The organism is Polaribacter sp. Asnod1-A03 (assembly GCF_045063585.1).
Lineage (GTDB): Bacteria > Bacteroidota > Bacteroidia > Flavobacteriales > Flavobacteriaceae > Polaribacter.
In genome coordinates this window covers 2,756,101-2,813,771 of sequence record NZ_JBEFOE010000009.1, presented here as the reverse complement: position 1 = coordinate 2,813,771, position 57,671 = coordinate 2,756,101, and the positions used below count along the sequence as shown (strand labels likewise).

The window sequence follows — 57,671 nt, the reverse complement described above, 5'->3', positions numbered from 1 at the left end:
TATTTTGAAACTTATAAAACAATCAGGTTTAATCGTCTTTTTAACAGGATTAACCTTCTTCATAGGCATCCTTTTTACAGGCTCTTTTAATTTAACACAACCAGAATTAGATACTTTTATCCAAGAACAAGGTTATAAAAGTGAGGTAATAAAAACTGAACTTACAGAAGCTATTGTAACAGAAGAAAACTTAAATATTTTCCAATTCTCTAATAAAGTTATTGGTGCTTTTGAAGCCTCTAATAATTATTATGATGCTTTAATTGCTAAATACAACTCAGAAAAAAACTGGGAAGAGAAAGGTAAACAATATCAATATAAAATATCTGGTAAACATCATAGTTTAAGCTATACATTAGCTAAAAAATCGGGTAAAGGTTTGGCTGCCGATAGCCCTGGTTTGGCTTGGTTTTTAACTTTTGGTTTGGGGATTATTGGGGCATTAATGTTTATTATTCCTGATGTTATTTTATTAGGGAAACCTGGTATTAAAAACGATGGTGTTTTTTTAAGTGCAGCTACAAACCGTGGTTGGATTGGTTGGTTTGCTTTTATCTTTTTGGTAACATTTTACATCTTACTTTATTTTAAACAAGATCTAATTGTAAATTGGGTGTATTTAGTAGATCCTATTAGTAAATCTATTAGTGGTAATCCTGCAAGTCAATGGTTTTTATACGGGTTTTTATACTGTGTTGTTATGACAGTTATGGCAGTTAGAATGTATATAAAATACCGTCATAACAAGTATCAAATTTTAAGAACCACTTCTGTTTTATTCTTTCAGATTGTATTTGCTTTTTTAATTCCAGAAATTTTAGTTCGTTTTAATCAACCTTGGTACGATTTTAAAAATGCGTTTCCTTTAGATTACGATTTTTTCTTTAAATGGAATTTAGAAGAATTAATTGCAAGTGGTGGTTTAGGAATCTTTATTTTAGTCTGGGGAGTCCTTTTAACAATTGTAGTTGTACCAGTAATGGTTTATTTCTTCGGAAAAAGATGGTACTGTTCTTGGGTTTGTGGTTGCGGTGGTTTGGCTGAAACTTTAGGAGATCCGTACAGACAACTTTCTAGTAAAACTCTACTTTCTTGGAGAGTAGAGCGTATTGTAATTCACTCTGTATTGATTTTTGTTTTAGTGATGACAGCATTTGCTCTTTACACTTTTTTTACCGAAGAGTACCAAGTTTTGGGTATTAAAACACAAACCATACAAGATATATACGGGTTTTTAATTGGTGCTATTTTTGCAGGTGTTATTGGTACAGGTTTTTATCCAATTTTTGGTAACCGAGTTTGGTGCAGGTTTGGTTGTCCTTTAGCTGCTTATTTAGGATTTGTACAACGTTTTAAATCAAGATTTAGAATTACTACAAACGGAGGACAATGTATTTCTTGTGGAAACTGTTCTACTTATTGTGAGCAAGGTATAGATGTAAGATCTTACGCTCAAAAAGGAGAAAATATTGTACGTTCTAGTTGTGTTGGTTGTGGGGTTTGTTCTGCAGTTTGCCCAAGAGGAGTTTTAAAATTAGAAAACGGACCAGAAGAAGGAAGAATTAATCCTACGGATGTTTTATTAGGAAATGATGTTGATTTAATGGATTTAGTGAACAAAAAATAATGAATCAAAGACACCTATTTTTCTTTTTTTTCTTGATGAGCCTCAACTCTTTTTGTCAAAAAAAATATGACAAACAATATTATAAAAACGGTCAATTGAAGCAAGAAGGATGGCTTTTAGATGACAAAAAAATAGATTACTGGAAATTCTATTATAATAATGGTAGTTTAAAAAAAGAAGGTAGCTTTAAAGCCAATTTAGAAACCAAATATTGGTACTTTTACGCTAATAATTCTGTTATAGAAAAAGAAGGACATTATATAAATGGACAGCAATACAATTGGTGGTTATTTTATGATAAAAATGGTTATGTAAATCATAAATGTCAATTAAAACATAATGAAAAAAATGGATATTGCTTAATTTATAAAAATCAGAAATTGGTAAAAGCATCCAAATATGCAAATGGTAAAAAAATAAAAGAATGGACAGACTTTTTATCCTTTAAAAGAGAAAATAGTCTAAATGATTTAAAATGACACAAACGATTATCAAAGTAATTATTCCTGCTTATAACGAGCAAGATTCTATTGCAAATGTTATTAATGACATCCCTAAAATTGTAGATGAAATAGTTGTAATTAGCAACAACTCTACAGATAATACCGAAATTAACGCTAAAAACGCTGGAGCAACTGTTTTAAAAGAAAGCAGAAAAGGATATGGTTTTGCCTGTTTAAAAGGGATGGATTACATCAGTAAACAAGAAAAAAAACCAGACATTATTGTTTTTTTAGATGGGGATTATTCTGATTATCCCGAACAATTAACAGAATTGGTTGCACCTATAATTGACAGCAATATCGATTTTGTAATTGGTTCTCGTGTAAAAGAATTAAGAGAAGCTGGTTCTATGACACCTCAACAAATTTTTGGAAATTGGTTAGCTACTTTTTTAATGAAATTATTTTTTGGAGCAAAATTTACAGATTTAGGTCCTTTTAGAGCTATTAAATACAACAAACTACTGGCTTTAAATATGCAAGACAAGACCTATGGTTGGACTGTTGAAATGCAATTAAAGGCTTTAAAACAAAAACTAACTTATACAGAAATTCCCATGAAATATAGAAACAGAATAGGTGTCTCAAAAGTTTCAGGTACGGTAAAAGGTTCTATATTTGCAGGCATAAAGATATTAAGTTGGATTTTTAAATACAGTTTTAAATAGTGATTATAGAATATACGATCATTCTAATTTATTCCATTTCGTTAATACTTATTTTTATGTATGCATTAGCGCAATTAAATTTACTTTTTAATTACTTAAAAGCAAGGAAAAAATTAGACAATTCAGAAAAATTTGATTTTTCTCACCCAGAAGAAATTCCTTTTGTTACCATACAATTACCGGTTTATAACGAGTTATATGTAATGGAACGCTTGTTACAAAATATTGCTTTAATTGAGTATCCAAGAGAAAAATTAGAAATTCAAGTTCTAGATGATTCTACGGATGAATCTATAGAAACTACAGCAGCACAGGTAAAAATAATTAGAGATTTAGGTATAGATATTCAGCACATCAGAAGAACTAACAGACAAGGTTTTAAAGCTGGTGCTTTAAAAGAAGGTTTAGAAATAGCAAAAGGAGACTTTATAGCTATTTTTGATGCTGATTTTTTACCAAACCCTGATTGGTTGTATAAAACTGTTCCTTATTTTAAAAATCCGAAAATTGGTGTGGTACAAACACGCTGGGGGCACATCAACAGAAATTATTCTACACTTACAAAAGTACAAGCATTTGCGTTAGATGCACACTTTACCTTAGAGCAAGTAGGTAGAAACAGTAAAGGACATTTTATAAACTTTAACGGTACTGCAGGTGTTTGGCGAAAAGAGTGTATTTATGATGCTGGTAATTGGGAAGGTGATACGCTTACAGAAGATTTAGATTTAAGTTACAGAGCGCAATTAAAAAACTGGAAATTTAAATACTTGGTAAATGTAGAAACTCCGGCAGAACTACCTGTTGTAATTAGTGCTGCTAGATCTCAACAATTTAGATGGAATAAAGGTGGGGCAGAAAATTTCCAAAAAATGACTAAGAGGGTTATTACTAGTAAAAACCTTCCTTTTAAAACAAAGATTCATAGTCTATTACATTTATTAAATAGTTCTATGTTTACATGTATCTTTTTGGTGGCAATTTTAAGCATACCCATGTTGTACATAAAAAATGAATATGCACACTTAAAAGTATATTTTTATGTGATGAGCTTTTTTGTTTTAAGTTCTATCATCTTTTTTATCTGTTATTGGCACATGTTTAAAAGTATTTATGGTGGTGGTTTTGTTAAATTCATTAAATATATTGGTTCTTTTTTTACTTTCTTTTCTATTGCAATGGGCTTTTCTTTACACAATACAATTGCTGTTTTAGAAGGTCATTTAGGTAAAAAAAGTGAATTTGTAAGAACACCAAAATTTAATCTTACAGGTTTAAAAGATAGTTGGAAAACAAATAAATACATAAAAAAGAAACTTTCTTTTAATGTTGTTTTAGAAGGTCTATTGGCTTTGTATTTTGTTTTTGGAATGTATAGTGCCTTTATTGTTGGAGATCAAGGAGGAGATTTTGGACTTTTTCCTTTTCATTTTATGCTTTTTGTTGGTTTTACTTATGTGTTTATTAAATCAATATTTTCTAAAGCATAATGTCTTTTTTTACTAAAAATAAAAACATCTTATTTATTTTAATAAGCGCCATTCTATATTTTTTATTTGCATATTTCTTAGAAAGAACCGAATTTAATAAATTACTTTTCTTATGGTTTTCTCTCTTTGCATGTTTTTATTTTTTGATTAAAAGTAAGCAAATTTCATTTTCTAATTTAGTTGGAATTTCAATTCTTTTTAGGTTGATATTTCTCTTTGCAAACCCTAATTTATCACAAGATTTTTATCGATTTATTTGGGATGGAAGAATGATTTTAAACGGTTTAAATCCGTATTTATCTTTACCAGAAACTTTTATTCAAAAAGGTTTACAACCTATTACAGAAGCTTCTGAATTGTATAATGGTATGGGAGAAATGAACGGAAGTCATTACACAAATTACCCTCCCATAAACCAACTTTGCTTCTTAATTGCTGCTTTATTTTCTAGTAAAAGTATTTTTGGAGCTACTATTGTTTTAAGATCAATCATTATTCTTGCTGATATTGGAATTCTATATTTTGGTAAAAAACTTTTAGAGAAATTAAATCTCCCCATAAAAAATATCTTCTGGTATGCTTTAAACCCGTTTATCATTATAGAAATGACAGGAAACTTACATTTTGAGCCTGTTATGTTATTTTTCTTAATTTGGAGTTTTTACAAATTACATCAACAAAAATGGATTTGGGCAGCAATACTTTTGGCTTGTTCTATTTCTGTAAAATTAATTCCGCTTTTATTCTTGCCTTTATTTTATCAATGGTTTGTAAATAAAAAAGAGCCTTTTTTTAAAAGACATTATCAGTTGATTGCTTTTTATTTAATCACATTAGCAACAATCATTGTTTTATTTTTACCTTTTTATTCGTCAGAATTTATAGATAATTATGCAAATTCTGTTGGACTTTGGTTTCGGAATTTTGAATTTAATGCCAGTTTTTATTACATCTTTAGAGAAATTGGCTACTTATTTAGAGGTTATAATGAGATTGCTATTATAGGTAAAATCACTCCTATTATTACAATTCTATTTTTATTAGCTATTACTTTTTTTAGAAAAAATAAAACCGAAAAACAGCTAATTACAGCACTTTTGTTTGGTTTGTGTTTTTATTATTTTACAGCAACAACTGTACATCCCTGGTATTTAGCTACACCTTTAATTCTATCTATTTTCACTAAGTACCGATTTCCTCTTGTTTGGTCTCTTGTAATTATTTTTAGTTATCAAGCTTATTCAAATACACCTTGGCAAGAAAATTTATGGTTTGTAACTTTAGAGTATTTAATACTTTATACTTTTCTATTTTTAGAGCTTAGAAAAACATCTAATATTATAAAATTGTAAAATAAACAATTTTCGATTCTATATTAAGGGATTTTTGTATTTTAGGCATTAATTTTTTAACTAATTATGAAAAGACTTACCATAAAAGACATTGCTAAAGAATTTAATGTTTCTATTTCTACTGTTTCTAAAGCACTGAATGACAGTTATGAAATTAGCGTAAGCACTAAAGAAAAAATTCAAAAATATGCCAAAGCAAATAACTACAAGCCTAACTTTAATGCATTAAGTTTAAAGAGTAGAAAAACAAAAACTATCGGAATTATTATTCCGAATATGTTAAACTATTTCTTTGCGCAAGTTTTTAACGGAATTGAACAAGTTGCAAATGAAAGAGGTTATAAGATAATTTCTTGTATCTCTAACGAATCTTTTAAAAAAGAAGTAGAAACCATAGAAATGTTATCTAACGGAAGTATAGATGGTTTTATTTTATCTCTTGCAGAAGAAACAGTTTCTAAAGGAGATTTTACACACTTTAAAGAAGTGTTAGATAATGGCACTCCTATTGTAATGTTTGATAGAGTTGCTGATAAATTAAAGTGCGATAAAGTAGTTACAGATAATTTTGACAGTGCAAGAAGTACCGTTGCTTATTTGGTGAAATCTGGTCATAAAAACATTGCCTTTATTTCTACGATGAATAATTTAGAAATAGGAAGAAGAAGACAACAAGGTTATTTAAAAGGATTAGAAGATCATAATATCAAAGTTGAAAAAAATCTAATTATAAATATTGATGATAATTATAAGAATTACGAAAAAGTATTAGAACCAATATTTAAAAATAATACTATAGATGCTGTAATAGCTACAGATGAATCTTCTGCAATAGCCGCTATGAAAGTTGCCACAAAACAAGGACGTAAAATTCCTGAAAATTTTTCTGCCATTTCTTTTTCTAACGGAATTTTAGCAAGACACTCTAGCCCAAGAATGACTTGTGTAAGCCAACATGGAGAAACGATGGGAGCAACTGCAGCAGAAATGTTGATTAATCGATTAGAAGACAAAATAGATGTTAAAAAGAAACCAAAAACAATTATTGTTAAAACAGATCTAGTAGAAAGAAACTCTACAAAACACATCTTATAATTTACTTTAAAAGCAACACTAAAAATGAACTTATCTAAAGTAAAATTAGTAGTTTCTGATATGGATGGAACCCTACTAAACTCAAAACACGAAGTAAGTCCGCTATTCTTTGAGCTTTTTAGTAAATTAAAACAACAAAACATTCATTTTTGTGCAGCTAGTGGAAGACAATACAATTCTATTGTTTCTAAATTTGAAGCTATTATAAACGAAATTTTTGTAATTTCTGAAAATGGTGGTTTGGCAAAACACAAAGATGAATTATTAGTTTTAAACGTACTTTCTGCTGATAAAATTATAAAAATAATTACAGCATTAAGACTTGTTGAAGGTGCTAATATTGTTTTATGTGGAAAAGACACTGCTTTAATTGAATCTACTGATCAAGAGTTTATCAATTTATTTCAAGAATATTATAATGATTATAAAATTGTTGATGATTTAATAGATTTTGCGAGTAAGGATGATTTCTTAAAAATCGCTATTTATCATTTTGAATCTTCAGAAAAATTTATTTATCCAGTAATAAAAGATCTCGGAAACGATTTATTAATTAAAATTTCTGGTACAAATTGGCTGGACATTTCTGATAAAAAAGCTAATAAAGGAAATGCTTTAAGAGAAGTTCAGCAAATTTTAAATGTTACCAAAGAAGAAACAATGGTTTTTGGTGATTACCATAATGATATCGAAATGTTACAAGAAGCAGATTTTAGTTTTGCCATGAAAAATGCACACAAAGACATTAAAGAAATTGCAAATTATACTACAGAAAGTAATGACAATTTTGGCGTAGAGCGTATTATAGAACAATTAGTTAAAAGTAAAAACTAAACTCCAAAAGCGGTAAGTACTAATTTTCTAGAACCTCCATAATTTCTGTGTTCGCATAAATAAATTCCTTGCCAAGTTCCTAAATTTAACCTTCCGTTTGTTACAGGAATCTCTACAGAACAACCCAATAAAGAAGCTTTAATATGCGCTGGCATATCATCAGATCCTTCATAAGTATGAATATAATAAGGCTCATTTTCTGAAACCATTTTATTAAAATGACTTTCAAAATCTAAACGCACTGTAGCGTCTGCATTTTCATTAATGGTTAAACTTGCAGAAGTGTGTTTTATAAACACTTTTAAAAACCCTTTTTTTATGCTTTTAACCTCAGTAAAATTATCTAAAACTGTTGCAGTTATTAAATGAAAGCCTCTTTTATAAGGTGTTAATTGAATTTCTTTTTGTTCAAAAATCATAGTATTGATTAAATATTTATCATTTCGAGCGCAGTCGAGAAATCTTAATATTAAGACCTTTCGATTGTGCTAAAAGTGACAATTCTTTTAAAAACTATTCATCAAAAGAAACTGTACTTTGTCTTTCTCTATTTACGTGTAATTTAGTTACATCTGGTCTAGAATAATGACCAACACAATCAAAATTTTGACGCTCTTCTAAAACGCTATTAAAGTCTAAGGTTTCTATAATTAATCCTTCTTTATGCAATACAGGTGCTACCAACCATTCTCCATTAGGAGAAGCAATACAAGAACCTCCATTTGCTAAAATATCAGGAGCGTTTTCTATTATTTTATCTACATGAGGAACATCATCATTAAAATCTGACTTTGCCATTAAACTAGAAACTGAAATTACATAAGAGCGAGATTCTCTTGCTATAAATCTTGTAATATCTTTTGTATTATGATCGCTACCAGGCCAAACTGCAATGTGTAAATTTTCTCCTAAACCATATAAAGCTGTTCTTGGTAAAGGCATCCAATTTTCCCAACAATTTAAGCCACCAACTGTAAATTCTTTTAATGGATGTACTTGTAAACCATTTCCATCTCCAGGAGCCCAAGTTAAACGTTCATCATAAGTTGGTTGTAATTTTCTATGTACAGACTTTATTTCTCCTACTTCATTTATATAAACCAAAGAAGCATAAATACTATGTCCTCCTCTATTTTGTGCACGTTCCATAATTCCTAGATAAATAGCAATATTATTTTCTTTTGCCAATTTACAAACGGAATTTAATTCGCCTTTTTCTATTGTAATAGAATTACGAACATAATGTGCATGAATTTCTTTATTTACTTTTAAATCCCATTTTGCACCTTCTGTTAATGCTAACCAAAACGGATAACCAGGTAATAAAGCTTCACCAAAAACAATGAGTTCGCAATTTTCTTTTGCAGCATCAATAATAGATTTTTCAATCTTTTCGAGTGTTTTTTCTTTGTTTAGCCAAACTGGTGAAATTTGTGCTAATGCTACTTTTAATAAGTTATTTTTCATAATTAATTTTCTTTTTTCAAAGGAGTTGGTCGGGGAATAGTTTGAGGATAAACTTTATCTAAATAATAATCTAACATTATATGAAAATCAATACTATCTTTATTTTTTATGTTAGTTTGGTTATAAACTTGAATAGTATGCAAAATTCTATTCTTCAATTTTCTTGAATTATCTGTTGGTTCAAAAATCAACTTTATAAAGGCACGTTTATAATAACTAGCATAAAAATATTCCTTATCATTATTTTCATAATGAAGTTTCAAATATTTAGACAAATTATCAATAGGGAAATTTCCTTTTAATAAATCTAAACTATCATTTCTAATAGTCAAACCATTTCTTTCTCTAATATATCCTCCTGTATCAGCAAAAGGAACTATTTTATACTTAAAATTAATGTCTTCTAATTCTATAAAATATTTTTCTTTTCTGTATAATCCATTCCGAATTGAATCTGTGATTTCTTGAAAACTTAAATCATCAATAATAATTTCTATTGGATTATACTCTACAAAAAAACTTTTTGAAGGATAATATTTAACTTCTTTTTTACACGAAGATAAAATCATCAACAAAAAAAAGAAGTTTTTTCATCTTTTAAACTTCAATAGAAACCACCAAACCTTCGTTACTTCTTACATTAAAAACCGTTTCGTCTTCAAAAATTAAATACTGTCCTTTTACTCCAACAAGTTTCCCAGAATAAGTTGGTGTTTTTAATAAGTTTAAACTTTTAGGTTTTAACGGATATTTTACAACAGGAAAATTTAAATTGGTTTCTGCATTATTTTCTATAAAATACGCTTTGGCTTCATCTGGTATAAATTCTTTTAATTTATCTCTCCATTCAATTAAATTTACATCCTCAATATCATTCTTTAGCATTTTACGCCAATTGGTTTTATCGGCAACATGTTCTTTTAAGGCAACTTCTGTAATTCCTGCCAAGTATCTATTAGGTACTTCTACAATTTCTATCGCTTCATGTGCACCTTGATCTATCCAACGTGTTGGCACTTGTTGCTTTCTGGTAACACCCACTTTTACATTGCTAGAATTTGCTAAATACACAATATGCGGTTTTAATTGTACAGATTGCTCGTAAGCTAAATCTCTATCTTCTATCCCTAAATGTGCTTTACTTAGCTCTGGTTTCATAATCCAATCTGCAGCATTTGGTATTTCAAAAAAACAAGATTTACAAAAACCTTGTCTGTATATTTTCTTTTCTAAACCACAATTTAAACACTCGTAAGTAACAAAAGACAATGTTATCTCTTTGTTTAACAACTGATTCATATTGATAAAATCTGTCTTCATATCTAAGTAATACTGAATTTCTTCAGCATTTTCTGTCATCATCTTTTTTAAAACTCCTTGGTACTTCATATAATATATTTTAACCTTTTTATTTTTCGATTTTAAAGGTATCTTCGTATCTAAATACAACTAAACAAACTTACGAATTTCTATGGCGTTTCAAATTATCAATTCTATAATTTCTTGGTTTTTAAAGAAACGGAAGCATCAAATTGAGTTGTTTTTAAAATATCCTATTGATGTACAAAACGAGTTACTTTTAAAACTTTTACATAATGCCAGAAACACTAAATTCGGAAAAGAAAAAGGATTTTCTTCAATTAAAAATTATCAAGATTTTGTTTCAAAAGTAACCATTCAGAAATATGAAACTTTTGAGCCAATGATAAAACGCTGTAGAAAAGGAGAACAAAACTTATTTTGGCCTACAGATATAAAATGGTTTGCTAAAAGTAGCGGAACTACAAATGCTAAAAGTAAATTTATACCAGTTTCTGATGAAGCTTTAGAATATTGCCACATGAAAGCCGGTAAAGATATGTTGTGTTTATACATTAACAACAACCCAAAAACACAACTTTTTACAGGTAAAGGTTTACGTTTAGGTGGTAGTTCTGACGTTTATAAAGACAACGAGTCTTATTTTGGAGATTTGTCTGCAATAATTATAGAAAACATGCCTTTTTGGGCAGATTTTAGTTCATCTCCCAGTCAAGAAGTTGCTTTAATGAGCGAATGGGAAACCAAAATGGAAGCAATTATTGATGAAACAATTAACGAAAATATTACAAGTTTAGCCGGTGTACCAAGTTGGATGCTAGTCTTATTAAATAGAATTTTAGAAAGAACAGGTAAAAATAATATTCTAGAAGTTTGGCCAAACTTAGAAGTGTATTTTCATGGTGGCGTAAACTTTAATCCTTACAGAGAACAGTACAAAAAAATTATACCAAAAGCAGATTTTAAATATTACGAAACTTATAACGCTTCCGAAGGTTTTTTTGCCATTCAAGATCAAAATGATTCTAACGAATTATTATTGATGTTAGATTATGGTATTTTCTATGAATTTATACCAATGTCTGATTATACAGGAGAAAGTTCTAAAGCAATTTGTATTGCTGATGTAGAAAAAAATATTGATTACGCTTTAATTATTACTACAAACGGTGGTTTATGGCGTTATATGATTGGTGATACAATCCGATTTACTTCTTTAGAACCGTACAGAATAAAAATTACAGGAAGAACAAGACATTATATAAATGTTTTTGGAGAGGAATTAAACATAGAAAATGTAGAAGATGCTTTAAAACTGACTTGCGAAAAAACAGATTCAATTATTAAAGAATATACAGTTGGACCTATTTTTATGGACGGTAAAAATAAAGGTGGTCATGAGTGGTTTATTGAATTTGAGAAAGAACCAGAAAGCTTGCCTTATTTTACAGAAATTTTAGACAATGCTTTAAAAGCCATCAATTCTGATTATGAAGCAAAGCGCTATAAAAACATGACCTTAATGCTGCCTAAAATACATAAAGCAAAAGATGGATTGTTTTATACCTGGTTAAAAAAGAAAGGAAAATTAGGAGGCCAACACAAAATTCCTCGTTTATCTAATTCAAGAAATTTTATAGAAGAGTTAATGGAATTAAGTAAGTCTTAAAATTATTATTTTTCTATCCTTAAGGCATGATTTTTGATAGATAAAACAAAATTTTATTCCCTCTTAAAACCTTAGAATGGCTAAAAAAATTACTTTTATTTTATTTTTTACTTTACTAAAATTTACAGCAAGTGCTCAGATTTTAACAATCACAAATAAAGAAACCAAAGAACCTTTAGATCAAGTAACTGTTTTTAACAAAAAAACAAATAATTACGTTACAACAAACGGAAAAGGACAAGCAGATATAAGCCATTTTAAAAATGCAGAAATTTTAGAAATCCGTTTCTTTGGTTTTAAAACACAAACTAAAAATTATTTAGATTTAAAGAAAATCAATTTTACTCTTCAATTAATACCTACAATTTTAAATATTGATGAAATTGTTATATCAGCCTCTAAATGGAAACAAAAAACGTCTGATTTAGCAGCTAAAATTAGTACTATTTCGCCCAAAGAAATAGAGTTAATGAACACGCAAACTGCTGCTGACTTATTAACGGTTTCTGGTAAAGTTTTTGTTCAAAAAAGCCAACAAGGAGGAGGAAGCCCTATGATAAGAGGTTTTGCAACTAACCGATTATTATATACAATTGATGGGGTAAGAATGAATAATGCTATTTTTAGAGCTGGTAATATTCAAAATGTCATTTCTTTAGATCCTTTTGCCATAGCAGAAACAGAAATAATTTTTGGTCCAGGTTCTGTAATTTACGGTAGCGATGCTGTTGGTGCTGTAATGAGTTTTAAAACATTATCACCAAGTTTATCTATTGATGAAAAAGCTTTAATTACAGGAAATGCGTTTACGCGTTTTTCTTCTGCTAATCAAGAAAAAACGTATCATGCAGATTTTAATTTAGGATACAAAAAATGGGCATTTGTTACTAGTTTAAGTCATAATGATTATGGAGATTTAAGAATGGGAAGCAATGGCCCAGAAGAATATTTAAGAAATTTTTATGTAGAAAGACAAAATAATGAAGATGTTGTAATTATCAATCCAAATCCTAAAATTCAAACTCCAACAGGTTATACACAAACGAATTTAATGCAGAAAGTGAGATTTAAACCGAACAAAAACTGGAATTTTGAGTATGGTTTTCATTTATCTGAAACTTCTAGCTACTCTAGATATGATAGACATTTAAGAACTAAAGATGAAAATCCTCGTTATGGAGAATGGAGTTATGGCCCTCAAAAATGGATGATGAACAATTTTGAACTTAACAATAGTAGTAATAATTCTTTCTACGATAATGTTACTTTAAGACTAACACATCAAAAATTTGAAGAAAGTAGAATTAGTAGAGATTTTAATGATAATTTAAGAGAAACAAGAATAGAAAAAGTAGCTGCTTATTCTACAAATTTAGATTTTTCTAAAAAACTAAGTAAAAAAAGCAACTTATTTTACGGTACAGAATACGTTTTTAATGATGTAAATTCTACAGGAATAAATACAGATATTGACACCAATATTTCAGAGAAAGGACCAAGTAGATACCCAGATTCCAATTGGTCTTCTTTAGGTTTTTATGTTTCTAATCAACATGATTTTTCTAAAAAATGGGTACTGCAATCTGGTTTACGTTATAACTTTTACAGCTTAAATGCTACTTTTGATACTACATTCTACCCTTTTCCTTTTACTAAAGCAGATATAAATGATAGTGCGTTAACGGGTAGTTTAGGTTTAATTTTTAGACCTAAAAAAAGTTGGTTATTTAGCACTAATTTTTCTACTGCTTTTCGATCTCCTAATGTAGACGATGTTGGTAAAATTTTTGATTCTGAACCAGGTTTTGTGGTGGTACCAAATCCTAATTTAAAAGCAGAATACGCCTATAATACAGATGTTTCTGTTGCTAAAACTTTTGGAGATTATTTAAAAATTGAAATTACTGGTTTTTACACGAGCTTAAAAGATGCAATGGTTAGAAGAGATTTTACTTTAAATGGAAAATCTGAAATTTTATATGATGGAGAATTAAGTAAAGTACAAGCAATACAAAATGCTGCGGTTGCTAATGTCTATGGATTTCAAACAAGTTTTGAAGCTGAATTAGGGTACGGAATCGGAATTTCATCAAGTTTTAATTATCAAAAAGGAGAAGAAGAATTAGACAACGGAGATAAAGATCCGTCTAGACATGCAGCGCCATATTTTGGCACAACACGCCTTACGTATAATGCAAATAAACTAAAAGCACAATTATATGCAGATTATAGTGGCTCTGTATCTTTTGAAGATTTACCTGATAGTGAGAAAGAAAAAGATTATATCTATGCTATTGATGAAAACGGGAATCCTTATTCTCCTTCTTACGTAACTTTAAATTTAAAAACCTCGTATAGATTTACAGATAATTTACTAATATCTACAGGTTTAGAAAACATTACTGACAAACGTTATAGACCTTATAGTTCTGGAATAGTATCAGCTGGTAGAAATTTTGTAGTTTCTTTAAAAGCAAATATTTAAAAAGACTATATTTTACGCTCTACAACGTAATCTATCATTGTTAACAAAGAGCTTTTGTATTCTGATTCTGGAAAATTTTCTAGAATAATTATTGCTTTCTCTTTGTAATTATTCATTTTTAAGGTGGTATATTCTATACCTCCTTTTTCTTTTACAAAAGCTATTACTTCTTTTACTCGTTTTTTATTTTTATTGTGTTTTTTTACCGAATTAATTAACCAGCTTTTTTCTTTAGAAGTACAATTGTTTAAAGCATAAATTAAAGGCAAAGTCATTTTTTGCTCTTTAATATCTATACCTGTTGGTTTCCCAATTTTATCATCTGTATAATCAAACAAATCATCTTTAATCTGAAAAGCAATACCAATATATTCTCCAAACTTTCGCATTTGTTGAACAGTATCAGTATTTGCACCAACCGAAGCTGCACCAATACCACAACAAGCTGCAATTAAAGTAGCCGTTTTTTGACGAATGATATCAAAATAAATGTTTTCTGTAATATCTAATTTTCTTGCTTTTTCTATTTGGAGTAACTCTCCTTCACTCATTTCTCTAACTGCAATAGAAATCAGTTTAAGCAAATCAAAATCCTCGTTATCAATTGACAACAATAAACCTTTTGATAATAAAAAATCTCCAACAAGAACTGCTATTTTATTTTTCCAAAGCGCATTTACAGAGAAAAAACCTCTTCTTCTATTAGAATCATCTACAACATCATCGTGCACTAAAGTTGCAGTATGAATCAATTCTACCACAGAAGCTCCTCTATAAGTTCGTTCATCAAAACCTCCATTAGAAACCATTTTTGCTACCAAAAAAACAAACATTGGTCGCATTTGTTTTCCTTTTCTACGAACAATATAATAAGTAATTCTGTTTAATAACGGAACCTTAGACAACATAGAATCTTTGAACTTTTCTTCAAAGAGATCCATTTCATTTTTAATAGGCAGTTTTATAAGCTCTACTGGTTTCATTTACAAATAATAAGCTTTTATCTCTTTTTAGATTTTTTATATTTCTCTTTAGAGCTTGGGTTCATTACATTCTTAATTTTATCACCAATTAAATTGTAATACAACAAAGCTACTCTTTTGTATATTTTACTAAATTTAAACTCAAATAATGTATTAATTACAACATCTATATCTGTAATTTTATGATAAGCCTGCATTCTTTCTTCAATTTGAGCATCTGTATATTTTGTATATACTCTTCTTGCTGCTAATTCACACAATTGCCAGCTAAATAAGTGTTTTGCTCTCCATTTTTTTCTGTATTGACCAAAGTTTTCTTTTCCAGTTTTTAGATAAGAATCTACATGCTTTGCAGCTAAATCTGCACTTTTCATTGCATATCTAATCCCTTCTCCTCCAAGAGGATTTACAGTAGAAATAGCATCACCAATAGCAACAACTTTGTCTTTATAAAAAGTATCTTTAATACTTGTACTATATCTTAATGTTCCGCCATGAATATCTATTAACTCATAATCATCTTTACCCAATTTTAAGTAATCATCAATAACAATTTCTGTTATTTGTTTCATACTTTTAGCTTCTTTGGTTTCTTCGTTGATATATAGTTTTCCAGAACCAACTTTTAAGATATTTTCTTCCATTGCAAAAATCCAAGAATATCCATTTTGAGCCCATTTATACCCTAAAAAGAAAAATAAGGTATCTTTGTATTTATCGTAAACTTCTTTTTTTACTTTAATTAAATACTCTATTCCTGTTGCTACTACTAATTCTGGCTCATCATTTCTATCATCGTACATAACTTTACGTACTGGTCCTGTACCATCAACCACTATTTTAGATTGATAAGTAACATTCTCTTTAGTTGTAATATTTAGAAAATGTGTAATTACCTTATCTCCTTTGTATTCTTTTTTAAGGTACTTATGTCCCATTAATACATCTGCTCCGTTTTTTACAGAATCATCTGCTAAAAACTGACGAAGTCTTCCGAAATCTAAAACAACTCCTTTTGTTTTATTCCCTTTCCATGTATATAAACCTTTGGTACATTGTATCCCAAGATTATCCCAATAAGAACCAACAACAGATTCTGGTAAATTAAATTCTGTCATAGGAGCCAAAGTCATACCAGCACTAGAAAAATTATTTTCTTCAAAACTTTTAAATTTCTCTACCAATAAAACTTTATGTCCTTTTTTTGATAAGTTTCTAGCACATTGCCCTCCTGCAGGACCACCACCAACAACAATTACATCGTATTCTTTTACCATTTTCTACTATTTATCTAACTTTTATTTGCTAATTGCCCACAAGCGGCATCAATATCTTTACCTCTACTTCTTCTTACATTTACGGTTATATCGTGCATTTCTAAATTTGATATATAATTATTAATTGCAGATGAACTTGCTTGTTGAAACTCACCATCATCAATAGGATTATATTCTATTAAATTTATTTTGCAAGGTACAGCTTTACAAAATTCTACTAATGCTTTTATATCTTCTTTTCTATCATTAATTCCGTCCCAAACAACATACTCGTAAGTAATTGCTCTTTTTGTTTTTTCGTACCAATACACTAAAGATTCTTTTAAATCTTTTAAAGGAAAATTAGTATTAAAAGGCATTATTGATGTTCTTACCTCATCTATTGCAGAATGTAAAGAAACTGCTAAATTGAATTTCACTTCTTCATCTGCCATCATTTTAATCATTTTAGGAACTCCAGAAGTTGAAACTGTAATTCTTTTTGATGACATACCTAATCCTTCTGGAGAAGTAATCATCTCTATAGACTTTAAAACATTTTTATAGTTCATTAATGGCTCACCCATTCCCATAAAAACAATATTTGTTAATTTATGATTATGGTACAATCTACTTTGTTTGTCTATCACTACAACTTGATCATAAATTTCATCAGGATTTAGATTACGCATTCTTTTTAATCGTGCTGTTGCACAGAATTTACAATCTAAACTACAACCAACTTGACTAGAAACACAAGCTGTTGTTCTTTTTTCTGTAGGAATTAAAACCGATTCTACAATTAAACCATCGTGTAATTTAATTCCGTTTTTTATAGTTCCATCTTTACTTCTTTGCATGGAATCTACTTTTATATGATTGATAACAAAGTTATCTTCTAACATTTCTCTTGTTTGTTTAGAAATGTTAGTCATATCTTCAAAAGTGTGCAAAGACTTACTCCAAAGCCACTCGTAAACTTGATTTCCCCTAAAAGCTTTGTCACCATTTTCTACAAAAAAATTGCGTAATTGTTCTTTTGTTAAGGCTCTTATGTCTTTCTTTTTAGTCAAGTTTTCTAGTTTTTAAAAATAAGATTACAAAAGTACACATATAATTTGAAGTTATTACTGCCTTTTATAAGTACGCACGCGTTAGCGATTGAAATGGCATCCTTTTTTAGTGTAAATTCGAGTAATTTTTCTGAAGAATGAAGAAAAATTGTACCGAGAACAAACTAAAAAAGATATAATGGAAAGCGCGACCCTTTTGGGTAACGCAAAAATAAAAAAAACTGACAATTAAATTACTAACTGTCAGTTCTAGTTTTTTTTAAATATATAAAAGTGTTATATAATTAACATTGCGTCTCCATAAGTAGAGAAGTTATATTTTTCTTTAATAGCTACATCGTATGCTTCCATTAAAAAATCATAATCTGCAAAGGCTGCTGCTTGCATCATTAATGTAGATTTTGGCAAATGAAAATTTGTTATCATTGCATTTGCAATACTAAACTCGTAAGGGGGAAAAATAAATTTATTAGTCCAACCTTCATATGCATTTAACTCTCCTTTAGAAGAAACAGAAGATTCTACTGTTCTCATAACCGTTGTACCTACTGCACAAACTCTTCTTTTTTCTTTTTTAGCTGAATTTATTTTATCTGCAGAAGCTGCTGGAATTATAATTTGTTCAGAATCCATTTTATGCTTAGATAAATCTTCTACTTCTACAGGGCTAAATGTACCTAAACCAACATGCAAAGTTGTTTCTGCAAATTCTACTCCTTTAATCTCTAAACGTTTTATTAAATGTTTAGAAAAATGTAAACCTGCTGTAGGTGCAGCAACTGCTCCTTCATTTTTTGCATAAATAGTTTGGTAACGCTCTTCATCTTCTGGCTCAACTTCTCTGTTAATTGCCTTTGGTAAAGGAGTTTCTCCTAATTCTAATAATTTAGCTCTAAATTCCTCGTAACTTCCATCAAATAAAAAACGTAATGTTCTTCCTCTAGAGGTTGTGTTGTCTATAACTTCTGCTACTAAACTATCATCCTCACCAAAAAACAACTTGTTACCGATTCTAATTTTTCTTGCCGGATCTACCAAAACATCCCACAATCTATTTTCAGAATTTAATTCTCTTAATAAGAAAACTTCAATTCTAGCCCCTGTTTTTTCTTTGTTACCATACATTCTGGCAGGAAAAACTTTGGTGTTATTTAACATCATAACATCACCTTCCTCAAAGTAATTAATAACATCTTTAAAAAGTTTATGCTCAATCGTGCCTTCTTTTCTATTCAAAACCATTAAACGAGACTCATCTCTGTGTTCTGCAGGGTGTTTTGCCAACAATTCTTCTGGTAATTCAAACTCAAAATGCGATAATTTCATACGTATATTTGTTATTAAGAGCGCAAATATACGATATCGGAATAGGCGTTGTCAAGTGTTTGCCTATATAATTTAAAGTTTATCTATTTTAATACCAATTTGTTGCATGTCTTCCCAAAATTTTTGAAATGATTTTGTTACAACTTCTGCATTTAAAATATTAATTGGAACCTTAAAAGCCAAAGGTGCAAAAGCCATTGCCATTCTATGATCATTATAAGTTTTTATAGAAATATTTGAATTTATTTTTGATGAAACCTCTAAATGCAAACTCTTTTCTGTTACAGTAATATTTGCTCCTAAGTTAGATAATTCATCATGTAAAGCAACCAATCTATCTGTTTCTTTAATTTTTAAAGTATGTAAACCTGTTAAGTTACAAGCAACTCCTTCTGCAAAACATGTTACAGCAATTGTTTGCGCAATATCTGGTGCGTTTTTTAAGTCGATTTCTAATGTTTCTTTTTTAGTTTTACTAACTTTTTTTAAGGTGATAAAATTATCGCCAAAAGTGGTTGTTACTCCAAAATGTTTATAAATTTCTGCTAAGCAAGAATCTCCTTGTAAGCTTTCTTTTTTGTATGCTGATAATTGAATTTCTGATCCTATTTCTGATAACGTAACAATTGAATAAAAATAACTTGCTGATGACCAATCTGATTCTACAACCACAATTTGATTTTCTATTGATTTTTTTGGAAGAACTTTTATAATATTTTCTTCAAAACTAGTTTCAATTCCTAATTGATTCAATAAACTTAAAGTCATGTTTATATAAGGAACAGAAGTAATTTTACCAATCAATTCTATATCTAAACCGTTTTCTAATTTTGAAGCGATTAATAACAATGAAGAAATATATTGGCTACTAACATTACCATTAATTTGTACTTTATCTGTAGTAATATTTGTTCCTTTAATTCTAATTGGTGGATACCCAACTTTATCTTCGTAAAAAATATCGGCCCCTAATTTTTTTAAAGCATCAACTAAAATTTCAATAGGTCTGTTTTGCATTCTTTCAGAACCTGTTAACACAACTTCTCTACCTTCTTTTACTGCAAAATAAGAAGTTAAAAAACGCATCGCTGTACCTGCATGACCAATATTTACTAATTCTTCATCTGTAGATAAAGCATGTTGCATATGCACAGAATCATCTGAATCCGATAAATTTTCTATAGAAATTTCTGGAAATAAATTTTGTAGAATTAACAATCTATTCGATTCACTTTTAGAACCAGAAATAGTTATTTGTTCATTAATCTTTTTATTTGCTACTACATTTAACAATATGTCCATTCTAAAAATTGATTTTATTTCTTACTTTTAAATCTCTAAACTTACAACTAACCAACATGAAAAAAATTATTTTTCTGGCAATTTGCATCTTCTTTTCTGTAAATGCCAAAGTTAATGCACAAAAAAAATCTACCAAAGTTTCTGATGAATATTTTAGCGCAATAAAATGGCGAAATATTGGTCCTTTTAGAGGAGGAAGAAGTGCTGCTGTAACAGGTGTTTCTGGCAAAGCAAACCTTTTTTATATGGGTGCAACTGGTGGTGGAGTATGGAAAACCACAGATGCTGGTAATACTTGGCAAAATATTTCTGATGGTTTTTTTGGAGGTTCTGTAGGTGCTGTGGCTGTTTCTGAATCTGATAATAATGTAATCTATGTGGGAATGGGAGAAAAAACCGTTCGTGGAAATGTTTCTTCTGGTGATGGAATTTGGAAATCTGTAAACGCTGGTAAAACATGGAAACACGTGGGTTTAAAAAACTCAAGACACATTCCTAGAATGCGCATTCACCCAAAAAATTCTGATATTGTTTTTGCAGGAGTTATGGGAGATCTATATAAACCTACTCAAGAACGTGGCGTTTACAAGACTACTGATGGTGGCGAAACTTGGCGAAAAGTATTGTTTTCTAATGAAGATTCTGGAGTTGTAGATTTGGTGATCGATCCAAATAACCCAAGAATTTTATATGCCACTACTTGGAATATCAGAAGAACTCCTTACAGTCTGTCTTCTGGTGGTGATGGTTCAGCACTTTGGAAAAGTACTGATGAAGGTGAAACTTGGACAAACATATCAACAAATAAAGGCTTACCTGATGGAATTTGGGGTATTGCTGGAGTTACAGTTTCGCCAGTAAATTCTGATATTGTGTATGCTTTAATCGAAAATAAAAAAGGTGGAGTTTATAAATCTACTGATGCTGGTAAAACTTGGAAGCTTATAAACTCAGAAAGAAAATTAAGACAACGAGCTTGGTATTACACACGTTTGTATGCAGACACACAAGATGAAGATATTTTATATGTTTTAAATGTTCGTTATCATAAATCTACGGATGGAGGAAAAACCTATAAAACTTACAATGCACCTCATGGAGATCATCATGATTTATGGATTGCACCAGAAGACAACCAAAGAATGATTATTGGTGATGATGGTGGTGCTCAAATCTCTTTTGATGCGGGCGAAAACTGGAGCACAATGAACAATCAACCTACAGCGCAATTTTACAGACTTGCTACTGATAATCATTTTCCTTATCGAATTTTAGCAGCACAACAAGACAATTCTACTGTAAGAATTTCTCATAGAACTGGAGGCAGATTTATTACTGAATCTGATTGGACTTCTACTGCAGGTGGAGAAAGTGCGCATATTGCTGTAGACCCTTTAAATGATGATATTGTTTATGGTGGAAGTTATGGTGGTTTATTAACAAGAGTAAATCATAAAACCAACGAATCTCGTGCAATTAATGTTTGGCCAGATGACCCTATGGGGCATGGAGCAGAGGATTTTAAATATCGTTTTCAGTGGAATTTCCCAATTTTGTTTTCGCCAAATAATAAGAAAAGATTGTATGCTGCTTCTAATCATTTACACGTAACTGAAGATGAAGGACAATCTTGGCAATTAATTAGTCCAGATTTAACAAGAAACGATCCAAAAACGTTAGGCCCTTCTGGAGGGCCAATTACCAAAGACAATACAAGTGTAGAATATTATGGAACTATTTTCGCAGTTGCAGAATCTCATTTAGAACCTGGTTTAATTTACACGGGTTCTGATGATGGTTTGGTACACATCACTAAAAATAATGGCGAATCTTGGGACAACATCACACCTAAAAAAATGCCAGAATGGATGATGATAAACTGTATCGAAGTTGATCCTTTTACAAAAGGTGGTGCTTACATTGTAGGTACAAAATATAAATCTGGCGATTATAAACCTTACATCTACAAAACAGAGAATTACGGAAAATCTTGGGAGTTAATTGTAAACGGAATTGCAAATGAAGATTTTACAAGAGCTTTAAGAGCAGACCCTAAACGTAAAGGTTTATTATATGCAGGTACAGAAAAAGGCATGTATATTTCTTTTGATGATGGTAAAAACTGGCAAACTTTTAAACAGAATTTACCAATTGTACCAATTACAGATTTAGCCATTAAAGATGATAATTTAATTGCAGCAACTCAGGGTCGTTCTCTTTGGATTATTGATGATTTAACCCCTTTACATCAATTAAATATATCTAAAAAAGAAGATGTAATTTTATACAAACCTAAAGATGCATATAACTTATCTGGTGGTAGAGGAAGAACTTCTAGAACTGCAGGAACAAATCATTCTGGCGGTGTAAATATCTATTATTACATAGATAAATTGAAGGAAAAAGATGTAGCTTCCATTTCTATTTTTGATGCCAATGATAACTTAATTAAAAAATTCTCTACAAAACCTGATAAAGAAAAGAAAGAAGAAAAATTAAATATAAAAGAGGGTAACAATGTTTTTAACTGGAATATGATGTATGATGGAGCAGAATCTGTAAAAGGAATGATTTTATGGTGGGCTTCTTTGTCTGGCCCGATGGCTTTACCTGGAAACTATAACGTTGAATTGGCTATCAATGATGTAAAAAAATCTCAAAATTTTACGATTATAAGAAACCCAATCTCTGAAGTTTCTGAAAGTGATATGAAAGCTCAATTTGATTTTATTAATGACATCAATAAAAAAATGACGGAAATTCATAAAGCTTTAAAGAATGTTGCTAAAATTAAAAGTCAAGTTGGTTTGTTAAAAAAATCAATCAAAGACAAAAAGAAACACAAAGACTTAATTGATTTTGCTGATAAATTAGTAAAAGATATTACTGTTGTAGAAGAAACATTATATCAAACAAAATCTAAAAGCGGGCAAGATCCTTTAAATTACCCTATTAGATTGAATAATAAATTAGCACATTTAAATTCGTTAACAAGAACAGGAAATTATGCTCCAACCAATCAAGCAATCGAATTTAAAAATGAAATTACTAAAGAAATAGATTTAGAGTTAGCCAAACTGTATTCTTTATTTGATAAAGGTGTAAAAGAATTAAACACAAAAGTAAAAGAAAGTAATATTGATTTAATTCAACTGGATTAAATCAATATTTAAAACAGAAAAAAAGCGACTTAAAAGTCGCTTTTTTTATTTCATTTTCATGCTAGTTATGTAAAAAGCATATATAAAACTGAAAAAGATTTTATATGCAAAAAAATCTTGCCATTTATCATCTGCAAAATTATCTTTTACAACAGTTTTAAAATCTCCAGAAAAGATTGCTGATGAACTACTCACTAATAAAGAAACAATAGTAACAATCAGAAAAAACGGAACTGCAACTTTTGCTAAGTTTACCCAAAAAACCTTTGTTTGCATTCTGGCATAAATAATTCTAGCACCTTCTTTAAAATTATTAATAAAACTCATTATTTCAACTTTTCGTTATTATGATGGCGATCGTGATCTCTCTTAGTCTTAATATCTAATTTCTTTTCGAAAGCATCTTGTAAATCAATTCCTGTTTGGTTTGCCAAACATAAAACTACAAATAACACATCTGCTAACTCTTCGCCTAAATCTTTATTTTTATCAGATTCTTTTTCACTTTGTTCTCCATAACGTCTTGCTATAATACGTGCAACCTCACCAACTTCTTCTGTTAATTGCGCCATATTTGTAAGCTCGTTAAAATAACGGACCCCGTGATTTTTAATCCAATCGTCTACTTGTTTTTGTGCGTTTTCTATATTCATTTTTTCTAATCTAAAAATATTGAAAAGTTTATTTTCTCTTAAAAGCTATTTGTATTTCATCCCTAAATGAACCACTTTTTTAGTCTCAAAAAAATCTTCTTCAAAATAATCTGGTAAATCATAAATTGTAGCAGAGGTATACAGTTTTAATTCTTCTGATAAATCACCTCCTTTTAAATAAAGAATTCCGTTTTTTAAATCGTGGTTTTGTTTTTTAGCAATTTTACCTTTATTCCAACGTACAAAAGTTTCCATTTGTGCTACTGCTCTACTTACAATAAAATCGTATGTATCTTTTACCTCTTCTACTCTACCATGAGTTGTTTTTACATTTTCTAAACCTAAACCAGCTACAACTTCATTTACTACTTTTATCTTTTTACCAATAGAGTCTACCAAATGAAACTGAGTTTCTGGAAAAAGAATCGCCAAAGGAACCCCAGGAAAACCACCGCCAGTACCAACATCCATTACTTTTGCTCCTGCTTTAAATTGCATCACCTTTGCAATCCCTAAAGAATGTAAAACATGACGCAAATACAGTTCATCTATATCTTTTCTAGAAACTACATTTATTTTTAAATTCCAATCTTGGTATAAATCTTGTAATTTAGAAAATTGAGCTATTTGAGTTTCTGTTAAATCTTTAAAATATTTGTGTATTATTTCCATTAAAAAAAGTATCAGCCGCAAAAATAGTTATTGTTAACAAACAATTAGCAACAAAAACTAACGTTTATCATATAATGCAACCACAAAATGCATATTTTTGCATTTCATATACTATATAAATGAATACAATAAACTTTTCGAGAGTAGATAAAGCTAAATTCTTTAGAACTCTTAATAAAAGAGTAAATACCTATTTTAAAGAAAATAATATTAAAAGAACCGGTAATTGGAAGCTATACTCTAAAGCCGTAATTATGTTTTCTTTATTTCTAATTCCTTTTATTTTAATCTTAACCGTTTCTATGCCTCAATGGGTAATGGCTATTTTAATGGTTGTTACAGGTGTTGGAATGGCAGGAGTTGGAATGAATGTAATGCACGATGCCAACCACGAATCTTTTTCTAAAAGAAAATGGGTTAACAAATTAATGGGAAGCAGCATTTATATTTTAGCTGGTAATGTTTATAATTGGAAAGTACAACACAATGTTTTACATCACACTTTTACAAATGTAGAAGGTCATGACGAGGATATTGATGCTGGTAGAATTATCCGTTTTTCTTTACATTCTAAATGGCTAAAAATCCATAAAATTCAAAAATATTATTCCATATTTTTATACGGACTATTAACTATTAACTGGGCTATCACTACAGATATTAAGCAAATGCACCGTTATTTAAAACGTAAATTATCTTATGGTAAATTTCCTAACCCAAAAATGGAATGGACTAAATTAGTAATTTCTAAAATTGCCTATTATGCACTTTGGATAGCTTTACCAATTTTAGTTTTAGATATTTCTTGGTGGAAAGTTTTAATTGGCTTTTTTGTAATGCACTATACTGCCGGTATGATTCTAAGTTTGGTTTTTCAATTAGCACATATTGTACCTAATACAGAAATGCCAATTCCTGATAAAGATGGTAATTTAGAACACACTTGGGCAGTCCATCAATTATACACAACATCTAACTTTGCGCCTAGTAACTGGTTAGTAAATTTCTATACAGGTGGTTTAAATCATCAAGTTGAACATCATATTTTTCCACACATTTCTCATGTACATTATGATAAATTAGCTAAAATTGTAAAAGAAACTGCTAAGGAGTTTAACTTACCTTATAATGAATACGAAACTATGCGTAAAGCCATTATAGAACACTTTAGACATTTAGGAGTTTTAGGTCAACAACCTGAATTAGCATAAAATAACAACAACTAACAGTAAAATGAAACATCCATTATCGGACAGAATTAACAGCTTGCCATCATCTCAAACATTGGCAATGGCTGCTAAAGCAAGAGAGCTAAGAGCAGAAGGAAAAGACATTATTGGTTTAAGCTTAGGAGAACCTGACTTTAACACACCAGACTTTATTAAAGATGCTGCTATAGAAGCTATTAATCAAGATTACAATTCTTATACACCAGTAGATGGTTATGGAGAATTAAAAGAAGCTATTTGCACAAAATTTAAACGTGATAACGATTTAGTTTATACACCAAATCAAATTGTGGTTTCTACAGGTGCAAAACAGTCTATTGCAAACATTGCACAAGTTTTATTAAACCCTGGTGACGAGGTTTTATTACCTGCACCTTATTGGGTAAGCTATTCTGCAATTGCTACTTTATGTGAAGCAAAATATGTAGAAATCCCTTCTTCTATAGAAACGGATTTTAAAATTACGCCAGAGCAATTAGAAGCAGTAATTACACCTAAAACAAAAATGATTTTCTTTAACTCGCCAAACAATCCTAGTGGAACTATTTATAGCGAAGCAGAGTACAGAGCATTGGCAGAAGTTTTAGAAAAACACCCACAGATTTACATCTTATCAGATGAAATCTATGAACATATAAATTACGATACAAAACCTTTTAGTTTTGCTGCTATAGAAAGTATGTACGACAGAACCATTACTGTAAACGGTTTAGCAAAAGCATTTGCAATGACTGGTTGGAGAATAGGTTATATTGGCGCACCAGAATGGATTGCTAAAGCTTGTACAAAAATGCAAGGACAAATTACATCTGGCACAAACTGTATTGCACAAAGAGCTGCAATTACTGCTGTTCTAGCACCAGTTTCTAAAATTCAATTTATGGTTGATGAGTTTAAAACTCGTAGAGATATCATTATTGGATTGTTAAGAGAAATAGACGGATTTAAAGTAAATGTACCAGAAGGTGCTTTTTATGTTTTTCCTGATGTTTCTGCATTTTTTGGTAAAACAATTGATGGAGTAAAAATAGAAACTGCAAGTGATTTTTCTTTATTCATCTTAGAAAAAGCAAATGTTGCTACAGTAACTGGTGATGCTTTTGGTACACCAAACTGTATTAGAATTTCTTATGCAGCTTCTGAGTTACAAATTAGAGAAGCTATTAAAAGAATTAAAGAAGCTTTAAGCTAACTTTAAGGCATATTTATTTATTAAAAAATCCATCTTTTTTAAGGTGGATTTTTTGTTTAATATTGTTTGATACAACTACTTTTTAAAGTCAACAAAAAATATGAATTACAATAATAAAAAGTTTAGACCTATTAAAAATTCTGAAAATGGAGAAACAACTTCAGAAACTATTTTCGAATACAAACAAACAGGAAACATTCTTGCATCTAAGTATTTTGGTGGACAAATTATTAGTGGCCATTTAATAGGTTTGGTTGATGATAATGGAAATATTGAAATGCGTTATCATCAAGTTAATACAAAAAATGAATTAATGACAGGAATTTGCTTTTCTAAACCAGAAATTACCAAAAATGGAAAAATAAGACTGTACGAAACTTGGCAATGGACTTCTGGAGATAAAACAAGCGGAGAATCTATTTTAGAAGAAATTTAAAAAAAATATTACAGTATATTAAAAATCAACAAATTAAAATACAAATTACTATAAATATGGATGATATTTTAAAATATATTTATAACTGATATTTATAATATCTATTTACAAATCTATTGGTAAATACATTTCTGTTTAGATTTTTTACTACCTTTATCGCACCTATTTTTAATTTTTATAGATAATAATATATGCACGTTGCAATTGCAGGAAATATTGGTGCGGGTAAAACCACATTAACAAAACTTTTAGCCAAACATTTTAAATGGAAACCACATTTTGAATCTGTTGATGAAAATCCTTATTTAGATGATTTTTACACAGAAATGGAACGTTGGTCATTTAATCTTCAGGTATATTTTTTAAATAGTCGTTTTCGTCAAGTTTTAGAATTAAGAGAGTCTGGAGAAAATATTATTCAGGATAGAACTATTTATGAAGATGCTCATATTTTTGCGCCTAATTTACATGCAATGGGCTTAATGACAAATAGAGATTATAGCAATTATACATCTTTGTTTGAACTAATGGAAAACTTGGTAAAACCACCAGATTTATTAATTTACTTGCGTGCAGATATTTCAACTTTAGTTGGTCAAATTCATAAACGTGGTAGAGATTATGAAAACTCTATTAGTATTGATTATTTAAGTAGATTAAATGAACGTTATGAAGCTTGGATTTCTACCTATACTAAAGGAAAGTTATTAGTTATTGATGTTGACAATTTAGACTTTGTAACAAACCAAGAAGATTTAGGCTATATAATAGATAGAATTGACGCCCAGATTAACGGGTTATTTTAAACTAAAAATATCTTAAAACTAAAAAGAGATCGTTAACTCGATCTCTTTTTTTTACATAATAAATACACACCCCCAAACTGCATATCGTATTCTAATCAATTATTTCAACTTTGCTATCTACTATTTCTTTTATAGGCAATATCACTTTACCTTTTGTAGTCATTAATACAACACAAATATTATCTACATTATAAACTACACCTTCTAAACCGTTGACAATAATCTTATCTCCTTCTTGTATATTTTTTCTTGAATAAAAACCAAATAATAACCTTTTTATAACATCTCTGGCCCCTAAACCAAAAGCAATTGTAAAAGAAGCTAAAATTGCTCCAAGAATTATAGATAAATTACTAGTAATTAAATCTGTATTAATTCCTGCCTGATTAAGAGCAGTAACACTTACTATTATACTAATTAGATAAAAAGAAATATTACCTACTAAATTTCCTCCTGTAATTTCTAATGATTTAAACATAGAGATTAGTGCCTTTTTAACCAAGTTAGCAACATAAATACCAACTGCAAAAATAATTAGAGCACTTATTAATTTTGGTAAATAACCTATTAAGTTACTTAATTGCTCAGATACCATTCTTAAACCCAATAACTCTGAACCAATTATTATAAAAACAAGGATTAAAATCCATTTTATGGATGAAATAATTATTTTAGTTGGCTGAATTTTTAAAGAAGATTCTCCAAAAATTTCATCTACATGCAACTTTTCTGGCAAGCTATCTATTTTGGTATAACCTAATGCTTTTCTAACAATAAATAATAGAAATTTTATTAATAACCACCCTATTACCAAAAAAAGGATGCCCCTTAATAATTGAGGTAAGAAGTCTAAAAAATTATTCCAAAGATTTTGTAAGAAACTAAAATCTAAATCAGAGTTAAATGCAGTAAATAGTAATTTATTTGTCATTATTTTTATTTTTTTTCTTAGAAGTGTCAATACTCAATAAGCTTCCAACTGTATCAGGGTATTTTACTAAAAACAGATCTGCAATATCTAACGTTAATTTAATAGCGTCAATATCCCCTAAAATTTTTTCTTTTAGAACATCTGGCACACCATGATGATGTATTATTTTCTTAAAGGGATTATCCATAACTACAACTCTTCATAAGTTTTTAGAACTTTCTGTTTGGCTCTTTTAATTCTCATTTTAACAGCACTCTCACCAATCTTTAAAAATTCTTGAATCTCTCTAATAGTCATATCATCTTGATACTTCATTAAAAGAATCATTTTTTCTGATGGATCAATCAATGTTAAAACTTTTGCTAATTTTTCTGATTTTAGCTCAAACAATGTAGCATCATCAATATCATCATATACGCTTTCATCTTTTATCTCATCTGTAACAACCGTAATTTTTTCTTTTTTCTTGTGTGCATTTCTTTGAACATAATTTACACAGAAATTATATGTAAAAGAATACAACCACGTAGAAAATTTAGAATTACCTTTAAAAGTTCTTAATTTAACAAATAATCGAATAAAAACATCATGCGTTAAATCTTCTGCCTCTTCTTTACTTTTTGAAAAACCATAACACTTATTGTATACAACTTTAGAAAACCTATCATATAAAACTGCAAACAAATGTGTATTATTTGTTTCTACAATTTTAAAGACTAAATCTTCGTCACTTAAAGTTTTTACGCTAACTGCTTTCAATTTTATATTTTTATGACACAAAAGAACTTAATAAGTCACAGTTTTGGCAAAAAAAAGGTTAATGAGAAGATTTATATCGGTGAATGGTTAAAAAGTTACTTTTTACAAAATATCTTTATAAAATTAATTATAGATTTATTACTTTAATTCTTAAAAAAATAAAAACTTTTTACAAAAATAACCTACATACAAGTATTAATCTATTTTTTAAAGAAATACATTATTATGCAAATAACATCCAATAAAGCTTAGTAGTTTTTAAGTACGTATTTTCTTATATATACAAACTTAATATAAACATATTATTTCATACTTTTTTAGTTGTTAAGAATTAATCATTAGTAGACAAACTACAAATAATGTTTTGTCTTCCATTATACTTACCTTTGCAAAAAACACAACAACAAAATAATGAGTAATTTAATTGCACCTTCAATTTTAGCAGCAGATTTTGCCAACTTACAAAGAGATATCGAAATGGTAAACAATAGTGAAGCAGATTGGTTTCATATTGATATTATGGATGGTGTTTTTGTACCAAATATTTCTTTTGGAATACCAGTTTTAAAAGCAATATCTAAACATGCTACAAAAACTATTGATGTACACTTAATGATTGTTAATCCGGATCAATACATACAAACATTTGCAGATTTAGGCGCAAATATTTTAACGGTACATTACGAAGCTTGTACACATTTACACAGAACAATACAAGCTATAAAAGCAACAGGAATGAAAGCCGGAGTAGCCTTAAACCCGCATACACCAATTGCCGTTTTAGAAGACATTATTGCAGATTTAGACTTGGTTTGTATTATGAGTGTAAATCCTGGTTTTGGCGGACAATCTTTTATAGAAAACACCTACAAAAAAGTGAGTCAATTAAGACATTTAATCGAATTTACAGAGTCTGATTGCCAAATAGAAATTGATGGAGGAGTTACCAATCAAAATGCAAACAAATTAATAGAAGCTGGTGCCAATGTTTTAGTGGCAGGAAGTTATGTTTTTGGTGCGGAAAACCCAACTGAAACTATTGCTGACTTAAAAAATATTATAGAATAATTGCTGTATACAGTAGTAGACATAGAAACCACAGGAAATGGATATAAAGGTTCTAAAATAACCGAAATATCCATTTTTGTTTTTGATGGAAAAACCATTGTTGATGAGTTTACTTCTCTAGTAAATCCGGAACAAAATATCCCAGCATTTATAACCAATCTTACAGGCATTACAAATGCAATGGTAAGAAATGCACCTAAGTTTTATGAAATAGCTAAAAAGGTAACCGAGATTACCAAAGACACTATTTTTGTGGCACATAATGTCAATTTCGATTACAACATTATCCAAGAAGAATTTAAAAATTTAGGCTTCGATTTTAAACGAAAAAAACTATGTACTGTTCGTTTATCAAGAAAAATAATACCAGGTTTAAGTTCTTATAGTTTAGGCAATATTTGTACAGTAGAAAACATCCCTATTAACGGAAGACACAGAGCAAAGGGAGATGCAGAAGCTACTACCGAATTATTTAAAAGGTTAATAGAAAGAGATGATAATTTTACTATTAACTCCTTTTTAAACCCAAAATCTAGACAAGCTACTTTACCTCCACTTTTAGATAAAAAAACTGTTGATAATTTACCAGAAACTTTTGGTGTTTACTACTTTAAAAACTTAGCTAAAGAAGTAGTTTATGTTGGTAAAGCTAATAATATAAAACAGCGCGTTATCAGTCATTTTTATGATAAAAAGAAAAAAGAGCAAACCATGTGTATGGAAACTGCCGATATTTCTTTTACAAAAACAGGTAGCGAGTTGTTAGCGCTTTTACATGAATCTGCAGAAATAAAACATATTTATCCAAAATTTAATAGAGCACAAAGAAGAGCCAACGAAGCTATTGGATTGTTTTCTTACGAAGATCAAAAAGGAATTATTCATTTAGCATATAATCGCCTAAAATTGATTTCTAATCCCATGATGAAATATTACAATGTTTCTGAAGCAAGAAATCATCTGGAACTTTTATGTAAAGAATTTGAATTGTGCCCTAAATATTGTCATTTACAGACAAATGTTACTAGCTGTTTTCATCATCAAATTAAAGAATGTAAGGGTATTTGCTGCGATAAAGAATCTGTAGAGGAGTATAATAAAAGAGTACAAAAAGCTATAAAATCAATTGGAATTGGTGCCGAAAACCTAGTTATTAAAGAAACTGGAAGAACCCAAAACGAAATAGGTTTTGCTTTAATTTTAGATGGAATTTATCAAGGTTTTGGTTACATAGACAAACAACAATCTGAACAGTTAGAAACCCCAGAAGATTATCAGTTTTTTATAGAACCTAAAAAAGACAACAAAGACATTCATAGAATTATTTCTTCATACTTAAAAAAGAAATAATAATTATCAATAAATACGATAAAAAAAGAGCAATTCTTACGAATCACTCTTCTTCAATTTTTACACATTAAAAAAACCTGGCTTATAATTATTTGAGTGGTTTAATTATAATCTCAGCTTTATCCCCGCCATTAATTACTTTATTCGCCATGTCTACAATATCGTTTATAGAAATGCTATTAACAATATTTTCGAAATTTTTAGGATCATTCATATCATAACCTTCACGATAAAAATTAGTGAGCACACTCATTTCGTATTGATTATATCCCTTTGTTTGTTCACGTTCTTTTAAAAGGTTAGAGATGGTTTTTTTAAAATCATTTTCATTTATTTCTCCTGCTACTATTTTACCTAGTTCAGCATAAACCATTGCTATTAATTTATCTGCTTTTTCTGGATCACAATCAAAACTAACAGTAAGAGTCGCCTGTTGTACAGGTCTTTTAGATAAATCGGCCGAGGTACTTGTGCCATAAGTTCCTCCTTCTTGCTCTCGCAATGTTTCCATACATCTAAGCTGAAGAACATCTCCAAAAGCACTCATTACCAAGGCATTTTTTAGAGAGTAGTTTACATCGTTTTTATAGGTAATACTTACTGATGTTTTTGGATTTTCCATTTCAAAAAACAAATCTTTTTTAATAGTTTTATTTAACCATTCTACAGAATTATTTTTATAGTTTTCCTTTTCTTTTTTAGTTGGAATACTAGCAATATAGTTTACCAATAAAGGTTTTAATTGATTTATAGAAACATCTCCAACAATAAAAAACTCGAAATCTGAAGCGTTATTAAAACGTTCTTTATAAATTTCCTGAATAGTCTCAAAAGAAATAGATTCTATGTATTCTTTATTAATCAACGGTTTCTTAGGATTATTTTTACCGTAAAACGTTACTAGTATACTATCTTTTATTTTTTGACCTAAACTCTCTCTTCTACGAACGAGTCGGTTTTGTAAATTAGCCATTTGAACATCAAATACCTTCTTATCAAACCTAGGTTTAACAAATCTTAAATGTACCATTTGCAACATAGTTTCAACATCTTTAGTTGATGACGAGCCTGAAACAGATTCAGTAAGACGAGAAAGAAACAAGCCTGTTCTTGCTGATTTACCGGCAAGTACTTTAGAGAGATCATTTCGAGGATAATCTCCCAAACCAGATCCTGAAACTAAACCATTCATGTAAGTAGCAGAAGCTAAATGAGCATCTTCAATCAACGAAAGTCCTCCATAACTTAATGCTCTTAACTGTACATCATTCTTAGTTTTATTGGCAAATTTATAATGCACTTTAATTCCGTTATTTAATATAAACGTGGTAGCACCTGTTGCCTTATTTTTATTTTCTGAAACTATATTTCCTTTTTTTATTTTCAAATCACCTAATAATGTTTTTCCACTAAACTCATCTTCATACGCAGTAAGTGTTATATCGTTTTCTGCCGCAAAAATAATTTGTAACGCTTCTTCTTCCGTTAGGTTTTGTTCACCTTCCACAGCTGTAACTGTAATGTACCTATTTTTAGTAGTATAAAGTGATTTAAGCTTTAAATGTGCATCTTCTAAGGTAAGTGTATTAAAAAGTTGCTTAGCAATAGTATAATCTTTTGCAACATCCTTCATTCTAGAGTTTTCTAAATAATTTTTTTGAATCATGTTCTCTATATTTCTATGAGAAATGCTCTCTATTTTAGAGATTTGATTCTCATAAGAATTCTTATACCTCGTAATAGCTCTATCAAGTTCACCTTGTGTAAACCCAAATTTTACAGCACGATTTACTTCTTTTAGAGCCATTTCAAAAGCAGCTTGCTGTTTGTTTACTTTTGGTGATATAGATAAACTAAATGCATTTGTGCTTCTAGAAAGATCATTGTTGTTAAGATAAACCCTAAGTAAAGGTGAGTCTTGATCATCATTCAATTCGCCCAAACGAATAGAAAGCATTGTAGTTACTATACTTCTTAATAAACTCGATTTTAAATCGGCTACCGTTTCTTTTCCCTTATTTTTAGAATGTCTTATTCCAAATTCTATAGATGTTGATTTAACCTCTGGATCCATAGCAGAACTAAACATCAAAGCTTCATTTTCAGGAATACTAACAATAAAGCGTTTTCGTGGATTTTCAACAGCTGGAATTTCAGAAAACAACTTTTCTATTTTTTCCTGAACCTCATCTACATTTATATCTCCAATAATGGCGATAGCTTGTAAATCGGTTCTATACCAATCATGATAAAAATCTCTTAAAGCCTTGTGTTTAAAATTATCAACTACATCCATCTTACCAATAGGCATGCGCTTTATATAAATACTGTTATTATACATCGTAGGCATATGTTTTTCATAAATCCTCATATAGCCGCTTTGGCGTGTTCTCCACTCTTCTTTAATAACACCGCGCTCTAAATCAATTTCTTCATCTTTTAAAGACAAAAAATTTGCCCAATCATGAAGTACTAATAAGCAATTATCTATAAGTTCCTGAGTTGCAGGAATGTTATTCATATTATACACGGTTTCTTCAAAACTTGTGTAAGCATTAATATCTTTACCAAAAGATGCGCCATGTTTTTCAAGCTTATCTGTTATGCCTTTATCCGGAAAATTTTCGGTACCATTAAAAGCCATATGCTCTAAAAAATGAGCTAACCCTTGTTGATCTTCATGCTCTAATACAGAACCTACATTTTGAATTATATAGTAACTCGCAGCATCTTTTACAACGTCTGTCTTGTAGATATAATAAGTTAAACCATTAGGTAGTATACCTTTTTTCACCTTAGTATTTTCAGGTAATGGATTATTGAGATTAATATTTTGCGCCAGTAAACTAATGCTAAATAAAAAGGCAAATATTATTGTTATTTTTTTCATTAAATTATTTTTTTAATATATAGTTTATTAATTCCGAATTTATATCTAGATTACCTTGTAATGCGGTTTAGTTAGATAAAATGAAATCTATTTTTTTAACACTTTCTAAAACAACATCTATAGGAATAGCAAATGAACTCGTTCTGTTTACTTTAGCTATATTTATGCCAATAACACGTCCTTTAATATCTACTACAGGTGTACCTGTTTCGTAGGCTTCTATAGGCATATCATGTGTAAACGCTTCTGTAAAACCACTTTTACGCTCACTGATATCAACATTGTAACCAATGTGTCTACGTTTTATTCTTTCAGGGTCTTCTTTTAACAATTCTAAATCTAACACTACCTCTTTTTCTTCCCTTAATACGGTAACCTTTATTTTTTGATGAACTTTAGTCGTTTTTAAAAAAGAAAAACGCTCCTTACCATTTTCAATTTTTGTATCATCAAGTTTAAGAATAATATCACCTCTTTTTAATCCTCCTAAAATAGCTGCTCCATTATCAAAAATACCAAAAACTCTATTTGTAAAAGTAATAGCAGCTCCTATAGAACCCATTGGATCTGGAGCTGCAGCAATTTTTCTAACAGGTGCACTGATAACTCCAGAGTAATTGACTCCCTCTTTAAAACTAGCCGTTCCAATTAATCTTCCAATACTAGTATTATTTTTTTTAGGAATATTTATAGCTTCAAGTCTATTTCCTTTTATTTGCATAACAATCAAATCATTAGAATCATCAATTCCTACTATTTTTGCAGGAACTATAGTACCGTTGTACAACTCACATGTTATTTCATCTTTATTTACTTGAGATGCTTTAGCTACAATATAGCCTTTGGAATTAATAATAGTTCCATAGGTTTTTACTTCCTTATCGTTTATGATACTCTTAATATTTACAACAGATTTATAAATCTTCTTTGCTGACTTAGCAATACGCTTAGTTAATGCTTCTTTACCTCCTTTTAGTGAAAAAGATTTCTCTATGATTGGTGAAGATACAACCTCGCTGTTTTTAGGAAACTGAGCCTCTTTGGGTTTTCTTAAGTTGAAAGTTTCTCCCTTTATTAATTTATCCCAATTTTCTTTTACCGGGTCTATAGGCACATAAAAATTATCTTTCATTGAAGGGGCGATATGGCTACAAAGGCCTATTAGCTTACCATCTAAATCTACCAAAGGCCCTCCAGAATCTCCAGGCATCATGATGCAACTTGTCTTTAAAAAGCCTCTTTCTTTAACTCCCTTATAAAAACCTATTCGCATTAATGCAGGCCTATCAGGTTGATATCCATTAGAATGCCCAAACATCAAGCAAGCTTCATCATTTCCTAAATTGGCCGACGAACCCAATTCCAAATAATTCCAAGTACCTGGCTCTACTATTTTTAAAAGCGCATAATCTCCTTTTATATCTTTCCCTAAATGCTTTGCTGTATATGTAGAACCATCGCTCATAGTAATACTACTTTCGTTTTTTTGAACTCCTAACACCACATGCGTAGCCGTTAAAATATATCCGTCTTCAGAAATTAAAACCCCTGTAGCACCATTGTTTATTGTAACCGTACTTTTTAATACTTTTTTATATATTTTTTGAATATTCTTTTCTAAACTTTTTATTTTAGAATTAGAATTATCAAAAGAAGAACTGGTAAAAACAGCTTGATTTTCTTTTTTAAAGTCAAGATTTGGCGTTTTAAAAGATTGTAAAACTAAAACTATGAAAGTTGCTACAATTATTAATGTACTTTTTGTTTTTTGCATTTTATAAGTTGCTATATTTTGTATTTAATGATAATAATATTCTGTAATTAAAAACACTGTTTTAAACTGTGGAACTGCTTAATAAGCATAGGAATTAATATTTAACCTTGTAAATTATTATTAGTTAAACATTTGATGCGTTATACATCTTTATTTTTTTAATTTTTACATTCCTTTTTAATGCACCTCATCAATAATATAATGAGGTGTTTGGTTATATGATAATCAAAGTCTGCGTGCTGTATTCCAAGAATATTACTCTTCTAAAAGCAATTCTTTAATTTTGGCTTCTAATTCTTCCCCTTTAAGGTTTCTTCCAGCTACCACTCCATTTTTATCAATTAAAATAGTGGCGGGTATCATAGTTACAGAAAACACTTTTGAAGATGGACATGCCCATTCTTTTAAAGAAGACGCTTGATCCCAAGTGATATATTCATTTTTCTTTAAAAATTCACGCCATCTGATTTCATCCTTATCATAAGATATGCCTAAAACTTCCAAACCTTGTGGACCAAACTCTTTATATATTTCCCCAATATGCGGCATGGCCTCAATACAAGGCCCACACCAAGTTGCCCAACAATCCACTAACAACACCTTACCTCTATATTCATATAAGGTAGTTTGTCCGCCATCTATAGAAGGGATCGAAAAATCGTTAGGTGTACCTCCAACAAAAGATCTTTTTATTTCCTCTACCTCACTTTTAAACACCTCTGCTTCCTTAGAAGCTTTAATATTTTCAGATAAATTATGAAATGCTTTTTCCACCGACGGGAGTGGGTCATATCTTAACATATAATTTTTTATATAGAAATACGTTCCATAACTATTAGGATAATTAGATAATGTATCAATGACTTCTTGTATAAAATTTTCGTCTAATTTTTGACGTGCTTTTACTAACTCATCATCACTAATTTTATTTTCTCTATTGGCCACCACCAATCTATTAGTTGCCCTACCCCATACGGTTCTCCTCTTGCTATAATTAGCCTTAAGCTTAGCATATACTGCATCTTCTTTAGCTCTCTCTACCTCGAACTTAAACGGCTTATTAAACTTTGTTATCGAATCTTGCCAAACAGTTACATTAACAATTGTATCTTCAATAATAAAATCTTCCTTATATTTTGTACCTACAATTGATAATCTTGCCTCTTTTATCTCTCCATATGAATCACCGGTAAAAGAAAACTTACCATTGCTGTCAACACGCGCAGAGTCAATAACTTTTATAATTCTTTGATTAGAAAGCTCTTCTAATAGTAATTGTTTTCCAATTCCTTTTTCAAAAACTCCATTTATGACATAGCGAGAAGGCTCTTCTTCATTACAAGCAAGGAATAATAAAGCCAATAAAAATACAAGTATATTTTTCATATTATAATTATTTAAATACAGTTTCTGAATATTCACTTCAAGGTTTTAGCCTTTTTGTGCATTTAGCACAAACCACATCTATTACTATTTAGTTTGTTTTTTTTGTAATTACTTAATTAGTTACTGTTTTAAAAAAGCAGATAATCACAATCAAGATATTTCTTATCTAAAAAATATCTTGATTTTGTGATGTGACTATTAAAACAACAGTGAATGAGCAGTAATAAACTATAAACTCGGTGTTATCTATATATTTAACTCTTTAAATAGATTTAACAACTCCGGATTTGATGGTTTTGGTGCATTAGGAGAAATAATTACTCCATTTGGATCTATAAGAATAAAGCGTGGAATGGATTTAATATTATAATCTAATACAAATTGCGATTTAAAAGACTTATCTGCCATTATTTGTATTCCTCCAAGTTTTTTATCTACAACCATTTCTTTCCACTTATCATGATCTTTAGCATCATCAACAGAAATACTTAAGAAACTTATATTTTTACCATGATATTCTTTTTCAATACGTTGTAAATCTGGAAGTTCCTTAATACATGGTCCACACCAAGTTGCCCAAACGTCAATAAAAATATATTTCCCTTTAAGATCATCTAGAGATAATGTTCCTCCTGAATGCTTTTCATAATTAATAAATTTAGGAGATGGTTGCCCCTTATTTACGCGCATTAAGTCATTATATATTTTAGTGATTACAGCATTATTCTCTTCATTAGTAGAAGCATCTATAAAAATTCGGTAAAACTCCTGAAAATCTATAGTTTGATATAAATCATACTCTGCTTTACTGAAAATAAGATCGTTTTTAATAGTTTGATTTGGGATGGTCGAATATATCGTGATAGCTCTTAAACCATACTCAAGGGTATCCGCTCTATGTAAAATATTTATTTTCTTAGTGTAATAACGTTTCACCATTTCCTGGTACGCACTAGAAAAGTAAAAATCTACATCATTATTCAAATCCACTCCTTCTAACTCAGCTAAAAAACTCTCAGAGGGCTTATAACCTCGCTTTCTAGCCCATTGTCTATGATAGCCATAAGCATAGCGCTCTAATTCATTTAAATATTCGTAATTAAGATTACGCTTTTCTAAGGTTTTAAATGCAGTTGTTATACCTTGTGTAGTATCTAATCTCTCATTTAGAGCATTTTCTATTTCCTTAAATTTTGCTTTAAAATCTGGTTCCTCTAACTTATAAACCGCTCTATCTTTTGTTTTAAGAGCAGCCTCCTTTTTATTTTTAAAAAGTATATAATTTGTAGTTTCGGCTCCTTTACCTGAAACCTCAATAGAACTATTGAAATATTTAGCGTCTGCAGTAAGGTTAATAGCATTACCTTTATTCAAATAGATACTCATTCTGTTTTTACCAGCAATAAGTTCGTAAAGTCCAGGACCTGCATTAATAGTATCTGTAAAAACACCATTTGACTCCATAGCAATCTCTTTTTCAAAAGATTTATCTGATTTTACCAAAGTGACTTCTTTAGCTTTAAGATTATTTATTTTTCCTGAAATTAAAGCATATTCTACTGGAGCTGTTTTGGAGCATCCCACAAGTATTAAGAGTAGTCCGAAACTTATGATTATTTTTTTCATTTTATCAATTATTATATTCAGTTTTTTAATAATATTGGTAATTTTCAATGCCCAAAATTATTAATACTATTAGTAAATTAATTTAAATATTTAGTTCGTTAAATAACTCTATCAACTCTGAACTTGAAGGACGTGGTGCATGTTTATCCACTATTTTTCCATCTGGATCTATTAATATAAAACGGGGTATTGATGTAATAAAATAGTCTTTCAAGAATTTAGATTGAGCAGCTTTGTCAGCCATCAATTGGATGCCTCCCAACTCTTTATCTACAATCATTTTTTTCCACTTATCATAATCCTTTGATGCATCTATAGAGATACTTAAAAAATTAATGTTCTTACCGTGATATTCTTTTTCAATACGTTTTAAATCTGGTATTTCTTTAATACAAGGTCCACACCAAGTTGCCCAAACATCTATATAAGTATATTTTCCTTTAAGATCATCTAATGATAAAGTACCGCCAGCATTATTTTCATAATCGGTAAACTTAGGAGACGGCTGGCCTTCATTAATGCTTTTTAGTTGATTATAAACAGTGGTGATTTTAGCATTATTTTCTTCATTGGTTGATGCATTAATAAAAACTGGATAATAGTCTTCAAAACTTTCTGTCTTAACCATTCCGTATTCGGCACCAGAAAATATAAGTTCATTTTTAATGGTTTCATTTGGAATAGTTGCATGAACTTTCACTTTAGCTAAATAATAGTCAATCGAATCTTTTTCAGATAGCTCTCTAATTTTAACCACATAATATTCTATTATTAATCGTTTATATACATCAGAAAGTATAAAATCTTCTTCGTTATTTATATTTAAACTATTAAATTCCTCTAAAAAACGATCAGAAGGTATATAGTCTGGCTTCTTTGCCCAACGACCGTGATAACCATTTGCATATCTTAATAATTCTAATAAGTACTTATAATTAAGATTGCGTTTTTCAAGGATTTTAAATGCAGGCTCAATACCTTTTACAGTATCTATCACTCCATTTAATATTGTATTTATATCTTTAGTTTTATTTTTAAATTCATCTTCTTCTAGTGTATAAAAAGCTTTATTACTTCCTTTGAGTGCTGCTGTTTTTTTATTTTTATATTGAATATAATTATTAATTTCGGCACCCTTACCTGAAAAATTAAGTGACCTTTTGAAGTCTTTAGCATCTGCAGTAATGTTAACTAAACTTCCATTCTCTAAATAAACACTTGTTCTATTTTTATCAACATTTAGTGTAAATAGTCCAGTTTTAGTCTTTAAAGTATCTGTAAAAGTTCCGTTTGCTGCTATAGCGATTTCTTTACTAAAAGATCGATCACTTTTTGTTAAAGTTATTTCTTTACTATTTACATTATCTATTTTACCTGTAAATATTGCATAGTCTACTGGAGTTTTTTTTGAACAAGCTATAAGGTTCAAAAGCAGTAAGCCTTTAAATATTGTTTTTTTCATTACTTTATTTTAAAAAAAGCCTCCATTATTAGGAGGCTTTATATGTTAATTACTCACATTAATTTAAATACCAACTGACTGCCATTGCGTTGAAAACGCTTCTAAGTCCATTCCTAAATCATTTTCCATAGATTCAATTACAATATCATATTTAGCCTTAATAAGAGGTTTTGTATCTAACCAAAGGTCTCTTTCTGCCTTTGGTCTAGAAATGATCCATACAACATATGACTCCCAATCTTCATGAGGTTTAAGTGAAATAGATATAGGCCCCCAAGGATGAACAAATCCAGCATCTGTAGCTCCTTCTTCATCATATTCTGTTGCTGATGTGTAAAATGGAACACTGTAAAAAGTGTACTGCCTATAAATATCCCCAGAAATACTACTAAACTCTTCAGGAATATCATAATAATTATCAAAATATGCATAAAAATAAGCGAAAAGCAGCATTTCCTTAGTTAATGATAGGTTGAATTCAAAAGTATTATTTACATTAGAAAGTATTTGTGTACCCTGTATATTGTAATAAAGAATATCTCTACTATAACCATAGGCATTGAGTTGCTCAGCCGTACTAGACGGAAACCCATTACCAACAAGGATCCATCTTCTAGCAAACTGAAGTTCTCTATAATCACTAAATAAGTCGAACATTTCATCAATTAACTTTAAGAAAACTACAGCCCTTTCTTCATCTGCTGCTATTATGCCATCTCCAAACCTTGATGCTAAAGATATTGCTCCATACTCTGTTTGAAGCGCCTCTTCGCCTTCAAGATCATAATACATGTGTAATTCATGCTCTTCTAGAAAGCCATAAGCAAGTTGGCTAGCTTCAGTGGTTCCTTCCTCAATAAGCGGATACGGAACTTTACCGTCGAAATCAGAACTAATAATTTCTTCGCTTTCACATGCTGTAAACAAAGCAATTAATAATGATAGTGATATAAATTTTATTATAAATTTCATAAGTTTTGTTTTAAGTTTTAATTGACTACCTAGGCGCTCTCATTATATCAGGGTTTGCCTCAAGTTCATTTTCTGGAATCTGTAATACATACCTAGGATCATCTTGCAATAAAGTACCTTCAATAGTAATATCACCATTATAACCTACTCTAGTCATACCTGGGCGTGTAGTACGTTTTAAATCAAAGAAACGATGTCCTTCAAAACAAAGTTCTCTTCTTCGCTCATCGTATATATAATCAATAAGAGTTTCTTGCGTAAAACTTCCAACAGTTAAATCTGTATAAAAAGAAGGTTCAATTTTTTTAACTCTAATGGCATTAAGATCGTTTATAGCTAATTGTAAATCTCCGTTTTTAGCATAAGCTTCTGCTCTATTCAATAAAACCTCTTCTACTCTAAGTACTCGACTATATCCATCAAAAGTAGTCGGTTGATAACGTCCAAAAAAGCTCGTGGTTGATCTGTTTTTTAATGTAACCAATTTTTGAAAAGGTATACCGCTTACAACCCTATCTAGTATAGCTAAAAAATAGTATCTTCTTATATCACCTTCTTCATACAAATCTTCTAACTCTCTATTTACAGAGAACGTTGTGTAGGTAGGATAAAAGTTTACCAATGGTATATTTTCTGTAACACCATTGACAAAGAAGATATTGCTGTTATCGGCATCTAAATAATCTGGACCAACTCTTAATGAAGCCCATTCACTGTAATTATCTTCATTAAACATATCTGTTAAACCAGTTATATCATTAACTGTATTGTTGACATCTAACACATTACTAGCAGCTTCAATTGTTGCATCCCAATCTTGCATATATAATGCTACTCTAGATTTTAGAGCTCCTGCACTCTCTGCATTGAACTGAATTTTAGAAAATTTCTCAATATTGTTAGTTTCCATTAAGCTAACTGCATTGTCTAAATCTGATGCCATTAAACTGTATACTTCTTCTACTGTAGCTCGAGGGTACGCTTTATCTTCTGCCCCTGTAGAGAAATTAATAGGCACTCCAAAATCTGAACTTGCCGTAGCCGGGTCGTAATGCTGCCCATATAAATTAACTAAATAGAAATATGAAAAAGCTCTTAAAGCATAGGCTTCTCCTTTTAAATTATCTTTATAATCTTGCATATCATCACCAAGGGTAACAGATTCTGCATCATCTATTCTAGTGATAACCAAATTGGCATAGTAAATACTTTCATACAACCTTGCAAATGCAATATCTTGCCCCAATGTTGTCTCGTGTGTGGTTTCAAATAGGTATGCACTCATGTAAGCATCACCGTTAACTATATCACGTGCTCTATCTTCCAACTTTAAATCTACATCATCACCAAGTGCTTCAAGATATGGCATGATTCTTTCTTTTGTTACATATCCATAATTTAAAAGTTCTCTATAATCAGTAACTGTTGTTGGGTTCAATTTATTTTGAGGAACTTCTTCAAGATAGCTTTCGCATGATAGCGCACCAAAAACAAGTAGCACCATCAAAGTTATTTGAAATATTTTATATCTATTTTTCATTTTATTCTTAATTTTCATTATTAAAGATTTAAACTAACACCAAATGTGAATGTTTTTGGTAATGGTAGTGAACCTCCCCAAAAAGACGTATTAAAATTAGCCGTTTCTGGATCCATCCCATTTAAACGTTTATCTGCTAACACGAATAGGTTGTCTGCTTGAAACTTAAGGACAAGGTTAGAAATACCTACTTTTTCTATAAAGCTTTTTGGGAAACTATATTGAAACAACATATTTCTCAATCTTAAATAATTACCATTAATAACCTGAGCATCACTACTATTATATAAATTACTTTCGTAAAGCATATAATAGCCATTGCCCAACCACGGAATAACTGAAGTATTCTCATCACCTGCTTGCCTCCATCTATTAGAAACACCTCTTCGTAAATTATACTCATCTTGAATATATTCTGAATCAAAAGCAAGGTTTTGAAGTCTAATTTTATAATCTAAACCAGCAACAAGTAAAAAAGATAGTTGAAAATTTTTGTAATTAAATCTATTGGTAATACCTATGGTTGAAGTTGGCACTCTAGAACCTTCATATTTAAGTGCATCTGGATTATTATATATATTGGAAAAAAACTGTTCATCCGCAACACCATATTCATTACCTTCTCCATCAAAAAACAAAGCTGCTCCATCTTCTGTAATTCTTGAAAAACGATACGAATACATTGAATTTACAGGTTTTCCTTCAACAACTTCTCCTACGGTATAAGTTGATGATATAAGGCTTTCTACACTAGGCTCTATAAAAGACTTTATGACTTCACTACCCGTAATTGAAGCATTAATTCCTACATTATAACTAAAATTGTCCGTTTTAACAATGGTCGCATTTAACCCAAGATCTATCCCTTGAGTTGTAATGTTAGCAAAGTTTACTGCTTTAGTTTGAAAACCTGTTACACTAGATACATTTTTAGAGGCTATCAAATCATTACCTAAGTCTTTAAATACATCAATAGACCCAGATAACCTTCTATTAAAAAAAGAAAAATCAACACCAAGGTTTACAGTTTCTGTGGTTTCCCATTTTAATTCAGGGTTAGCTGCTTGAATAATTTGTTGTTCGTTTAAAAATGTATAGTTATTTGGTGCCAAAGCTTCAGAGATGATTTGAGGAGAACTTTCCTGTACAATATTACCTCTTAATCCGTAAGATGCTCTAATAGAAAGTGCATCAATAAAATTTGCAGATTGTAAGAATGGCTCTTGATCGATATGCCACTTTCCAGAAACTGACCATAAAGGAAGATATCTATAATCTGGATTAGAGCCGAAAAGGTTAGAACCATCAAAACGAATATTGGCGTTTATTACATATTTATTCTTATACATAGAAGAGAATGTTCCAAAATAGGAAATAAAAGATCTATCACTAAGAGAACGAGACACAGTATTTCTTTTAATTTCACCTTGCTCTTCCGATTCTTGTGGGTTATAAAAAATCTGACCTCTGTCATGTAAATACCCGTAATTTTGAGAAGAAAACCCATCATAAACCACATTTCTAAACTCTGTTCCTGCTAATAAATCTATAGATAAATCATCTAATAGGTCAAACTTTGAGTTTAAAGAGTTTCTAATAAGATAAGAGTTTTGTGTATAATTAGTCTGATTATATACACCTCCAAAAGGTAAGCTCGAATCTTCAATAGCCTCTGCAGATCCTGCACCTAAATTATAACCACGAATTTTAGTTACATAATTACTTGCCTCTGTGGCGTATTGTTGCGTTACACTACCAGAGTGAGTATAACTTGTAAGTGCATTATACTTTAACCAATCTGCTATTTTATAGTCTAAACTAACAGTTGCTCTAATTTCATTTTGTTTAGACGTTTGATTGGTTGTATTTTGTTCATTTAAAAAACTGTATTGGTATTGTCCAATTTCATAAAAAAACAAGCTTCCGTCATCATTATATGCAGGTAATGATCTTGATGTAGTGTAGGCATAATCGAAAGCATTGGTTTGATAATTTTGTTCTCTATCTCTTTTAGAAGCGTTTAGAATAATTCCTAAATCAACTTTACTAGAAAGCTCTGTATTTACTTTAGCCATCACACTATAACTTTGGTAATCAGTCGTTTTATCTAACCCATCTTCACTTGTATGGCTTAATGAGGCATAATAATTACTCTTGTCAGAGCCACCAGAAACACTAAAATCTGTAGTATTTGTAACAGAATTTCTATATAACAAATCAAACCAATCTTCATTTAATTCAGAGGTTTTTCTTATACCAGCAATATAATCTTCATCACTAAGTCCTCCACGAGTATATAAACCATCATAATAGGCAACGCCTACTACCCCATGAAGAGGAATTTGATCCTCAAGTAATTGAAATGAAAACTCAGCGCGTTCTTGTGAGTTCATTAAATCAAAATCTTCATAAGTAGGTCTTAGTTTAATTCCTGATGTATGGTTTATAGATATTCTTGGCTTTCCACTTTTCCCTTTTTTTGTGGTTACCACAATAACACCGTTGGCAGCTCTTGTTCCATAAATAGCTGTAGCCGATGCGTCTTTTAATATAGTAAGCGATTCTATGTCATTTGGATTTACACCACCTATTGAACTGTTAAATGATTTTAAGAAATCAGGATCATTCAATTGTGCAGGAGTTGCTGGAACACCACTTTCTAGTACAACACCATCAACCACCCAAATAGGTTCTGCATTTCCACTAAGAGTAGCGGTTCCTCTAATTCTTATTCTTGCTGCGGTTCCTGGCTCTGCACTACTATTTACAACACTTACACCCGCAATTTGACCTTGAATCATGTTTTCTACACTATTAACGCCAACAACGTCTAAATCTTTAGCTTTGATTACGGTTACAGCACTACTGGTTTCTCGTTTATTTTTAGTTTGATACCCCGTAATAACAACTTCATCTAAATCAGAAATATTTTCTTCTAAAACAACATCTATTTTTGTTCTTCCTTTGATTTTAATTTCTTTGGTTACAAAACCAAGAGATCTAAAAATTAAAGTTCCATTACTAGGTGCTGGTATCGAAAATTTACCATCTATATTTGCAGAGGTACCTTTTTTTGTATCCTTTACAATTACAGTTACTCCTGTAATTGGTTCTCCTAATTGATTTTTAACAATACCAGTTACTGTAATTTGGTCTTGATTTAACTTAAAAGGTTTAATTATAATTACATTTTCACTTGTTTTCTCTGCAGTAAACTTATCACCAATTATATCTTCTACTACTTTTAAAACTTCTACATCTTTATAATTAACAGAGATTAATTTATCTACATTTATTTCATTATCACTGTAAAAAAAATCTATATTGGTTCTTTTCTTTATTTCTTTCAGAACTGTAGCAATAGACACTTTTTTAACTTTAATAGTAATTTTCTGAGAAAAAGAATACCCAGACATACTTAAAAAGAGTACAAGAAAAATGAGTGATTTTTTCATAATTTTGAGAAGATAGTTTAATACATTGTTAAAAGGATTACAACGTATTAAGGTTGCGTTTTTTTTCATAAATTTGCGTGTTAGGTTAATTAATTACTTATTCAGGTTTTGATTGCCAAAAACAGCTTTACCGGAAAATGTTCTCAGCATTTTCCGGTTTTTTACTGCTTATTAACAATAACTAATTCAAATACATTATCATCTTTTTTATTTAATATTTTATAATCTACGTTTGTTGTTTTTCTTATTAGGTTTAATAAATGTTCTATAGACATATTCTTAGAGGCTACACCTGTAAATATTTTAGATTTTAAATCTTCTGTTTCAAAAGAAACCTTAACATTGTACCATCTACTTATTTTTGTTAGAATATTATCTAAAGTTTCTCTTTCAAAATAAAATTTGCCATCAATCCAGGATGTATAAATAGAAGTGTCTACATTTTTAACTGTTACTTTTGTTTTTTTACTAGTTATTCTTTGCCCTGGTTTTAAAAGTACCGATTTAGGTTCTGAAAATTTTGTATTTAATTTAATACTTCCCTCCACTAGGGTAGAAGAAAAACACTCATCTTCTAAATAAGAAGAAACATTAAACCTGGTTCCTAATACTGTAATATCTGCTGTTTTAGTTTTTACAATAAACTCTTTACTGCTTTTTGTTACATCAAAATAAGCTTCACCAACTAATTCTACAATACGTTGATCTTCATTAAAAAAAACTGGATATCTTAAAGAACTTTTAGAATTCATCCAAACTTTTGTGCTATCCGGTAAAACCAATTGATACATACCTCCTACTGGCACAATAAGTGTATTAAAAGATGCTATTTTCTTTTCTTTTTTACTTATTTTTTTCACTGAGTTTGAATTGTATATTAATTGATTGTTAACATTTGCAATTTGAGCATTCCCTCCTATTTTAATTAACTGATCTTTACTATTCTCTAAATTTAATTTTGTTCCATCATCTAAAATTAAAATAGCTTTATTTGTACCTGGTTTTATTTCTTTTATTGCCTTTTGTGTATACCTATCAGAATTATCTTTAAAATAAAAGTGATTGATCGCTAAAAATGACACTATAACGGCAGCGTACTTTAGCATTCTTTTGAAGAAAACATTTCTTGTAGATACTTTTTTGCTCTTAGAAATTTTTTCTTCGATTCTAGAGAACACAACCTTTTTATTAGATTTTAAATAAAGTTGTTTTTTGTTTTCTATTACTTTAATCTGCAAAATAGAATTGTATAATTGCTTATTATTAGAATTTTCTAACCAACTATTCAAAAACAACTCTTCATCTTTATTTGTCGACTTAATAATCGACTTATAAATTATTTTAGAAATATCATATTTTGTATTATTCTTAGTCATTTGCGTATTTTTATTGCATTTATCGCAAGCTATTTAACCTAAGACGAAAATAAATTTAAGAAGGGTGGAAAAAATTTAACTTTTTTTTACAAAAAATTAATAAAAAAGATACAACTAGGATAATCTTTTAACTCTTCTCTAAGAATTTGGATAGCTCTAGCTCTTTGAGATTTTACTGTATTTACACTAATTTTAAGGTCTTCTGCTACATCTTTATATTTATGACCTTCTATACAACAACGCTTAAAAACGTCTTTACATTTTTCTGGAAGTAAGTCTATTGCATTTATTAATAAAGAATGTGTTTCCTCTTCTATAACATAAGTATCAAACATACTAATATTATTATGAGAAGTATTTAGAGGGATTACTTTTTTTACTTTTTTTAAGTAATCTAATGAGGCATTTTTTACCGATGTATATAAATAAGGTTTTATATTATTTATGGTATCTAATTTGTCTCTTTTTTCCCAAATATGTAACATTATATTTTCTACAATTTCTTCTGCAGCATAAGAGTCTAAAACATATTTATACGAAAAAGCGTGTAATCTTTCATAGAATGTATCAAAAACAACTTTAAAAGCTGCTTGATCTCCATTTTTAAGATTTAATAACGTTTCTTTACTTATACTCATTTTAACGTAAAATAATGCCTGTTTTAATAAAAACAATGTGCGAAACTAACTAATTACCGTCATTAATTTATACTTTTAATAATTTATTTTAATTAAAAAATAAACTATTTATAAATATTAAACTTCCCTTTTATTTATTCCACCCATTTTTTAAAATTAAAAGTCTTATTAAAAAATACACTATTTATTCATCATTAAAATGTTAAATAATAATTAACACCAACCACTTTTTTATGAAAAGATTATTTCTATTCTTAACGCTACTTTTCTCCACTATAAGTTATAGTCAAATAGAGAATCCTGTAACTTGGTTTACCTCCGTAGAAAAAATTTCTGAAACAGAATTTATTTTAATTGCTGAAGCAGAAATAGAAAGTGGTTGGCATTTATATTCTCAAGACGTACCAGAAAACGGGCCTATACCAACAACTTTTACTTATAAGGAAGAAAAATTCTATTCTCTTACAGAAACTACAACTGAAGAAGAAGGGCACACAGTTGATGACAAAGTTTTTGGATTAAAAATTAAATATTTTGAAAACTCTACTGTTTTTAAACAAAAAATTAAAGTGATAGGCACTGGTAATAAAGTAATTGGTATTGTAGAGTTCATGGCATGTAATGACTCTCAATGCACACCTCCTACAGAATTTGAGCTAGAATTTGAGTTACCCGTTGATGTAATTGAAAAAACAACAACAAAAAAAATAAAAAAAGAGACCATAATTAAAGAAGAAAAAACACCTAATAACCAAGGGCTTATTTCTATTTTTTTAATTGCCTTTATTTCTGGTTTTGCTGCATTATTAACACCTTGTGTTTTCCCTATGATACCAATGACTGTAAGTTTCTTTACTAAACAAAGTAAAACAAAAGCTTCTGGTGTAAAAAATGCTATTATTTATGGATTATCAATTATTGTAATTTACGTTTTATTAGGGGTTTTAGTCAGCTTAATTTTTGGTGCTGATGCTTTAAATGCTCTATCTACAAATGTTTGGTTTAATATAATATTCTTTGTTTTGTTATTAATTTTTGCAACTTCTTTTTTAGGTGCTTTCGAAATTATGTTGCCAAATTCTTGGGCAAATAAAGTAGATTCTCAAGCAGATAAAGGCGGTTTAATTGGTATTTTCTTTATGGCTTTGGCTTTGGCTATTGTTTCCTTTTCTTGTACAGGACCTATTGTGGGCACTTTATTGGTAGAAGCAGCTTCTGGCGGAAGCCAAATAGGACCAATTGTTGGAATGTTAGGGTTTTCTACTGCTATTGCATTGCCTTTTGCTTTATTTGCAGCTTTTCCTGGTTGGTTAAATTCTTTACCAAAATCAGGAGGTTGGTTAAATACTGTAAAAGTAGTTTTAGGTTTTTTAGAATTGGCATTAGCTTTTAAATTCTTATCAAACGCTGATTTGGTTTTACAATTACATTGGTTAGAAAGAGAAGTTTTTATTGCTATCTGGATTGCCATTTTTGGTGCATTGGCTTTTTATCTTTTCGGAAAAATACAATTACCCCATGATTCTCCAATAAAACATATTTCTGTAGGTAGATTAAGCCTTGGTTTAATTGTATTATCATTTACCATTTATATGATTCCGGGTTTATGGGGAGCTCCATTAAACTTAATTAGTGCATTTCCTCCACCACAAAACTACAGTGAGTCTCCTTACGGTATTGGTTTTACAAAGGTTAGCAATACAACAACAAATGCAGAAAAAGAAATTCCTGATGGAGCTCATTTAATGGCACCACATGATATTTTGGCATTTAATGATTATGATAAAGGATTGGCATACGCAAAAAAGGTAAACAAACCTGTTATGATTGATTTTACAGGACATGCTTGTGTAAACTGTAGAAAAATGGAACAAAATGTATGGATAAAACCTAAGATACTTAAAATGTTAAAAAATGATGTTATTTTAATTTCTTTATATGTAGATGATAAAAGAAAATTAAAAAATAATGAAATAGTATCCTCTAAATTAAAACCCGGAAAACAATTAAAATACATTGGTCAAAAATGGAGCGAATTACAAACCATTAAATACAAAACAAACACACAACCTTTTTACGTTTTAATGAACCATAATGAAACTAGCTTAAACAAACCTGTTGCGTATACCCCTAATGTAGATACTTATTACAATTGGCTAAAGAACGGAATTGAAAATTTTAATAAATAAAAACAAAAAAGAGGCTTCTTAGAAGCCTCTTTTCTTACTAACTAACCAATATAAAACCACTATAATTTCTCGACCAAGTATTTTACTAATTTTAGCAGTAACAGCTATAATACTACTAAAAATTTCAACTACTTGCATTGCGTGAAATTCTTTCTTTAAAAGTAATTTGCAAAATTTTAAATGCTTAAAATTACTATTCTGTATTTAAAAATTTAAATTAGAGTATAACTTCTAATAATTATCAGTTATTACACTTTGTGTAGATTTTACACTACCTCTAATTTATCTTCTTTAATACTGATACAAATTTCTAAAAAAAGACATATTAAAAAGATGATTTATATCATATTGTTAATTAAATTACGTTTAATTTTTTACCTACTTTAATAAAAGCATTAATAGCTTTATCTAAATGTTCTTTTGAATGAGAAGCTGATAACTGAACTCTAATTCTTGCTTTACCTTTAGGTACAACTGGGTAAAAAAATCCTATTACATAAATACCTTCTTCTAACAAAGCATTTGCCATATCTTGAGATAGTTTTGCATCATATAACATTACAGGCACAATTGCTGCATCTGCTCCTACTAAGTCAAACCCAGCAGCTTCCATATTAGCTCTAAAATATTTTGTATTAGCTTCTAATTTATCACGAAGTGATGTATCTTTTTCTAATATTTCAAACACCTTTAATGAAGCTCCTACAATAGCTGGCGCTAATGAGTTGGAAAATAAATAAGGTCTAGAACGTTGACGAAGCATTTCTATAATTTCTTTTTTACCTGTTGTAAAACCTCCCATTGCACCACCTAATGCTTTACCTAAAGTTCCTGTAATAATATCAACTCTACCTAAAACATTTTTTAATTCTATTGTCCCTCTTCCTGTTTTTCCTATAAAACCAGAAGCATGACACTCATCAACCATTACAAGAGCATCATATTTATCTGCTAAATCACAAATTTTATCTAATTGGGCTACAACTCCATCCATAGAAAAAACTCCATCTGTAACAATAATTTTAAAACGATGGTTTTGTTTATTTGCTTCTATCAGATTTGCTTCTAAAGCTTCCATATCATTATTTGCATATCTATAACGTGCAGCTTTACATAAACGCACACCATCTATAATTGAAGCGTGGTTTAAAGAATCTGAAATAATAGCATCTTCCTTTGTTAAAAGAGGTTCAAACACCCCTCCATTAGCATCAAAAGCAGCAGCATACAAAATAGTATCTTCACAATGAAAAAATGAAGCTATTTTTGCTTCTAGATCTTTATGTATATCTTGTGTGCCACAAATAAAACGCACAGAAGACATTCCGAAACCATGTGTATCCATTGTATCTTTTGCTGCTTGAATAACTTCTTTATTATCTGATAATCCTAAATAATTATTAGCACAAAAATTAATTACCTTTTCACCTGTTGAAATTTCAATTTCTACATTTTGTGATGTTGTTATAATACGTTCTTCTTTAAACAAACCATCATTCTTAATCGTTTGTATTTCTTTCTTTAAAACTTCTTTAATATTTCCGTACATACTATTTTTATTAAACGCTAACTAAATTATAATACTCTTTTAAATTTTCCATCATTTCTTTAGACATTGTGTCTAAATTATATTTTGGCTGCCAACCCCAATCTTTTCTTGCCTGAGAGTCATCAATACTTTTTGGCCAAGAATTTGCTATTTCTTGTCTAAAATCTGGTGTATAACTAATTTTAAAATTAGGATTGATTTTCTTTATAGAATCGTATATCTGCTTTGGATTAAAACTCATACCTGCTAAATTGTATGAAGTTCTAACTTTTATATTTTCTTTTGGCGCATCCATTAACTCTAAAGTTGCTCTAATCGCATCATCCATAAATATCATTGGTAATGTTGTAGAAGATTCTAAAAAGCAATTAAAATCTTCATTTTTAACAGCGCTATGAAAAATACTTACTGCATAATCTGTAGTTCCTCCTCCTGGCAAAGATTGATAACCAATAACTCCTGGATACCTAACTGAACGAATATCTAAACCATATTTTTTATAGTAATAATTTGCCCAATTTTCACCAGCCGCTTTACTCATACCGTACACTGTTAATGGTGTTAAATTTGGTGATTGAGGAGTATTAATATACTCTATATCTTCTCCAAAAACTGCAATAGAACTAGGATAGAAAACTTTTTTCACTCCATTTAACCTAGAAGCTTCAAACACATTAAACAATGTATTCATATTTATCCCCCAAGTATTTAAAGGATTCGCTTCTCCTTTTGCTGATAAAATTGCAACTAAATGATATACTTGAGTTATTTTGTGTCTAGATATACAATTGTCAACTGCTTCATAATTTGTTACATTTAAGATTTCAAAAACACCTTCGTGATTAGAGCTCTTACTTATGTCTGAAGCAATCACATTTTCTACTCCATATTTTTTTTGCAAAGCTTTTGTTAATACAATACCTAATTGGCCACTTGCTCCTGTTATTAAAATTTTCTCCATAATAAAGATATATAAGAACAAATTTAAAAATAAGGATATTAAATCAACCAAAAACACTTTTATTTAAAACAATTTAAGTAATTTTACCTTTAAAAGAGGTGAATATTAAAAATATTACCTTTTAACAATTTGTTTTACTCTTAAAAAAAGTAATTTTTACTGCACATATGGACAAACTAGACGATATTGATCTTAAAATTTTAAGAATTCTGCAAAAAAACTCTAAACAAACTACTAAAGAAGTTGCTAAAGCACTTAATTTAACAGCTTCACCAGTTTATGAACGAATCAAACAATTAGAAAATAAAGGTTATATTAAAAAATATGTTGCTATCCTTAATAAAGCATATTTAAACAAATCTATTACGGCAATTTGCATGGTTTCATTACGATATCATAATGAAGGTTTTATTGACAAGTTTGAACAACAAATAAAAAATCTTAGAGAAGTTCAAGAATGTTATCACATGGCAGGAAAAGTTGATTTTTTTCTAAAAATAAATTTAGAAAGTTTAGAAAGTTATCATGAATTTATCCGGCTTAAGTTATCTAAAATTGAAAATATAGGAATTTTAGAAAGTTATTTTGTTCTGAAGGAAATATCATCCACAACAGAGTATGATATATAAAAAAATCACCTAAGTATAGGTGATTTTTTTGATTATTGTGACTCCAGCAGGATTCAAACCTGCAACCCTCAGAGCCGAAATCTGATATTCTATTCAGTTGAACTATGGAGCCTTTATAATTTATTAAAAATTACATTAAACTTTTTTTAACCAAAATAGAAATTGTTTTTCCATCTGCTTTTCCTGCTAATTTCTTAGAAACAATTCCCATAACTTTCCCCATATCTTTCATTCCGGAAGCTCCTAATTCTGTTATAGCTGTCTTAACAACTTTTTCTATTTCTTCTTCAGATAATGCTTCTGGCAAAAATTGTTCTAATACAGCAACTTCTGCTAATTCTGGTGCAGCCAAATCTTCTCTACCTTGTTCTAAAAAGATATTTGCACTATCTTTTCTTTGTTTAACTTGTTTCTGAATAATTTTTAACTCTTGTTCTTCTGTAATATCAGCTTGAACACCCGTTTCTGTTTTAGCTAATAAAAATGCAGATTTAACAGCTCTTAATGCTTGTAAAGCAACTGTATCTTTTGCTTTCATTGCTTCCTTCATTTTATCCATTACTTGTTTTTGAAAACTCATATTTAATGTTTTTAATTAATTATTTTTTAGTCTTTTTTAAGTACAATACATTTCTATTGTAATCAATAAATGCTTTACCTTTTTGCAAAATATCTGCCCCTATTATTCCGTGTACTTCTTTTGCTTTATGTTGCACTAAAGCAGTATTTACATGCGACAAATTAAACAACACCAGATGACATTTTTTTGTTTTCCAATCTCCAATTACCAATAAATTATTATCAGATTGCTGCGTTTCCATATCTGTTGCTCCTGCTCCTGCTGCTTTAGTATCACTTTCTTTAGCGTCTAGCTTAAAATACGCTATTAAATCAAGACTTACACAAGAGTTAGATGCTCCTGTATCTAAAATAAAACGCCCCTTAACTCCGTTTATCTTTCCTTTTAATTCTAAGTGATTAGTAGCAATTTTTTTTAGCTTTATTTTAATATATTTCTTCTTCTTTAATATCTTTTGGATATTTTTCATTTTATTATTCTTTCGGAAGATCAAAAATACGATTTATAAACTTTTAAGAAGTATATCGTTTTAAAATTCTTTTTTAACAGAAAACCCAACTTTAAATAGTTGGATTTTCGTTAATCAAATTAAATAAAAGGGGGGAATAAAAATTATTAGAAAATTTGATTTTGTTTTTAAAACTTAACCCAAATATGTACAACAAAGTAGTAAAAGACAAAAAAAAGTGAAGCTTGAATATTTCTTTGTGAAGTTGAAATTGATTAGCTAATCAATAAAATAGAGAGGTAAAATTATTTAATAGTAAATAATTTACTTACTGATTCTTTGTACTTAGATGAAATAGGGATTTCATCATTATGAATTGTTAATTTTTTTTTACCTACAGCTTTAATTTTTGTAAGATTTATTACGTATCTCTGATGGGTTTGAAAAAATATTTTTGTAGGAAGAAGTTTCTTAAACTCAGACAATTTACTTCTTATTACATGTTTTTTGTTTTCTAAATTAATTTCTAAATAATTTCCTTCAGATTTTATAAAAAGTATATCACTTATTTGTAATTTTATACGCATATATTTATCCTTTATAAAAACAAAATCATTTAGAACTTTTTGATTTTCTGATAAAACAGTAGCTTTTTGATTTTCTGAAAAATTATTTAATGCAATTTTAATTGTAGCTAACAATGTAACTAGTTTATAAGGTTTCATCAAATATCCATTAGGCTTAGTATCTAACACATTTTCGACTGTTTTTTCATCTCCATAAGCTGTTAAAAATACTATAGGTAGATTTAAGTAATTACGAATTTGTTCTGCCAACCAAATTCCATTTTTTTCTCCAGCTAGATTTATATCAATCAAAACCAAATCTGTTTTACTGTTTTTTAATTCATCCCAAGCTATTTCTGCTTTTGCAGTAGATCCAGAAATTTTATAATCATTTAAAATAAGCATACTTTCTAAAGAAGCTCTAGAAAAAGCCATATCTTCAACTATATATATTTTTATACTATTTACCATTTAAACTTAATTTCTCAGAAAACTTAAACGTATAGAATAAACCACCATTACTTTCTATATGCATACTTGCATTTATCTCTTCTGATAGCATTTTGATTAATTTTAGGCCCAATGAACTTGATTTTTTAATGCTATTTATATCCATACCAATTCCATTATCTTTATAAGTAAACTTAAATCCTCCATTAGATTCTTTTGATAAACAAACTGTTATCTTGCCTCTATCATCAACAAATGCATGCTTTAAAGAATTAGTTATCAATTCATTAAAAATTAACCCAAGAGTGGTTGCATAGTTTATTGGTAGAGAAATTTTTTCTATTTTAGTTATGTATATTATACTATTATCATCATAAATACTTAAAGACCTCATACCCAATTCTTTTAAATATTTCGGCATTGATATTAATGATAAATCATTATTATTATATAACATTTCGTGAGCCAAAGCT

General features: G+C 29.5%; 49 protein-coding genes and 1 tRNA gene (1 of these 50 running past the window's edge). 18 read left to right on the top strand and 32 right to left on the bottom strand.

Annotated features, from left to right (window positions below; all coding sequences use genetic code 11):
• Positions 1-4 precede the first annotated feature (4 nt).
• From ACJJVY_RS12670 to ACJJVY_RS12640, 7 genes are all read left to right on the top strand, one after another.
• The gene (locus ACJJVY_RS12670) at positions 5-1,627 is read left to right on the top strand and encodes a 4Fe-4S binding protein (protein ID WP_405609232.1); all 1,623 of its coding nucleotides are present in this window, start codon (positions 5-7) and stop codon (positions 1,625-1,627) included.
• A 95-nt stretch (positions 1,628-1,722) separates the two neighbouring features.
• A complete protein-coding gene (locus ACJJVY_RS12665) occupies positions 1,723-2,106 on the top strand; it encodes a toxin-antitoxin system YwqK family antitoxin (RefSeq protein WP_405609229.1) in 384 nt (127 codons plus the stop codon).
• Complete coding sequence (locus ACJJVY_RS12660; RefSeq protein ID WP_405609226.1) at positions 2,103-2,798, top strand: glycosyltransferase family 2 protein; 696 nt, start codon at positions 2,103-2,105, stop codon at positions 2,796-2,798. The genes ACJJVY_RS12665 and ACJJVY_RS12660 overlap by 4 nt, the downstream gene beginning before the upstream one ends.
• The gene (locus ACJJVY_RS12655; RefSeq protein ID WP_405609223.1) at positions 2,798-4,288 is read left to right on the top strand and encodes a cellulose synthase family protein; all 1,491 of its coding nucleotides are present in this window, start codon (positions 2,798-2,800) and stop codon (positions 4,286-4,288) included. The genes ACJJVY_RS12660 and ACJJVY_RS12655 overlap by 1 nt, the downstream gene beginning before the upstream one ends.
• Entirely contained in the window at positions 4,288-5,640 is a 1,353-nt protein-coding gene (locus ACJJVY_RS12650) for a mannosyltransferase (protein WP_405609220.1), read from the top strand. The genes ACJJVY_RS12655 and ACJJVY_RS12650 overlap by 1 nt, the downstream gene beginning before the upstream one ends.
• A 66-nt stretch (positions 5,641-5,706) precedes the next feature.
• Positions 5,707-6,735, top strand: a complete 1,029-nt coding sequence (locus ACJJVY_RS12645) for a LacI family DNA-binding transcriptional regulator (protein ID WP_405609217.1) — start codon at positions 5,707-5,709, stop codon at positions 6,733-6,735.
• Between the two features lie 24 nt (positions 6,736-6,759).
• Positions 6,760-7,569 (top strand): HAD family hydrolase, encoded by an 810-nt coding sequence (locus ACJJVY_RS12640; protein ID WP_405609214.1) that lies wholly within the window; start codon positions 6,760-6,762, stop codon positions 7,567-7,569.
• Here ACJJVY_RS12640 and ACJJVY_RS12635 read toward each other — a convergent pair.
• The 4 genes from ACJJVY_RS12635 to ACJJVY_RS12620 form a co-directional block, all read right to left on the bottom strand.
• A complete protein-coding gene (locus ACJJVY_RS12635; protein ID WP_405609211.1) occupies positions 7,566-7,988 on the bottom strand; it encodes a secondary thiamine-phosphate synthase enzyme YjbQ in 423 nt (140 codons plus the stop codon). The two genes, ACJJVY_RS12640 and ACJJVY_RS12635, sit on opposite strands and share 4 nt — an antisense overlap.
• Positions 7,989-8,082: 94 nt before the next feature.
• A complete protein-coding gene (locus tag ACJJVY_RS12630; RefSeq protein WP_405609208.1) occupies positions 8,083-9,036 on the bottom strand; it encodes a carbon-nitrogen hydrolase family protein in 954 nt (317 codons plus the stop codon).
• Between the two features lie 2 nt (positions 9,037-9,038).
• Positions 9,039-9,605: a hypothetical protein gene (locus ACJJVY_RS12625; protein ID WP_405609205.1), complete on the bottom strand. Its 567-nt coding sequence runs from the start codon at positions 9,603-9,605 to the stop codon at positions 9,039-9,041.
• Between the two features lie 28 nt (positions 9,606-9,633).
• Positions 9,634-10,425: a DUF2797 domain-containing protein gene (locus ACJJVY_RS12620; protein ID WP_405609202.1), complete on the bottom strand. Its 792-nt coding sequence runs from the start codon at positions 10,423-10,425 to the stop codon at positions 9,634-9,636.
• Positions 10,426-10,507: 82 nt separating this feature from the next.
• Here ACJJVY_RS12620 and ACJJVY_RS12615 point away from each other — a divergent pair, with 82 nt between their 5' ends.
• Positions 10,508-12,025: a GH3 auxin-responsive promoter family protein gene (locus tag ACJJVY_RS12615; RefSeq protein ID WP_405609199.1), complete on the top strand. Its 1,518-nt coding sequence runs from the start codon at positions 10,508-10,510 to the stop codon at positions 12,023-12,025.
• A gap of 76 nt (positions 12,026-12,101) precedes the next feature.
• Positions 12,102-14,510: a TonB-dependent receptor domain-containing protein gene (locus ACJJVY_RS12610; RefSeq protein ID WP_405609196.1), complete on the top strand. Its 2,409-nt coding sequence runs from the start codon at positions 12,102-12,104 to the stop codon at positions 14,508-14,510.
• A gap of 5 nt (positions 14,511-14,515) precedes the next feature.
• Here the strand turns inward: ACJJVY_RS12610 and ACJJVY_RS12605 are convergent, their stop codons facing one another.
• The 5 genes from ACJJVY_RS12605 to ACJJVY_RS12585 form a co-directional block, all read right to left on the bottom strand.
• Positions 14,516-15,493 (bottom strand): polyprenyl synthetase family protein, encoded by a 978-nt coding sequence (locus ACJJVY_RS12605; protein WP_405609193.1) that lies wholly within the window; start codon positions 15,491-15,493, stop codon positions 14,516-14,518.
• 17 nt (positions 15,494-15,510) lie between these two features.
• A complete protein-coding gene (locus tag ACJJVY_RS12600; RefSeq protein WP_405609189.1) occupies positions 15,511-16,770 on the bottom strand; it encodes an NAD(P)/FAD-dependent oxidoreductase in 1,260 nt (419 codons plus the stop codon).
• 14 nt (positions 16,771-16,784) lie between these two features.
• On the bottom strand, positions 16,785-17,822 hold the full coding sequence (gene rlmN / locus ACJJVY_RS12595) for a 23S rRNA (adenine(2503)-C(2))-methyltransferase RlmN (RefSeq protein WP_405609186.1): 1,038 nt from the start codon (positions 17,820-17,822) through the stop codon (positions 16,785-16,787).
• A gap of 276 nt (positions 17,823-18,098) precedes the next feature.
• On the bottom strand, positions 18,099-19,148 hold the full coding sequence (gene queA, locus ACJJVY_RS12590) for a tRNA preQ1(34) S-adenosylmethionine ribosyltransferase-isomerase QueA (RefSeq protein ID WP_405609183.1): 1,050 nt from the start codon (positions 19,146-19,148) through the stop codon (positions 18,099-18,101).
• 72 nt (positions 19,149-19,220) lie between these two features.
• Positions 19,221-20,450 (bottom strand): 3-phosphoshikimate 1-carboxyvinyltransferase, encoded by a 1,230-nt coding sequence (locus ACJJVY_RS12585; protein WP_405609180.1) that lies wholly within the window; start codon positions 20,448-20,450, stop codon positions 19,221-19,223.
• A gap of 56 nt (positions 20,451-20,506) precedes the next feature.
• On the opposite strand from ACJJVY_RS12585, the gene ACJJVY_RS12580 reads away from it, so the two are divergent.
• Entirely contained in the window at positions 20,507-23,611 is a 3,105-nt protein-coding gene (locus tag ACJJVY_RS12580) for a WD40/YVTN/BNR-like repeat-containing protein (RefSeq protein ID WP_405609177.1), read from the top strand.
• 45 nt (positions 23,612-23,656) lie between these two features.
• Here the strand turns inward: ACJJVY_RS12580 and ACJJVY_RS12575 are convergent, their stop codons facing one another.
• From ACJJVY_RS12575 to rsmG, 3 genes are read right to left on the bottom strand one after another with little or no spacing between them, the layout of a single operon-like run.
• Positions 23,657-23,938 (bottom strand): hypothetical protein, encoded by a 282-nt coding sequence (locus tag ACJJVY_RS12575; RefSeq protein ID WP_405609174.1) that lies wholly within the window; start codon positions 23,936-23,938, stop codon positions 23,657-23,659.
• The gene (locus ACJJVY_RS12570; RefSeq protein ID WP_405609171.1) at positions 23,938-24,264 is read right to left on the bottom strand and encodes a nucleotide pyrophosphohydrolase; all 327 of its coding nucleotides are present in this window, start codon (positions 24,262-24,264) and stop codon (positions 23,938-23,940) included. The genes ACJJVY_RS12575 and ACJJVY_RS12570 overlap by 1 nt, the downstream gene beginning before the upstream one ends.
• 45 nt (positions 24,265-24,309) lie before the next feature.
• Complete coding sequence (gene rsmG / locus ACJJVY_RS12565; protein WP_405609168.1) at positions 24,310-24,936, bottom strand: 16S rRNA (guanine(527)-N(7))-methyltransferase RsmG; 627 nt, start codon at positions 24,934-24,936, stop codon at positions 24,310-24,312.
• Between the two features lie 119 nt (positions 24,937-25,055).
• Here rsmG and ACJJVY_RS12560 point away from each other — a divergent pair, with 119 nt between their 5' ends.
• The 4 genes from ACJJVY_RS12560 to ACJJVY_RS12545 all read left to right on the top strand — a co-directional run bounded on the left by ACJJVY_RS12560 (position 25,056) and on the right by ACJJVY_RS12545 (position 28,599).
• Positions 25,056-26,147 (top strand): fatty acid desaturase family protein, encoded by a 1,092-nt coding sequence (locus tag ACJJVY_RS12560; RefSeq protein WP_405609165.1) that lies wholly within the window; start codon positions 25,056-25,058, stop codon positions 26,145-26,147.
• A 22-nt stretch (positions 26,148-26,169) separates the two neighbouring features.
• The gene (locus tag ACJJVY_RS12555) at positions 26,170-27,357 is read left to right on the top strand and encodes a pyridoxal phosphate-dependent aminotransferase (RefSeq protein WP_405609162.1); all 1,188 of its coding nucleotides are present in this window, start codon (positions 26,170-26,172) and stop codon (positions 27,355-27,357) included.
• Positions 27,358-27,457: 100 nt separating this feature from the next.
• Positions 27,458-27,793 carry a n-acetylglutamate synthase gene (locus tag ACJJVY_RS12550; RefSeq protein WP_405609159.1) on the top strand — a complete coding sequence of 112 codons (336 nt, stop codon included), beginning with the start codon at positions 27,458-27,460 and terminating at the stop codon, positions 27,791-27,793.
• A 191-nt stretch (positions 27,794-27,984) separates the two neighbouring features.
• Positions 27,985-28,599 carry a deoxynucleoside kinase gene (locus tag ACJJVY_RS12545; protein ID WP_405609156.1) on the top strand — a complete coding sequence of 205 codons (615 nt, stop codon included), beginning with the start codon at positions 27,985-27,987 and terminating at the stop codon, positions 28,597-28,599.
• 91 nt (positions 28,600-28,690) lie between these two features.
• On the opposite strand, the gene ACJJVY_RS12540 is transcribed toward ACJJVY_RS12545, so the two are convergent.
• Genes ACJJVY_RS12540 through ACJJVY_RS12530 form a run of 3 tightly spaced genes read right to left on the bottom strand, consistent with a single transcriptional unit; the run spans position 28,691 to position 30,289 of the window.
• Positions 28,691-29,530 carry a mechanosensitive ion channel family protein gene (locus ACJJVY_RS12540; RefSeq protein ID WP_405609153.1) on the bottom strand — a complete coding sequence of 280 codons (840 nt, stop codon included), beginning with the start codon at positions 29,528-29,530 and terminating at the stop codon, positions 28,691-28,693.
• Positions 29,520-29,717, bottom strand: coding sequence for a hypothetical protein (locus ACJJVY_RS12535; protein WP_405609150.1), 198 nt, complete (start codon positions 29,715-29,717; stop codon positions 29,520-29,522). The genes ACJJVY_RS12540 and ACJJVY_RS12535 overlap by 11 nt, the downstream gene beginning before the upstream one ends.
• 2 nt (positions 29,718-29,719) lie before the next feature.
• Complete coding sequence (locus ACJJVY_RS12530) at positions 29,720-30,289, bottom strand: RNA polymerase sigma factor (protein WP_405609147.1); 570 nt, start codon at positions 30,287-30,289, stop codon at positions 29,720-29,722.
• 411 nt (positions 30,290-30,700) lie between these two features.
• Here ACJJVY_RS12530 and rpe point away from each other — a divergent pair, with 411 nt between their 5' ends.
• On the top strand, positions 30,701-31,357 hold the full coding sequence (gene rpe, locus ACJJVY_RS12525; protein WP_405609144.1) for a ribulose-phosphate 3-epimerase: 657 nt from the start codon (positions 30,701-30,703) through the stop codon (positions 31,355-31,357).
• Positions 31,358-32,707: an exonuclease domain-containing protein gene (locus ACJJVY_RS12520; protein ID WP_405609141.1), complete on the top strand. Its 1,350-nt coding sequence runs from the start codon at positions 31,358-31,360 to the stop codon at positions 32,705-32,707. It abuts the gene before it with no gap.
• A gap of 88 nt (positions 32,708-32,795) precedes the next feature.
• On the opposite strand, the gene ACJJVY_RS12515 is transcribed toward ACJJVY_RS12520, so the two are convergent.
• The 10 genes from ACJJVY_RS12515 to ACJJVY_RS12470 form a co-directional block, all read right to left on the bottom strand.
• A complete protein-coding gene (locus tag ACJJVY_RS12515; RefSeq protein ID WP_405609138.1) occupies positions 32,796-35,501 on the bottom strand; it encodes a M16 family metallopeptidase in 2,706 nt (901 codons plus the stop codon).
• A 163-nt stretch (positions 35,502-35,664) separates the two neighbouring features.
• Positions 35,665-37,371, bottom strand: coding sequence for a trypsin-like peptidase domain-containing protein (locus ACJJVY_RS12510; protein ID WP_405609135.1), 1,707 nt, complete (start codon positions 37,369-37,371; stop codon positions 35,665-35,667).
• Positions 37,372-37,626: 255 nt separating this feature from the next.
• A complete protein-coding gene (locus tag ACJJVY_RS12505) occupies positions 37,627-38,757 on the bottom strand; it encodes a redoxin domain-containing protein (protein WP_405609132.1) in 1,131 nt (376 codons plus the stop codon).
• 246 nt (positions 38,758-39,003) lie between these two features.
• Complete coding sequence (locus tag ACJJVY_RS12500; protein ID WP_405609129.1) at positions 39,004-40,383, bottom strand: TlpA family protein disulfide reductase; 1,380 nt, start codon at positions 40,381-40,383, stop codon at positions 39,004-39,006.
• A gap of 82 nt (positions 40,384-40,465) precedes the next feature.
• On the bottom strand, positions 40,466-41,845 hold the full coding sequence (locus tag ACJJVY_RS12495) for a TlpA family protein disulfide reductase (protein ID WP_405609126.1): 1,380 nt from the start codon (positions 41,843-41,845) through the stop codon (positions 40,466-40,468).
• A gap of 63 nt (positions 41,846-41,908) precedes the next feature.
• The gene (locus ACJJVY_RS12490) at positions 41,909-42,772 is read right to left on the bottom strand and encodes a hypothetical protein (RefSeq protein WP_405609123.1); all 864 of its coding nucleotides are present in this window, start codon (positions 42,770-42,772) and stop codon (positions 41,909-41,911) included.
• A gap of 70 nt (positions 42,773-42,842) precedes the next feature.
• Entirely contained in the window at positions 42,843-44,375 is a 1,533-nt protein-coding gene (locus ACJJVY_RS12485) for a RagB/SusD family nutrient uptake outer membrane protein (protein ID WP_405609120.1), read from the bottom strand.
• A 2-nt stretch (positions 44,376-44,377) separates the two neighbouring features.
• A complete protein-coding gene (locus ACJJVY_RS12480) occupies positions 44,378-47,812 on the bottom strand; it encodes a SusC/RagA family TonB-linked outer membrane protein (RefSeq protein ID WP_405609117.1) in 3,435 nt (1,144 codons plus the stop codon).
• Positions 47,813-47,973: 161 nt separating this feature from the next.
• Positions 47,974-49,188 carry a FecR family protein gene (locus ACJJVY_RS12475; protein ID WP_405609114.1) on the bottom strand — a complete coding sequence of 405 codons (1,215 nt, stop codon included), beginning with the start codon at positions 49,186-49,188 and terminating at the stop codon, positions 47,974-47,976.
• A gap of 86 nt (positions 49,189-49,274) precedes the next feature.
• On the bottom strand, positions 49,275-49,826 hold the full coding sequence (locus ACJJVY_RS12470; RefSeq protein WP_405609111.1) for an RNA polymerase sigma factor: 552 nt from the start codon (positions 49,824-49,826) through the stop codon (positions 49,275-49,277).
• Positions 49,827-50,059: 233 nt separating this feature from the next.
• On the opposite strand from ACJJVY_RS12470, the gene ACJJVY_RS12465 reads away from it, so the two are divergent.
• Positions 50,060-52,015: a protein-disulfide reductase DsbD family protein gene (locus tag ACJJVY_RS12465; RefSeq protein ID WP_405609108.1), complete on the top strand. Its 1,956-nt coding sequence runs from the start codon at positions 50,060-50,062 to the stop codon at positions 52,013-52,015.
• Between the two features lie 355 nt (positions 52,016-52,370).
• Here the strand turns inward: ACJJVY_RS12465 and kbl are convergent, their stop codons facing one another.
• Together kbl and ACJJVY_RS12455 are read right to left on the bottom strand one after the other, a co-directional pair.
• Positions 52,371-53,564, bottom strand: a complete 1,194-nt coding sequence (kbl, locus tag ACJJVY_RS12460; protein WP_405609105.1) for a glycine C-acetyltransferase — start codon at positions 53,562-53,564, stop codon at positions 52,371-52,373.
• Positions 53,565-53,574: 10 nt separating this feature from the next.
• Positions 53,575-54,525, bottom strand: coding sequence for an NAD-dependent epimerase/dehydratase family protein (locus tag ACJJVY_RS12455; protein WP_405609102.1), 951 nt, complete (start codon positions 54,523-54,525; stop codon positions 53,575-53,577).
• 167 nt (positions 54,526-54,692) lie between these two features.
• Between ACJJVY_RS12455 and ACJJVY_RS12450 the strand changes: the two genes are divergently transcribed.
• The gene (locus tag ACJJVY_RS12450) at positions 54,693-55,154 is read left to right on the top strand and encodes an Lrp/AsnC family transcriptional regulator (protein WP_405609099.1); all 462 of its coding nucleotides are present in this window, start codon (positions 54,693-54,695) and stop codon (positions 55,152-55,154) included.
• Between the two features lie 38 nt (positions 55,155-55,192).
• Here ACJJVY_RS12450 and ACJJVY_RS12445 read toward each other — a convergent pair.
• From ACJJVY_RS12445 to ACJJVY_RS12425, 5 genes are all read right to left on the bottom strand, one after another.
• A tRNA-Arg gene (locus ACJJVY_RS12445) sits at positions 55,193-55,266 on the bottom strand.
• An 18-nt stretch (positions 55,267-55,284) separates the two neighbouring features.
• Positions 55,285-55,734, bottom strand: a complete 450-nt coding sequence (locus tag ACJJVY_RS12440) for a GatB/YqeY domain-containing protein (RefSeq protein WP_405609096.1) — start codon at positions 55,732-55,734, stop codon at positions 55,285-55,287.
• A gap of 19 nt (positions 55,735-55,753) precedes the next feature.
• Positions 55,754-56,203, bottom strand: coding sequence for a retropepsin-like aspartic protease (locus tag ACJJVY_RS12435; protein ID WP_405609093.1), 450 nt, complete (start codon positions 56,201-56,203; stop codon positions 55,754-55,756).
• Positions 56,204-56,487: 284 nt separating this feature from the next.
• Positions 56,488-57,219: a LytR/AlgR family response regulator transcription factor gene (locus ACJJVY_RS12430; RefSeq protein ID WP_405609090.1), complete on the bottom strand. Its 732-nt coding sequence runs from the start codon at positions 57,217-57,219 to the stop codon at positions 56,488-56,490.
• Positions 57,209-57,671 carry the 3' end of a histidine kinase dimerization/phosphoacceptor domain -containing protein gene (locus tag ACJJVY_RS12425; RefSeq protein WP_405609087.1) on the bottom strand. The gene runs 1,532 nt beyond the window's last position, so only the last 463 of its 1,995 coding nucleotides appear in the window; the start codon falls outside the window, past its right edge; it ends in the stop codon at positions 57,209-57,211. Before ACJJVY_RS12425 ends, ACJJVY_RS12430 begins: the two co-directional genes overlap by 11 nt.

Bases quoted from the DNA above. Each gene is read 5' to 3' on its own strand.
- ACJJVY_RS12440 (WP_405609096.1), bottom strand. From the start codon at position 55,734: ATGAGTTTTCAAAAACAAGTAATGGATAAAATGAAGGAAGCAATGAAA.
- rpe (WP_405609144.1), top strand. From the start codon at position 30,701: ATGAGTAATTTAATTGCACCTTCAATTTTAGCAGCAGATTTTGCCAAC.
- rsmG (WP_405609168.1), bottom strand. From the start codon at position 24,936: ATGGAAATAATACACAAATATTTTAAAGATTTAACAGAAACTCAAATA.
- ACJJVY_RS12475 (WP_405609114.1), bottom strand. From the start codon at position 49,188: ATGACTAAGAATAATACAAAATATGATATTTCTAAAATAATTTATAAG.
- ACJJVY_RS12470 (WP_405609111.1), bottom strand. From the start codon at position 49,826: ATGAGTATAAGTAAAGAAACGTTATTAAATCTTAAAAATGGAGATCAA.
- ACJJVY_RS12550 (WP_405609159.1), top strand. From the start codon at position 27,458: ATGAATTACAATAATAAAAAGTTTAGACCTATTAAAAATTCTGAAAAT.
- ACJJVY_RS12635 (WP_405609211.1), bottom strand. From the start codon at position 7,988: ATGATTTTTGAACAAAAAGAAATTCAATTAACACCTTATAAAAGAGGC.
- ACJJVY_RS12430 (WP_405609090.1), bottom strand. From the start codon at position 57,219: ATGGTAAATAGTATAAAAATATATATAGTTGAAGATATGGCTTTTTCT.
- kbl (WP_405609105.1), bottom strand. From the start codon at position 53,564: ATGTACGGAAATATTAAAGAAGTTTTAAAGAAAGAAATACAAACGATT.
- ACJJVY_RS12600 (WP_405609189.1), bottom strand. From the start codon at position 16,770: ATGGTAAAAGAATACGATGTAATTGTTGTTGGTGGTGGTCCTGCAGGA.
- ACJJVY_RS12560 (WP_405609165.1), top strand. From the start codon at position 25,056: ATGAATACAATAAACTTTTCGAGAGTAGATAAAGCTAAATTCTTTAGA.
- ACJJVY_RS12510 (WP_405609135.1), bottom strand. From the start codon at position 37,371: ATGCAAAAAACAAAAAGTACATTAATAATTGTAGCAACTTTCATAGTT.
- ACJJVY_RS12630 (WP_405609208.1), bottom strand. From the start codon at position 9,036: ATGAAAAATAACTTATTAAAAGTAGCATTAGCACAAATTTCACCAGTT.
- ACJJVY_RS12610 (WP_405609196.1), top strand. From the start codon at position 12,102: ATGGCTAAAAAAATTACTTTTATTTTATTTTTTACTTTACTAAAATTT.
- ACJJVY_RS12435 (WP_405609093.1), bottom strand. From the start codon at position 56,203: ATGAAAAATATCCAAAAGATATTAAAGAAGAAGAAATATATTAAAATA.
- ACJJVY_RS12615 (WP_405609199.1), top strand. From the start codon at position 10,508: ATGGCGTTTCAAATTATCAATTCTATAATTTCTTGGTTTTTAAAGAAA.
- ACJJVY_RS12640 (WP_405609214.1), top strand. From the start codon at position 6,760: ATGAACTTATCTAAAGTAAAATTAGTAGTTTCTGATATGGATGGAACC.
- ACJJVY_RS12535 (WP_405609150.1), bottom strand. From the start codon at position 29,717: ATGGATAATCCCTTTAAGAAAATAATACATCATCATGGTGTGCCAGAT.
- ACJJVY_RS12450 (WP_405609099.1), top strand. From the start codon at position 54,693: ATGGACAAACTAGACGATATTGATCTTAAAATTTTAAGAATTCTGCAA.
- ACJJVY_RS12500 (WP_405609129.1), bottom strand. From the start codon at position 40,383: ATGAAAAAAATAATCATAAGTTTCGGACTACTCTTAATACTTGTGGGA.
- ACJJVY_RS12495 (WP_405609126.1), bottom strand. From the start codon at position 41,845: ATGAAAAAAACAATATTTAAAGGCTTACTGCTTTTGAACCTTATAGCT.
- ACJJVY_RS12575 (WP_405609174.1), bottom strand. From the start codon at position 23,938: ATGAGTTTTATTAATAATTTTAAAGAAGGTGCTAGAATTATTTATGCC.
- ACJJVY_RS12485 (WP_405609120.1), bottom strand. From the start codon at position 44,375: ATGAAAATTAAGAATAAAATGAAAAATAGATATAAAATATTTCAAATA.
- ACJJVY_RS12555 (WP_405609162.1), top strand. From the start codon at position 26,170: ATGAAACATCCATTATCGGACAGAATTAACAGCTTGCCATCATCTCAA.
- ACJJVY_RS12650 (WP_405609220.1), top strand. From the start codon at position 4,288: ATGTCTTTTTTTACTAAAAATAAAAACATCTTATTTATTTTAATAAGC.
- ACJJVY_RS12580 (WP_405609177.1), top strand. From the start codon at position 20,507: ATGAAAAAAATTATTTTTCTGGCAATTTGCATCTTCTTTTCTGTAAAT.
- ACJJVY_RS12605 (WP_405609193.1), bottom strand. From the start codon at position 15,493: ATGAAACCAGTAGAGCTTATAAAACTGCCTATTAAAAATGAAATGGAT.
- ACJJVY_RS12455 (WP_405609102.1), bottom strand. From the start codon at position 54,525: ATGGAGAAAATTTTAATAACAGGAGCAAGTGGCCAATTAGGTATTGTA.
- ACJJVY_RS12645 (WP_405609217.1), top strand. From the start codon at position 5,707: ATGAAAAGACTTACCATAAAAGACATTGCTAAAGAATTTAATGTTTCT.
- ACJJVY_RS12545 (WP_405609156.1), top strand. From the start codon at position 27,985: ATGCACGTTGCAATTGCAGGAAATATTGGTGCGGGTAAAACCACATTA.
- ACJJVY_RS12505 (WP_405609132.1), bottom strand. From the start codon at position 38,757: ATGAAAAATATACTTGTATTTTTATTGGCTTTATTATTCCTTGCTTGT.
- ACJJVY_RS12660 (WP_405609226.1), top strand. From the start codon at position 2,103: ATGACACAAACGATTATCAAAGTAATTATTCCTGCTTATAACGAGCAA.
- ACJJVY_RS12540 (WP_405609153.1), bottom strand. From the start codon at position 29,530: ATGACAAATAAATTACTATTTACTGCATTTAACTCTGATTTAGATTTT.
- ACJJVY_RS12480 (WP_405609117.1), bottom strand. From the start codon at position 47,812: ATGAAAAAATCACTCATTTTTCTTGTACTCTTTTTAAGTATGTCTGGG.
- ACJJVY_RS12585 (WP_405609180.1), bottom strand. From the start codon at position 20,450: ATGGACATATTGTTAAATGTAGTAGCAAATAAAAAGATTAATGAACAA.
- ACJJVY_RS12620 (WP_405609202.1), bottom strand. From the start codon at position 10,425: ATGAAGTACCAAGGAGTTTTAAAAAAGATGATGACAGAAAATGCTGAA.
- queA (WP_405609183.1), bottom strand. From the start codon at position 19,148: ATGAAATTATCGCATTTTGAGTTTGAATTACCAGAAGAATTGTTGGCA.
- ACJJVY_RS12465 (WP_405609108.1), top strand. From the start codon at position 50,060: ATGAAAAGATTATTTCTATTCTTAACGCTACTTTTCTCCACTATAAGT.
- ACJJVY_RS12570 (WP_405609171.1), bottom strand. From the start codon at position 24,264: ATGAATATAGAAAACGCACAAAAACAAGTAGACGATTGGATTAAAAAT.
- ACJJVY_RS12625 (WP_405609205.1), bottom strand. From the start codon at position 9,605: ATGATTTTATCTTCGTGTAAAAAAGAAGTTAAATATTATCCTTCAAAA.